The organism is Hymenobacter miniatus, assembly GCF_016427455.1.
Lineage (GTDB): Bacteria > Bacteroidota > Bacteroidia > Cytophagales > Hymenobacteraceae > Hymenobacter > Hymenobacter armeniacus.
On the sequence record NZ_JAELXR010000006.1, the window covers coordinates 115,070 to 171,230 of the forward strand.

The window sequence follows — 56,161 nt, forward strand, 5'->3', positions numbered from 1 at the left end:
AGGGCCACGGCCTCGTCGCGCTCGGCCTTAATGGGGTCGAAGAAGGCGGCCCAGGCAGCGGTACGCGCCGTTTTGATGGTGGCGGCGGCGGTCTTTTCGATGTCGTCCAGCTCCAGCTCGGTGGCGTGCCCCTCGGCCAGCAGCCACTCGCGCAGCTTGTGCAGGCAGTCGTGGGCTTCTTCCCAGCTCAGGCGGTCCTTGCTCTTGTAGCGCTCGTGCGAGCCGCTGGTGCTGTGGCCCTGCGGCTGGGTGAGCTCCGTGACGTGCACCAGCACGGGCACGTGCTGCTCGCGGCACACGGCGGCGGCGCGCTGGTAGGTATCCACCAGGCCGGCGTAATCCCAGCCGCGCACCACGTAAATCTCGAAGCCGGGCTCCCCTTCGCCGTCGCGCTGCAGGCCGGCCATGATGGCCGAAATGCTCTGCTTGGTGGTCTGGTACTCGGCGGGTACCGAGATGCCGTAGTGGTCATCCCACACGCTCATCAGCATGGGCACCTGCAGCACGCCGGCGGCGTTCAGGGCCTCGAAAAACATGCCCTCCGAAGTGCTGGCGTTGCCGATGGTGCCGAAGGCAACTTCGTTGCCGTTGGTGGAGAGCTGCGTGAACTGGTGCAGCTCGGGGTTTTGGCGGAACAGCTTGGATGCGTAAGCCAGGCCCAGCAGGCGCGGCATCTGGCCGCCGGTGGGCGAAATGTCGGCCGAGGAATTCTTGGTGTTGGTGAGGTCGCGCAGGTTGCCGTCTTCGTCCAGCATGCGGGTGGCGAAGTGGCCGTTCATGGCGCGGCCGGCGGTGGCGGGCTCGGCTTCGGCGTCGGGGTTGGCGTAGAGCTGGGCGAAGTACTGCTCCCAGGTGAGCTGGCCGATGGCCACCATAAAGGTCTGGTCGCGGTAGTAGCCGGCGCGGAAGTCGCCGTTTTGGAAGGCGCGGGCCATGGCCAGCTGCGGCACTTCCTTGCCATCGCCGAAGATGCCAAACTTGGCCTTGCCCATGAAGACCTCCTTGCGGCCGGCCAGCGAGGCGTGCCGGCTTTCCCAAGCCAGGCGGTAATCGGTGAGAAAATCAGCCTTGGTGAGGGAGGTGGCTAGCGCGGGCAGGGCGGTTTCGGCGGCGGACATAAGCAAAGGGAACGGAGAGGTGGGAATTCTGGGGATAGGAGGACGTACCGGTTGGGGCCGGCCCGCAAAAATACGGAATTGGGGCCGGCTAGGTGGTGCGCGGGGTTTGGGCGTATATTTGGGCTGCAAAGGCCTGGCCCATTGGTTTGTTTTTAACAGCAAGCCCAAACGCCTTGCCGCGGTTATCTTTTATTTATCGGGGCGCCCCCGCGTTGGCGGCCGGCGCACGCCCCCTACTCGTTGCGTGATGAAAAAACTTCTTACGATTTGCCTGCTGGCCCTGGCCGGCGTCGCCCACGCCCAGGGCGTGATGCAGTTCGAAACCGACAACCACGACTTTGGCAACGTGCCCGAAGGCACCATGGCCACCCACGAGTTCAAGTTCAAAAACACCGGTAACCAGCCCGTGGTGATTGCCAACGTGCAGGCCAGCTGCGGCTGCACCACCCCCGACTGGACCAAAACCCCGGTGATGCCCGGCAAAACCGGCATCATCAAGGCCATGTACAGCAGCGCGGGCCGCCCCGGCGTGTTCAACAAAACCGTGACCGTGACCAGCAACGCCGCCGAGCCCAGCAAGGTGCTCAGCATCAAGGGCACGGTGCTCACTAAAGACCAGATGAAGCCCATGCTGACGCCGGCCCAGCTGGCGGCCTCGCCCCACCTGGTGCTGGCCCAAACCAGCCACGACTTCGGCAAGATGGAGGCCGGCCAGCAGCCCACCGCCCGCATTGTGGTGAAGAACACCGGTAAAACCGAGCTGGTGCTCGGCCCCCTCACCTCGGGCTGCTACTGCGTGGGCTACAAGGCCTCGCCCAAGCCCATCGCGCCGGGCCAGAGCGCCGTGGTGGAGCTGCTCTACAGCCAGCGCCAGCTGGGCCAGGTGAGCGACGTGGTGACCATCGCCTCAAACGACGTGAGCGGCGACGCCAAACTCACGCTGCGCGCCAACATCGTGCGCGACCTCAGCGGCAACAGCATGGTGAAGGAAAGCGGCACGGCCGTTCCCTTTAAATAACCGCTTCGCAGCGGCCCTCGCCGCGTTATTTTTCTAGCAGGCCCCGCCACTCCGGCGGGGCCTTTTTTTATGTGCACCGGGCAGAGGAGGCTCTGAGCATTAAGTGCCAAGGATATTTTTTGACACAGCCCTAAATGTTACAGCCCACACCTACAGCCAACTGGCCGTTAGTCATCTACCAGACCAGTAGTGCTACACCGGACATACGGTTCAGCAGCCAATATAGCGCTGCCAGCTTTCGGCGGCAAAGTTTTTCCTTGTTGGTCTCCAGTATTACTAAACTTTGATAAAATCATCATTTTATCATTAACTCGTCCTAACTTTACTAGGTTAGAATCAATTTAATTTTAAGCGTTTGTGCGGTGCAGATGCTGTGGATTAGCTGCTTTTACTGCCACGTCGGAGCGGCTGGGCGCGGCATTGCCGGGGCCATTGCACGCTGCAATAGCTTTACACAACTAGTTAAGCAGCTGTTTTACAGCAGCATTACCATTCATGAAAATCAAATTTCTCCTTACAGCTATAGGGGCCGTGCTCGGGGCGGGCACTGCGCGGGCGCAAACGGCGCTGCCTTCCGATACGCTGGAATACGCCCGTGCCAAGGCGTATGGAAAGGATTTTGGCGAGGCCGACCGGGTCCTCACCCTGTACAATGCCCGTGCATCCCACCTCGATGGGCTGCGGCTGCAGGCGCAGGTGCTCTATTGGGCGCAGGATTTCAAACGGGCGGCGGCGGTGCATGAGCAGGCCCTGGCTGCTTTCCCCAGCGTGCCCGCCCTGCGCCTCGACTATGCGCGCCTATTGGTGGAACAAAACCAGCTGGACCGGGCCAAAGACCAACTCGCGGTGTACGAAACCCAGGACAGCGCCCGAGCCGAATCCGGCCTGCTCCTGGCCCTCATCAGCTACAAGCAACTGCGCCTGGCCGCGGCTCGCAAGTCCTTGGCCGAGGTGCTGCGGCGCTACCCCGGAAATGCGGCGGCTACCGCCCTGCTGCAGGACATTGCTGGCACGGCGCGGCCCTACTTCCGGGTGGGCAGCCGCTACCTCCGCGACGACCAGCCCCTGCGGGCCCTCACGTATGAGGCCGAAGCCACGTGGTTTCGCTCGTGGCTGGTGGCGCCCACCGTGCAGCTTCAGGCCAATTCTTTTTCGCTGCCCGACGACCGGTGTGCCTCCTACTGGCTGCAGGTCGGCAACAAATTCACTTTCCTGCCGCTGGGCCTTACGGTGAGCACAACGGGTGGGCTCTTTCAGTATTCGCAGAACAGCGGCGGCGTGCTTGCCACGGGCAACCTGCTGCTGACCAAAACCCTGGGCAGCACGCTGGCCCTCGACGTGCAGGCCGCCCGGCAGCCCTACCAGGCCGTGCTGGCCAGCGCCCGGCAGCCGGTGATGGAGCGCCTCCAGGCGCTGGCCGTGCGCTATGGCAAGGGCGACAAGTGGCTGGGCAAGGCCGGCGTGGAACAGCGCAGCTACGGCGACGGCAACCCCGCCTATTCAACCTACGCTTGGCTGCTGGCGCCGGTGCTTACCCGCCCCGCCGTGGTACTCAAGGCCGGCTATGCGTTCAGCTACGCCTCGGCCGAGCGCAGCACCTATACTTCGACGCGCAGCCTGAGCGACGTGGTGCTGAACGGCGGCCCGGTGCCGGGCGCCTACGTGCCTTACTTCACGCCCCGGCACCAATTGGTAAATGCCGTGCTGCTGTCGCTGAAGCTGTGGCCGCAGAAACAGGTGAGCGTGGCAGCCCGCGGCAGCTACGGGGTGCAGGGGCGGGCCGACGCGCCCTACCTCTACCTCGACAAGGCGCTGAACAACGAGCTCTACCTCGCCACCGGCTTTGCCCGCCAGGACTACCACCCCGTGGAAGTGCAGGGCGAGGTGGCCCTGAAAGCGTCGCCTTCGCTCACGGTGGCGGCCACCTACGGCTATTCGAGCCTGATTTTCTACAACCGCCACGCCTTCAACCTTCAATTTCGCTACCATCTGAACCGTGAGAAAAACCGATAACGCGGCCCTGTGGGAATTCCGGGAGGCGGCCACCTCCACGTTTGCGCGCAAGGCCACGCTGGCCAGCCTCATGGTGGCGGGCGTGTTCAGCATCGGCCGGCTGGCCGACTGGTGGTTTCGGGAGGAGCACGTGGCCTCGCTGCCGCTGTTTTTGCTGCTCACCTTCATTTTCTGGTGGGGCATCGTGCGCATGGTCATCGTGTGGGTGTCGTACCTGCGCATCAGCAAGCCGCGCTGGCAAGCGCCGCAAGACGGGCTGCGGGTGGCCATTTTCACCACCAGCTCGCCGGGCGAGCCGCTCAGCATGTTTGAGAAAACGCTGGAAGCCTGCGCCCGCATCAGCTACCTGCACACCACCTACCTGCTCGACGACACCCAGGACCCGCGCTTCCGCGAAGTGGCCGAGCGGCACGGCGCTGTGTGGCTCGAGCTGGTGGGCCTGCCCGGGGCCAAGGCCGGCAAAATAAACGCGGCCCTGCAGCGCACCACCGAAGAGTTCGTTCTGGTGCTCGACCCCGACCACATCCCATTTCCCAACTTTCTGGACGAGGTGCTGGGCTACTTCCGCGACCCGCAAGTGGGCTACGTGCAGGTGGCGCAAGCCTACTACAACCAGTACCGCTCCTTCACGGCCCGGGCCGCGGCCGAGCAGACTTACGGCTTCTACGGGCCCACCCAGATGGGCATGCACGGCCTCAACTGCGCCGTGGCCATCGGGGCCAACTGCACTTTCCGGCGCGCGGCGCTCGACAGCATTGGCGGGCACGGCATCGGGCTGGCCGAGGACCTCATCACGGCCATTCGCATTCACGCGGCGCAGTGGAAATCCATTTACTCGCCCATCGTGGTGAGCCGCGGTCTGGTGCCCGAGGACCTGGGCTCGTTTTGTAAACAGCAGCTGAAATGGGCCCGCGGGGTGCAGGAAGTGCTGTTTGCCGAGGTGCCGCGCCTCTGGCCCAAGCTCTCGTTCTGGCAGCGCGTGTCCTACCTCACGGTGGGCACTTACTACCTCTCGGGCCTCACCACGGCCTTGTTTCTGCTCATTCCCTACCTCTACTTCTGGTTTGGCTGGCTGCCGGCTAACATGGACTTCTTCGGGTTTCTGGACCACTGGCTGCCCGTGGGGCTCGTCAGCCTGAGCATTTACGTGTTTGTGCAGCGCTGGCTGTGCCACCCCGAAGCCGAGCGCGGCCTGCACTGGCGGGGCACCTTCCTGAAGTTTGCCTGCTGGCCGGTGTTTTTCATGGGTTTTGTGCTGTCCATCTGGGACGGCGAGATTCCCTACATCCCCACCGCCAAGCGCGCCGTGAAACAGTTCACGCCCTTTGTGCGGCCGTTGCTGGTGCACCAGGTGCTGTTTGTGGCCACGCTGGCCTACGTGGTGGTGCGCCGCTTCTACTACACACCCGAGGCCCGCCTTGAGCTCACCAGCGCCAACACCTGGGGCATGGTGCTCTTTGCGGCCCTGGCTTTTTTCATGACGCTGGGCGGCCTTTACGCGGCGTACCAGTCGCTCAAAACCAAAGCCGAAGACCCCTGGGCTTCCGTCGACCTCACCCGCATCACGGGCTGGCTGCAGCCTGCCTGCAAGCACAAATCGGCGGCCTGACCCCGCATTACGCTTATTTTTTAGTCTTCCATACTCAATGAAAACCATCGCCTATCGCGCCTCGGCCACGTTGCTGGTCATTTTTCTGGGCCTGTGCGTGTTCAGCCTGCTGGTTTTTGCGGGCAGCAAAAGCCGCGGCCCGCTCGAAGACCTGGCCGCGGGCGTCACGTCCAGAGTAGCATATCTGGAAAAAAGCATGGCCGGCGGCGACTCGCGCACCGGCCGCGCCGCCGCCCTGCAGCGGTTCGACCGCTACCGCACCCAGACCGGGCTGCTGAACGCGCCCGACACCTTGCTGACCGGCGTGTACGACAACAACACCGAAGAATCGTACGAAAGCGTGACCACGCTGGAAGATTCGCTGGGCTTCAAGCTGCCCATCATTCACTTCTACACGGCCTGGGGCAGCCGCAAAGACCAGGGCTTTCCGCAACTGCGCGCCCAAACCATTTCGGACCTGGGCTCGGTGCCGATGATAACCTGGGAGCCCTGGCTGAACGACTTCGACCCCGCGGTGTACCCCGTGCCCGGCAAGCCCTCGCAGGTGAATGCCAACGGCCTCACCGCCATTGCCGCCGGCAAATACGACGCCTACATCGACAAATGGGCCCGCGACGCGAAGGCGTTTGGCAAGCCCTTTTTCCTGCGCTTCGGGCACGAGATGAACGACCCCTACCGCTACCCCTGGGGCCCCCAAAACAACAAGCCCGCCGATTTCATCGCGGCCTGGCGGCACGTGGTGACGCGCTTCCGGCTGCAGGGCGCCACCAACGCCTCCTGGGTATGGTCGCCCCACCCGGCCTACACCACCTACCGGGAGTTTTACCCCGGCGCCGCCTACGTGAACTGGGTGGGCATCACCACGCTCAACTACGGCACGGTGGCCCCCTGGAGCAAGTGGTACACGTTCGACGAGATTTTTGGCAAAGCCTACGACGAGTTTTCGCACTACGGCAAGCCGCTGATGATTAGCGAAATCGGGTCGTTGGGCGTGGGCGGCAACAAGGCCCAGTGGTTTAAAGATGCCCTGGCCAGCATGCCCTTCAAATACCCGGCGGTGAAGGCGGTGGTGCTGTTCAACAACTCCAACGACGTCTCGACCACCTACAAAGCCCTGGACTGGTCCATCACCCTCGACAAACCCGTGCTTACGGCCGTGCGGGAAGCCGTTGGCGGCTGGCACCCCGCCACCGCCAGCCCGGCTTTGTAAGAAGGGTCGAATCGAGCGACGCTTCCGGCGTGTAGGCAGAGAGCCGCCCCTCACCCAGGAGCGGCTCTTTGCTTAAGCACTCGAGGGAGGGCCGGAATTCTGCGCTGCCGAACGGAACCGGGCCGCTTATCTTTGCGTCTCGAACACTAACCTTCTGCTTTCACCTCCACTCCCACCACTTCGCACATGATTATCGGCGTTCCCAAGGAAATCAAAAACAACGAAAACCGCGTGGGCCTCACGCCCGCTGGCGTGGCTGAGCTGCGCAAGCACGGCCACACCCTGCTGGTGCAAAGCACCGCCGGCGAAGGCAGCGGCTTCACCGACGAAGAGTACCAGACGGCCGGCGCCACCCTGCTCCCCACCATCGCCGATGTGTACGAGCAGGCCGAGATGATTATCAAAGTGAAGGAACCCATTGCGGAGGAATATCCCCTCATCAAGGAGAACCAGCTGCTCTTCACCTACTTCCACTTCGCCAGCGGCGAGGAGCTGACCCACGCCATGATTGAGCGCAAGGCCGTGTGCCTGGCCTATGAAACCGTGGAGCTCAGCAACCGCGCCCTGCCCCTGCTCATTCCGATGAGCGAAGTGGCCGGCCGCATGGCCCCGCAGGAAGGCGCCAAGTACCTCGAGAAGCCCCTCAAAGGCCGCGGCATCTTGCTGGGCGGCGTGCCCGGCGTGAAGCCCGCCAACGTGCTGGTGCTGGGCGGCGGCGTGGTGGGTACGCAGGCGGCGAAAGTAGCCGCCGGCCTGGGCGCCCAAGTCACCATCATGGACATCAGCCTGAACCGCTTGCGCGAGCTCGACGACTTCATGCCCAAAAACGTGGTGACGCAGTACTCGAACGAGTACAACATCCGCGAAGCCATCAAGACGTCGGACCTGATTGTGGGCGCCGTGCTGATTCCCGGCGCCAAAGCGCCGCACCTCATCACCCGCGACATGCTGAAGAGCATGCGCCCCGGCACCGTGGTGGTGGACGTGGCCGTGGACCAGGGCGGCTGCATCGAAACCTGCCACCCCACCACCCACGAAAACCCGACCTTCATCATCGACGACGTGGTGCACTACTGCGTGGCCAACATGCCCGGCGCGGTGCCCTACACCAGCACCCTGGCCCTGACCAACGCCACCCTGCCCTACGCCGTGAAGCTGGCCAACCTGGGCTGGCAGGAAGCCTGCCGCCGCGACGAGGCCCTGCGCCTCGGCCTGAACGTGGTGCACGGCGAAGTGGTGTACAAAGGCGTGGCCGACGCCTGGGGCCTGCCCCTGGCGAGCGTGGAATCCGTACTGGAAGCCGCCGCGGTGTAAAATATGTGGGGTGCTGGCTCGTCTGGCACATGCATACCGAAGCCTCCCGCAGCCGCGGGAGGCTTTTTGTTGCCTTTGCGCGGGCGCCGGCACGGCGGCTTTGCTTCGCCGGGTCTTTCACTCTGAACGGTCGTTATACGTTGCTTCTCTCTCCTGCCATCCGCCTGCTGCTGCGCCGCTTTGCCCTGCTCATGGGCGTGTACACGCTGTTGCGGCTGGGCTTTTATGTACTGAACTACAGCACGTTTCAACGCATCAACGACGCAGATGTGGCCCGCGCTTTCGTGCACGGGCTGCGGTTCGATGCTTCGGCGCTGCTGTGGCTGAACCTGCTGCTGGTGCTGCCGTCGCTGCTGGTGCCGGTGGGCTCGCGCCGCGGGCAGCAGTGGCTACGGGTGCTGTTTGTGCTGCTGAATTTTCCGGGCTTTCTGCTGAACATCATTGATTGGCAGTACTTTAAATTCATTGGTCGGCGGCTGAGCAACGAGTGGAGCACCATCGGCGACGACATTGCGCAGCAGGCCGGGCAAATCGGGCTGCATTACTGGTACCTGGCCCTTCCGCTGGCCGGGATGGTGTGGCTGCTGTGGTGGCTGTGCCCCATGCCCACGGCCGCCGAGCTGGCGTTTCGGCCGGGCCGCCGGGCCTGGCTGCCGCGCCTGCTGGAAGCCGTGGTGGTGATTGGGCTGGTGGTGCTGGGCCTGCGCGGGGGCTGGCAATTGAAGCCGCTGCGCACCGGCACCGCCTTCGAGTTGCAACCGGCCGTGCTGGGCCACCTGGCCCTCAACAGCACGTTTACGGTGCTGAAAACCCTGGACGTGGCGCCGGTGGAACGGGTCAATTATTTTGCTTCGGCGGAAGCGTTGCGGCCGGCGCTGGGCGCCGCACGCCTGCCCGTGCGCCCAACTCCCACCGCGCCCGACAACGTGGTGATTTTGCTGGTGGAAAGCTTCGGCTCGGAATACACCGGCGTTGAAAACGGGGACCGTGGTGGCTACACCCCTTTCTTTGATTCGCTGGCCACGGCGCCCGGCGCGCTGCTGATGCGGGATAACTACGCCAACGGCCGCCGGTCCATCGAGGCGTTGCCGGCCGTGCTCTCGGGCCTGCCCTCGCTCATGGACGAGCCCTTCATCACGTCCAGCTTTCAGACGGCGGAGATGCACGGGCTGGGCGAAATCCTGGGCCGGCACGGTTACACCACGGCCATGTACCACGCCGGCACCAACGGCACCATGGGTTTTGATATGTTTGCCGGCATTGCCGGCATGCAGCATTACTACGGCCTGAATGAATACCCCGGCGGCGACAAAAGCCCCGATTATGACGGGCACTGGGGCATTTTCGACGAGCCTTACCTGCAGTACTTCAACCGGCAATTATCGGCCACGAAGCACCCGTTTTTTGCCACGCTCTTCACCCTCAGCGCCCACGACCCCTTCACGGTGCCGGCCAAGTACAAAGGCAAATTTCCAACGGGGACGCAGCCCATCCACCCCACCATTGCCTATACCGACTTAGCGCTGCGCAACTTCTTCCGGGCGGCCCGCCGGCAGCCGTGGTTTGCACACACGCTGTTTGTGCTCACGGCCGACCACACTTCCCAAACCGACCAGCCCAGCTACCAAAACCCGCTGGGCTACCACAAAACGCCGCTATTGCTGCTGCGCCCCGGCCAGCCCCTGCCCCCCGCCAACCCCCATCGCATCAGCCAGCAGGCCGACGTGCCGGCCTCGGTGCTCGACGTGCTGGGCCTGCCGCAGGAGCAAAAGTCGCTGCTGCCGTTTGGCTCCTCGGTGTTTGACGCGGCCAGCCCCGGCCGCGCGCTATTCCGCGACGGCGATTCCTACTACCTCGTGCATTCCGACTTCGTGACGGAGCTCACGAATACCAACCAGGTGCGGCTCTACCCCTACCAGAACCATTCAATGCCCTTGAAGCCGGTGGCCAACCCCGACCCGGCGCTGGTGAAAAAGTACGGCAACGAGTTGCGCGCCTGCGTGCAGTTCTACGTCAACGGCCTGCTCGATAATCGGCTGTATAAATAGCGTCCTTGCCCTTGCTTGTTGGAAAAGGTACCCGTTAGAGACGGCCACCGTCGAACGGCTTTCGTTTCAATAAACGGTTGTCAGGACATCATCATGCGTTGCGATTGGTGCAGGCTGCATCAGGCCCTCAGCTCCACGTGCTGCGTTGTCGAACGTGTCCTAGTTTTGGTTATTCTATCTAGCCGCCGTTCATGCTTCCTGCCTCCGCTGCCGCCATTGCCCCCGACGCCGTTTTGCTCCGCGAATTACTGGCCGTTTCGCTCACCGGCGTCATTTTTTATACGCCCATTTATGCTGCGGCCGGCACGGGCGAAATTGTGGATTTCACCTTTGAGTACCTCAACCCCGCGGCCCAGCGCATGATGCGCATGCCGGAAGTGCCCACCGTGACGCACAACCAGCAGTGGCCCCACAGCATTGCTCACGGCACTTTCCAGTTTCACGTCGACGCCTTCGAAAGCGGCGAGCCCCGCGAGTACAACATCAACTACCAGGCTGATGGCTACGACAACTATTACCGCCTGGCCGCCCGGCGGGCCGGCGTGGGCCTGCTCGTGAGCTTCACCGACACCGCCGACCAGCCCCGGTCGCCGGTGGAAGTGGCCCTGCGCGAGGCCCAGGCCCGCGAGCAAGCCGCGCGCGCCGAAGCCGAGGTGCAGCGCCAGCGCTTCTACGAGGTGCTCATGCACCTGCCGGCCCACGTGGCCGTGCACGAGGGCCCCGAGCAGGTGTTCACGCTCGTCAACCCCCACTACCAGCGCGTCGCCAACGGGCGCGACCTGTTGGGGCAGCCCATTCGCGCGGTGTGGCCCGAGCTGGCCGGCCAGGGCATTCTCGACGAACTCGACCGCGTGTACCGCACCGGCGAACCCTTCGTGGCGGCCGGGCGGCCGGTTCAGGTCGATTTCTCGCGCACTGGCCAGTTGGAGCAGGTGTACTACGACTTCTTTTTCCTGGCCTTGCGCGATGCCCAGGGCCACATCACGGGCGTGCTCAACTTTTCTTACGACGTAACCGGCGCCATGCGGGCCCGCCAGCAGGTCGAACAGCTGAACCAAGAACTTGAAAGCCGCGTGCGCGAGCGCACGGCCGCCCTGCAGGAAAGCGAAGCCCGATTCCGCATCATGGCCGACGCCGCGCCCAACCAAGTGTGGGCCGTGAACCCGGATACCACCATTCGGTATGCCAACCAGGCTTTTCTCGATTTTGTGGGCGTGGACCTGGAACAGTACGTGGCCACGGGCTGGGCGGCGTACCTCCACCCGGAAGAACTGGACCTGGCCCAGCACGCGCTGGCCGAGGCCATTCGCACGCGTGGCCCCTACGTGCTGGAGCACCGCATGCGCCGCCACGACGGGCAGTACCGCTGGCTGCTGGCCCAGGGTGCCCCCAGCTTTTACCCCAACGGCGACCTGTACGGCTACGTGGGTTCGGCCATCGACATTACCGACCTCAAGCACACCAACGAGCGCCTGACCCGCACCAACCAAGACCTCGACAACTTCGTGTACGCCGCCAGCCACGACCTCAAGCAGCCCGTCAACAACCTCGCGGGCTTATTTGAAGAGCTGCGGGGCAGTGCGACTTTTGCCGACCCCTTGGAAGAGGAGGTGCTCGTACCCCTGATTCAGGATGCGCTGCAACAGTTGGGCCATACCATCGACGACTTGGCAGCCCTGGGGCAAGCGCAGCAGAGCAGCGAAGCGGCGCCCACGGAGGAAGTGCGGCTGGCCGACGTGGTGGAAGAGGTGGTCAACTCGCTCGAACCCCAAGCCCGGGCGGCGCGGGCCCGCATCACCACGGACTTTGCGTCCCGGCCCACGGTGTGCTTCGCCCGGGCCAACTTGCGCACCATCCTGCTCAACCTTCTCAGCAATTCGCTTAAATACGCCGACCCCGCGCGGCCCGCGCGCATCCACGTGTCGGCGTGGGTGGCGGATGGCCAACCCATCCTTGTGGTGGAAGACAACGGCTTGGGGTTCGACGCCGAAAAGCACGGGGCGGAGCTGTTTCACCTCTTTCGGCGGCTGCATACCCACATTCCCGGTTCAGGCGTGGGCCTCTACTTGGTGCACCGCATCGTGCAGGCCCACGGCGGCAGCATCGAAGTAGACAGCCAGCCGGGAGCCGGGGCCTCTTTCCGCGTCCGGTTGGGCCAGGCCTAGCCACTGCTTGCTGGGCCAGAGTTGCGCCGCCCGGGCCTGCTTCATCGTCAGGTTGGATGTGCAGTCGGAAACTTTGCGGGCTTCTAAATCCGGCCCAGTTGACCGGCTTATGAAATCGCGCCTACCCTTCAGGCGAGGACTGCCACTGCACCGCCGTTGCATATTCCGGAATTTCCTCCAGCCGCACGTTGGTCCGCTTCGCAAAATCGACCCGCCAGCAGTAGTGCACCAGGCCGTTGGTGAGCAGCAGCAGCGGGGCGCCAATGGTTTGGTTGTAAGTAGTGGCCTGCCGGGCCACGGCCTGCGTGATGGGCACCGAGGGCGCTTTGCACTCCACCAGCAACAGGGGCTGGCCGTCGGGGTTGAGGGCCAGCAGGTCGGTGCGCTTCTGGCGCTGGTTGTAGCGCAGGCCGCGCTCCAGGGCCAGCAGGCCGCGTGGGTAGCCGAGGTGGTCGGTGAGGTAATGCACCACGTGCTGGCGCACCCACTCCTCGGGCGTGAGCACAACGTGCTTGCGCCGGAGCCCGTCCCAGATGAGTGGCTGATTTGTGGCCGATTGTGTAAGTTTGGCCTCGAAAGGCGGCAGGTCCAGGGCTTGCATCACCTCCAAAGGTAGGGGTCGGGTATCGAGTGACTGAGCAACTGAGTGGCTACGTGACTCCGAAACGCACACCCTTTTCTCACTCCCTCACAGCCATTCCGCCACTCATTTTTCTGTATGAAGACCAAAGAAGAAATTGTCAATAACTGGCTGCCGCGCTACACCGGCGTGCCGCTGAGCGAATTTGGGCAGTACATCCTGCTCACCAACTTCAGCAATTACGTGTACATGTTTGCCGAGCAGTTCGGCTGCGAAGTGCGCGGCACCGACAAGCCCATGCAAACGGCCACGGCCAACGGCATCACCATCATCAACTTCGGCATGGGCTCGCCCATGGCCGCCACGGTGATGGATTTGCTCTCGGCCATCAAGCCCAAGGCGGCCCTGTTTCTGGGCAAGTGCGGCGGCCTGAAAAAGACCAAGCTCGGCGACCTGGTGCTGCCCATCGCCGCCATTCGCGGCGACGGTACTTCCGACGACTACCTGCCCAAGGAAATCCCGGCCCTGCCCTCCTTCCGCCTGCAGCGCGCCGTGAGCAGCATGATTAAAAAGCACGAGCTGGACTACTACACCGGCACGGTGTACACCACCAACCGCCGCGTGTGGGAGCACGACCAGGAATTCAAGGAATACCTGCGCCGGGTGCGCGCCCTGGCCGTCGACATGGAAACGGCCACCATTTTCGTGTGCGGTTTCATGAACGACATCCCGCACGGCGCCCTGCTGCTGGTGAGCGACAACCCGATGACGCCCGAAGGCGTGAAAACCTCGGAGTCGGACTCGAAAGTGACGGCCAATTTTGTGCAGCAGCACCTGCAAATCGGCATCGAGTCGCTGCAGGAGTTGCAGTTCTCGGGCGAGTCGGTGAAGCACATGCGCTTCGAGTAAGCGGGCACCGGAAGTTTTTAGGCACGTCGTGCCGAGCGCCGCCGAAGCATCTCTCCCGCGCAACTAATTAGGTTTAGTATTGCGGGAGAGATGCTTCGGCGGCGCTTGGCACGACGTTCTTTTTTTGCATTTGTCCATACCCCCATTTTCTGCATGGTTCACTTTTCTCCTACGTTCCTTTCCAGACTCGCCTCGCCCCTGCTGGCCCTGACACTCCTGAGCGGCTGCGGCGCCAAACGAGAAGCCGTCGACCTGCTGGTAACCAACGCCACGGTGTACACCGTCGATTCGACCTTTTCAAAAGCCGAAGCCTTTGCGGTGAAGAACGGCAAGTTTGTAGCCGTGGGCGCGGCCGCCGACCTTAAAGCGAAGTACCAGGCGGCGCAGGAAGTAGACGCCAACGGCCAGTACATCTACCCCGGCTTCTACGACGCGCACTGCCACTTCTACCGCTATTCCCTGGGCCTGAGCTACGCCAATCTGGTGGGCACCACCTCCTGGGACGACGTGCTGCAGAAGCTCCAGCAGCATCGGCAGCAGCACCCACAGGCTGCGTGGCTGCTGGGCCGCGGCTGGGACCAAAACGACTGGCCCGACAAGCAATTTCCGACCAAAGAGAAGCTCGACCAGCTGTTCCCCGATGTGCCGGTTGCCATCATTCGGGTTGATGGGCACGCGGCGCTGGTCAATCAGAAAGCTCTGGACCTGGCCGGCGTCACGGCCGCCACGCCCATCAGCGGTGGCACCATCGCGCGCGACGCGCAGGGCCGCCTTACCGGCCTGCTCGTCGACAACGCCCAGCGCCTGGTAGGCAAGGACATTGCCGAGCCCTCGCCGGCCGAAGCCGCCCAGCTGCTGCTGCAGGGCCAGCAAAACTGCCTGGCCGTGGGCCTCACCAGCCTCGCCGACGCCGGCCTTGACAAGGCCGATATCGACCAAATGGCAGCCCTGCAACAGCAAGGCAAGCTCAAGCTGCGCCTCTACGCCATGCTGGCGCCCACGCCCCAAAACCGCGCGTACTACCTCAAAAACGGCCCCGTTCTGACCGACCAGCTCACCGTCAGCTCCTTCAAGGTGTACGCCGACGGCGCCCTGGGCTCGCGCGGGGCCTGCCTGGTGCAGCCCTACGCCGACCGCCCCAAGGAAACCGGCTTCCTGCTCTCCACCGAAAAGGAATACCGGGCGCTGGCCAAAGAGTTGGCCGCGTCGAAGTTTCAGATGAACACCCACGCCATTGGCGACTCGGCCAACCGCATCATCCTCAGCATCTACGGCGAGGCGCTGAAGGGCCAGAAGGACCGCCGCTGGCGCATCGAGCACGCCCAGGTCATCACCCCGGCCGACATGCCCAAGTTTGGGCAGTTTGGCATCGTGCCCTCGGTGCAGCCCACCCACGCCACTTCCGACATGTACTGGGCCGGCGAGCGCCTCGGGGCCGCGCGCGTGAAAACGGCCTACGCCTACCGCGAGCTGCTGAAGCAGTACGGCCAGCTGGCCCTGGGCTCCGACTTTCCGGTCGAAGACATCAACCCGCTGTTTGGCTTCCATTCGGCCGTGGCCCGGCAAGACGCCAAGAACTACCCCAAGGGCGGCTTTCAGATGGAAAACGCCATCAGCCGCCCCGACGCCTTGCGCGGCATGACCACCTGGGCCGCCCACGCCGCTTTTGAAGAAAAGCGCAAAGGCCAAATCAAACCCGGCATGCTGGCCGATTTTGTGGTGCTGAACACCGACTTGCTGACCGCGCCCAACGAGCAGCTACGCGGCGCCCAGGTACTGCAAACGTGGATAGGCGGGCAGCGGGTATTTGAGAAGAAGTAAGAGGCCTTGCGGGGGCGGGCGCAGCCCGCGGCAACCCGTCCTCTTTTCGCAACCAGCCCGGAGTTGCGACAACGTCTGTGATAAACTGCAAAAAGCCCCGCCTCTGCCCAGAGCCGGGGCTTTTTGCAGCAATTGGGTTAGTCGCCGAGAACAGGACGCATTGCTTCGCGACGCTTGCAATGACGGTGGAGGCCCAGTGCTTCTCCTACTTCTCGTCGGCGCTGGGGCCGTAGAGGCCGGGCACCGGAATGTCGAGCAAGCGCAGGTACACCGTGAGTTGGCCGCGGTGGTGGATGCTATGGTTGAGGCCCATGATGCGGATGGCAGTGGCTTTGGGGTAGTCGAATACCACGTGCTCGCCGCGGTGCAGCTTGAAGTTGTGGCTCAGCTTTTCGTCGTCGCTTTGCTGCAGCTCTTTCTTCAGGATGGCGCTGTATTCGTCGAAGCGGGCCAGCAGTTCTTCGTGGCTGGTGGGCGTGGGGCCGGGCTTGGGGGCGTTGGGGTCGAGGAAGTCGCGCGAGTCGTGCGTTACAAACAGCGTTTTAAAAGCCAGCAGGTTCACCGTATGGGTAGCCAGCTGCCACAGGCTCATGCTCTTGGGGTGCGGCTTGTAGTCGGCTTGGTCAAAAGGCACTCGCTCGAGGATGCGGCGGGTTTGCGTCAGCTCGTGGTTGAGCTCGGCGAGGATGTTTTTTTGAACAGAAGAGGTGTACATGCAAGAATGGGGTGAGGTGAAACGCGGCCTTTCGGTCCGCGAGCCAAAGCTATTCCATTTGATTCAACTCGCGGACTAAAAGCCCGCGCTACCGGGCCATGGGCGCGCCCATTTCGGCCGCGGCGGAGGCCGGCGGCGGGCCCGGCAGCGAGATGGGCCCCAACGATTCTTCGCGCAGCTTCTTGCCGCGCAACGTGAGCAGAAAGCCCAGGCCCAAAATGAAGAACACGATGAGCGAGAGAATGCTGTTGCGCATCGAGCCCGTGATTTGCCCAATCAGCCCAAACGAGAGCGTGCCGATGACAATGCCGAGCTTTTCCACCACATCAAAAAAGCTGAAATAAGCGGCCGAGTTGGGCGTGTTTTCGGGAATAATCTTAGAATACGTGCTGCGCGACAGGCTTTGCACGGCGCCCATGGTGAGGCCAATCACGGCGGCCAGCGCGTAAAAGCTCCAGCCGGCCTGCACGAAGTAGCCCGCGATGCAAATCAGCATCCAGATGAACACGGCCCAGCTCAGGGCCCGGGTGTTGCCGATGCGGTCGGAGAGTTTGGCGAAGAGCCAGGCCCCGAGAATGCCCACAATCTGCAGCAGCAGAATGGTGACGATGAGCGAAGTGCTGTCGAGCTTCAACACCTTGTCGCCGAAGATGGTGGCCACGTACATCACCGTTTGCACACCCATGTTGTAGGTGAAGTAGGCCAGCAGGAAGCGCTTGAGGTTGGGCTGCTGCTTGAGCTGGTCCCACACCTTGCCCAGTTCGCGGAAGCCGTTGAGCAGCCAGCCGTCCTGGCTGACGGGGGCATCGGCGGCGCGGCCGGCATCGGGCGGCAGCGTGAAAAACGGGATTTGGGCAAACCCCACCCACCACAAGCCGGTGAGCAAAAAGCTGAGCCGCGTGGCCTGGCCGGTGCTCATGCCGAACAGGGCCACGCCCTCGGGGCCGCCCGCAATGTGCGGGCCCATGATGATGCCCAGGCAGATGACCAGCAGCAGCACCGAGCCGATGTAGCCCATGGAAAAGCCCCGCGCCGAAAGCGAATCGAACTTTTCTTCGGAGCTGATGTCGGGCAGGTAGGAATTGTAGAACACGATGCTGCCGCTGAAGCCCACGGTGGCCGCAATGAAAATGAACGTGCTCAGCGTCAGATTGTCCTCGGTGAAGAAGTACAGCGCCGCGCAGCTCAGGGCCCCGAGGTAGCAGAAGATTTGCAGAAACAGCTTCTTGCGGCCCGAATAATCGGCCAGCGAGGTCAGAAACGGGCTGACCAGGGCAATGAGCAGGAAAGCAAACGAGATGGCGTAGGTCAGCAGCGACGAGCCCGGCACCTGGAACCCCAGAAAATCGACCATGTCGGTGGGGTTGATGGCCTTGGTGATGCTGCCCCAGTAGATGGGAAAAATGGAGCTGGTGATGACGAGCGGGTACACGGAGTTGGCCCAGTCGTAGAAAGTCCAGCCGGTGGTGATGCGCTTGTTGTCTTTCTCGATGCCGGGGGCGGCAATTGGCGTCGGGGTTGGGGTCATAAGTGCGCGCAGAAAGTGTGAGGGGTTGCGCCGGGGAAGGTAACGGGTTTTGGGCGTTTGCGTTGCGGGGGCCACGGTTGGGGCGCCTCCACCAACGGGCTGAGCGGCCGGAGCAGCAATGCACCGGGCTCACTCCGCGTCAAAGCTACAGACCGGCCGAAAGGCATAAAAAAACCCGTTCCTGATTCAGAAACGGGCTTTGAGCTGAGAGGATGGGATTCGAACCCACGATGACCTTTTGAGCCATACACACTTTCCAGGCGTGCTCCTTCGACCACTCGGACACCTCTCAAGGTTGGCGGTTGATGGGGCAAAGATAGAGGCTAGTTGCCAGTTGTTGGTTGTCGGTTGTCAGTTTTATGCTCACCGACCAGTTCAACAACTGACAACCAACAACTGGCATCTTGAAATCAGGGTGTGATTTCGCCTCGCAGGTCCTGCATCAGCAGCTGGCGGGTGGGCTCCTCCCCCAGCCCGCGGCCGAGCACGAACATGAGCTTGGTCACGGCCGACTCGGTGGTGATGTCGTCGCCGCCCACAATGCCCAGCTCCGCGAAGTGAGCGCTGGTTTCGTACTTGCCCTGCACCACGCGGCCTTCCTCGCACTGGCTCACGTTCAGCAGCCACACGCCGCGCCGGCGGGCCTCGGCCAGGCAGCCCAAAAACCACGGCGCCGTGGGCGCATTGCCCGAGCCGTAGGTTTCGAGCACGCAGCCGCGCAGCCCCGGAATGCCCAATATGGCCGATACCACCGCCTCCGTGATGCCCGGAAACAGGCGCAGCACGGCCACGGCGGTTTCGAGGGTTTCGTGCACCTTGAGGCGGGCGCCGGGCAGCAGGCGAATGCTTTTGTCGTCGAACTCCAGGCTGATGCCGGCCCGGGCCAGCGGCGGGTAGTTTTCACTTTTGAAGGCAGCAAACTGCTGGCTTTCGACCTTCTTGGCCCGCGTGCCGCGAATGAGCACGTCGTTGAAAAACACGCACACCTCGGGCACGCGCACCGTGCGACCGCGCGGATGGCGGGCGGCCGCAATTTCCAGCGCCGTGATGAGGTTGCGCTGGGCATCGGAGCGGTTGGCGCCCACCGGCACCTGGGCGCCGGTGAACACCACGGGCTTGCCCAGGTTCTCCAGAATGTAGCTCAGGGCGGCCGCCGAATAGGCCATGGTGTCGGTGCCGTGCAGCACCACGAAGCCGTCAAAATCGGCGTAGTGCCGCTCGATGAGCCGGGCCAGAAACAACCAGTCGGCCGGCGTCACGTTGCTGCTGTCGATGGGCTCGGGCAGGCTCAGCAGCTCCAGCCGAAACGGCAGGCGCGTGAGTTCCGGCATCTTGCGGTCGAGGCGGCCAAACTGCATGGGCACCAAGCCGCCCTTGCGGTTCAGGGCCATGCCCACCGTGCCGCCGGTGTAGATGATGAGCAGGCGCGGGGCCTCGGTGGAGGTGGCGTCGGCGCGGGTGGGCAGGGGGAGCAGCGGCAGGTCGAGGGTGGGCATGGGTGGGAGGTGGTCGTTCGGCGGCGCAAGGTAGCGGGTTGGTTTTTTGTCCGCGGGGCAGCCTGGCGGCCGGTTCAGCCGTATTGGCTGGGTTCTTCCTCCATCCGTTTGCTATGACCCCAACCGACGCGAACCCCGACAAACCCGTTACCGACGTCATCGTCATTGGCGCGGGCATCATGAGTGCCACGTTGTGCGTGCTGCTCAAAACCCTCGACCCCACCATCACCATCGCCGGCTACGAGCGCCTCGACGCCGTGGCCGCCGAAAGCTCCGACGCCTGGAACAACGCCGGCACCGGCCACTCGGCCTTCTGCGAGCTCAACTACACCCCCGAGCGGCCCGATGGCTCCATCGACATCAGCAAAGCCGATAAAATTGCCGAGCAGTTTGAGCTGAGCAAGCAATTTTGGGCCTCCCTGGCGCTGGAAGGCGTGCTGCCCGACCCCACCTCCTTCATTCGCACCATTCCGCACATGAGCTTCGTGTGGGGCGCGGCCAACGTGGAATACCTGCGCAAGCGCCACGCCGCCCTGCTGCACTCGCCGCTGTTCCAGGGCATGGAATTCAGCGAAGACCCGGACCAGATTGCCCGGTGGATTCCGCTGGTGATGGATGGCCGCGACCGCAGCGTGCCGGTGGCCGCCACGCGCATGCCCATCGGCACCGACGTCAACTTTGGCGCCCTCACCCGCGCCCTGTCCAACTACGTGAAGGCCCTGCCGGGTGTCGACTTCAATCTCGGCCACGAAGTGGAAGACTTTCGGCGCAAGGACGACGGCATCTGGCGCCTGAAGGTGCGCAACCTGGCCACCGACCAAAGCCGCATCGTGCGGGCGCGCTTCGTCTTCATCGGGGCCGGCGGGGGCTCGCTGCCGCTGCTCGAAAAGTCGGGCATTCCGGAGGCCAACGGCTTCGGCGGCTTCCCCGTGAGCGGGCAGTGGCTGAAGTGCCGCAACCCGGCCGTGATAGCCCGGCACGAGGCTAAAGTGTACGGCAAGCCGGCCGTGGGCTCGCCGCCCATGTCGATGCCCCACCTCGACTCGCGGCAGATAAACGGGCAGAAAGAGCTGCTGTTCGGGCCGTACGCGGGCTTCAGCACCAAGTTTTTGAAGAAGGGCTCCTACACCGACTTGTTCCGCTCCATCGAATTGGGCAACATCCGGCCGCTGCTTTACGCCGGCGCCCGCAACCTGGGCCTGACCAAGTACCTCATCGGGCAAGTGCTGCAGTCGCCCGAGGACCGCACCGCCGCCTTGCGCGAGTACTACCCCACCGCCAACCCCGCCGACTGGCAGCTGGAAGTGGCCGGCCAGCGCGTGCAGGTCATCAAGAAAGACAAAAAGCAGGGCGGCGTGCTCGAATTCGGTACCGAGATGGTGACGTCGGCCGATGGCTCCATTGCCGCGCTGCTGGGCGCTTCCCCCGGCGCCAGCACCGCCGTGGCCATTATGCTGGAGCTGGTGCAGAAATGCTTCCCCAGACGGGCTACCTCGTCGGAATGGCAGGCGCGCTTCCGCGAGTTGGTGCCCTCCTTCGGCAAGCATCTGGCCGACGACCCCGCGCTGACGGCCCAAGTGCGCGAGCGCAGCCGCCAAGCCCTCAAGTTGGACGCTTGAGGCATTTGGCTTGATGCGTCGGATGCCTTTTGTCTGTCATGCAGCGCGAAGCAGCTTCTCACCATTGAGTGCATCGTTCAATGGTGAGAAGCTGCTTCGCGCTGCATGACAGATTTTTTCTGGCTGAAAATCAGAGACACAACACTGACAAGCATATTTAATTGTGCACAATTAAAACTTATACAACTAATTTTGACTTGTAGTCCCGAAAGCCATGAAAAAGCTCCGGCCCTGAACCCACTGCTCAAACTGGACAACCAGCTGTGCTTTTCGGTATATGCCCTGTCGCGGCTCATCACCAAAGCCTACCAGCCCCTGCTCGAAAACCTGGACGTGACCTATCCGCAGTACCTCGTGCTGCTGCTGCTGTGGGAGCACGAGGAGCTGACCGTGAAGCAGCTGGGCGAGCACCTGCTGCTCGATTCGGGCACGCTCACGCCCCTGCTCAAGCGCATGGAACAGCGGCAGTGGCTCAGCCGCCGCCGCGACGTTCGCGACGAGCGCTCAGTGGTGGTGGCCCTCACGCCGGCTGGCCGCGCGCTGCAGGCCCAGGCCGCCCACATCCCGGTGCGGCTGGCCGAGAAAATGCAGCTGACCGAGCCCGAAATGGCGGGGCTGCGCACTCAGCTGCGCCAGATTATGACCCTGTTATCCTAACGCCGTTCCGGCATTTTTTACTTCCAACCCCCTTTTTACCAAGTTTCTCCACATGAGCATCCAACGCCTGTACACCGCCAAAGCCAAAACCTCCGGGGGCCGCGACGGTCGCGCCATTTCTTCTGACAACGTGATTGACCTGCCCCTGAGCACGCCCAAGGAAATGGGCGGGCCCGGCAAACCCAACACCACCAACCCCGAGCAGCTGTTTGCCGCCGGCTATTCGGCCTGCTTCGACGGCGCGCTGAACCTGGTGGCCCGCATGGCCAAAACCCCCATCACCGGCAGCACCGTGGAAGCCGACGTGAGCTTCGGCAAAGACGGCGACAACTTCGGCCTAGCCGTGGACCTGCTGGTGAACATCCCCAACCTGGGCCAACAGCAAGCCGAGGAATTGGTGGCCAAAGCCCACCAAGTGTGCCCCTACTCCCGCGCCACCCGCGGCAACATTGAGGTGACGCTGACCACGACGACCAACGCCTAAGGCGTTGGGGTATCGCCCACAAAAAAGCCCGGCCGCTGCGTAGCGGCCGGGCTTTTTTGTGGGCCAGCTGGTTGCTACCGGTTGTTCATCATCCTGAAACGCTCGTCCAGTTCGGCGCGGGACGCCAGGCGGGCCTGCTCCGACGTGCCGAAGCCCACTTCTTCCTCGCCGGCCGCAAGGCGAGCCATCACAGAATCGGCAAATTCGTCCACGTTCACGCCAAAGGTGTGCAGGCCGGGCCCGCCGAGGTCGGTGTTGACGGCCGGGGGCACGATTTCGAGCACCGAAATGCCCGTGGGCTTGAGCTGGTGGCGCAGCGAGAGCGTGAAAGAGTGAAGTGCGGCCTTGGTGGCGCTGTAGATGGGCGCAAACGCCGCCGGCGCAAACGACAGGCCCGAGGTGACGTTGATGATGGCCGCGTGGGCCTGCGCGCGCAGGTGCGGAATGAGCAGGGTGCTCAGGTGGATGGGCGCCTCCACGTTGATGACGATTTCCTGGCGCAGGTGGTCCCAGTCGGCGCCGGGCTCGGCCAGCTGCACGCGGTTCTGGATGCCGGCGTTGTTGACCAGCACGTTGAGTTGGGGGTAGGTGGCGGTGGCCCAGCGCGCGAGCTCGGCGCGTTCGGCGGCGTCGGCCACGTCGGCCACGCGGGTGATGAGGCCGGGGTAGAGCTGCTGGGTCTCGGCCAGCTTTTCGGCGCGGCGGCCCACGATGATGACCGTGCTGCCGGCCCGCAAAAAGCGCAGCGCCAGCGCCAGGCCGATGCCCGTGGCGCCGCCGGTGAGGAGAACGGTGTTGGTGGAAAGGTTCATGAAAGGAAAGGATAGGTGGGTGAAAGAAAGCCGCTAACAAGCCAACGGGCTCGTTGGTTGAAGGGTTTATTTCCGAGGGCGCCCTTTTGCGCCCGTACTTGCGGGGCCATTTCCGCTTTACCTCCCCGCGTTATGATTCAGCTCGAACCTTTCACCGCCGACGACTTCAGCCAGCTCATTGAATGGGTGGACGACGAACGCCTGATGAAAGAATGGAGCGGCTCGCTGTTTTCCTTCCCGCTCACCGAGGCCGGCCTGCGCTGGTACGTGGAAGGCTCCAACGACCTGAACGACCCCGATGTGTTCATCTACAAAGCGGTGGAAACCGCCACGGGGCAAACCGTGGGGCACATTTCGCTGGGCGGCATCAGCCAGCGCGACCGGACCGGGCGCATCACCCGCGTGCTGGTGGGCAAGAGCACCGAGCGCCGCCGCGGCATCTGCCAGGGTATGGTGCGGGCCCTGCTGCGCATCGGGTTCGAAGACCTGAAGCTGCACCGCATCAGCCTGGGCGTGTACGATTTCAACCACGCGGCCATCAAATGCTACCTCAAATGCGGCTTCACGCAGGAAGGCGTGCTGCGCGACGTGGTGCGCCACGGCGAAGACTACTGGAGCCTGGTGGAAATGGGCATCCTGGAAGACGAGTGGCGGGCGCTGCAGGCAGGGTAGTGCAGTACGGTGGCTTTCCGGAAAAAGGCTACATTGGCCAGCACCATTCATTCCTGCCCTTTTTCCATGAAACCTTCTGTACGCCTGCTTCTGGGGTTGTGCCTGGCCGGTGCCAGCGCCCACGCCCAAACCTCCAACATCGCCAACCTGCCGGTGGCCCAACGTGACTACAGCAAGGAAGGCGCCAACGACTACGCCAACCTCAGCAACCTCACCAACGGGGCCCCGCACCTGCTCAGCCGCCACCCCAACACCGTGGGCTCGCCCTACGCCGACAACCGCTGGCTGACGGCCCACGTCACGCTGGCCAACAAGCAGCCGCTGCTGCCCATGCTGCTCAAATACGACGTGCTGGACCGCGCCCTCGTCATGCGCAAAGAAGCGCCCTCGCCCGACTCGGTGGAGCTCAACGACAGCAAAGTAGCCTCCTTTGTGCTCGAAGAGCCGGCTTCGGCGCTGGGGCCGGCCCGTCGGCGGCTGTTCCGCCGCTTCGAGGAGGGCCCGGCCGCCCGGCAGCGCGACTACGTGGAAGTGCTGCACGAGGGCCGCTACGCCCTGCTCAAGCACCACCTCAAACAGATTAAGCGGGAAGGCTTTGGCGGCATGTACAGCAACGGCGCGCCCATCGACGAAATCGAAGACGCCTCCGTGTACTACCTGCGCACGCCGGAAGGCACGCTTACGCCCGTGAAGCTGACCCTCAAAGCCCTGCAGGCCGCCGCCCCTGCCCTGGCCGAGCCGCTCAAAACGGCTGCCGCGGCCCAGAAACCTCGCAGCGAAGCCGGCTGGGGCGCCGTCCTCGACGCCGCCGACCCGGCCGCGAAATAGCCGCGGCTAGTCCAGAAACCGCGCGCCCGTGAGCCTTTCGCTCAGCTCCCAGAGCTGGCGGGCGTGCTCGGGCGTGTTGAAGGGATGCTTCACGGCTTCCGCCTTTTTCTTGGCAAAAAAGCCGCCGCTGATGCTGGCCACTTCGGGCGCCGAGGCCAGGAAGATGCTGGTTTCGGCGCCTTTTTCTACCGAAATCATGAACGGACGGGCCAGGGCCGTGAGCTTGCTCAGCCAACCGCCGGCGCTGGCCCCAAAGCTGGTGGCCACCACGCCGGGGTGCACGGCGTTGGTCGTGACGTTGGCAATGCCGTGGCTGCGCAGGCGCCGCGCCAGTTCCTGCGTGAACAGGATGTTGTAGAGCTTGGTGTTGCCATACACACGCATGGCGCCGTAGTTGCGCTCTGACTGAAAATCGGCGAGGTTGGGCTTGGCCACGCGGTAGGCCTCCGAGGCCAGGTTCACGATGCGGGCGGCGGGGCTGGCGCGCAGCTTGTCGAAGAGCAGGGCCGTGAGCAGAAAGGGCCCGAGGTGGTTGGTGGCCACGCCCAGCTCGTGGCCGTCGGGCGAGAGCTGGCGCTGGGCGCCGAAGATGAGGCCGGCGTTGTTCACCAGCACATCCAGGCGCGGATAGCGGGCGTTGAACTCGGCGGCGGCGCGGCGCACCTGGCTGAAGTCGGCCAGGTCGGCCAGTAGCACGTCGACGCGCTGGTGGCCGGCGGCGGCTTTCATTTCGCGCTGGGTGGCTGCGGCCTTGTCGGCGTTGCGGGCCAGAATGACGACGTGCGCGCCCATTTTCGCCAATTCGGTGGCGGTGACCTGGCCAATGCCGGACGTGGCACCGGTGACGAGTACGATTTGCTGCTGAAGGTCGGGCATCGGAAAATGCGTTGATAAAAATGCGGTGTGCACGTAGACGTAACTCCCGGGCTTTTGCTTGGTTTATTTGCCCACACGCTTCACTTTCGCCCGCATGAAAGCTCTCTTGCTCATCGATATTCAAACCGACTTCCTGCCCGGCGGCCGCCTGTCCGTGCCCGACGGCGACGCCATTATCCCGCTGGTGAACACGCTGCAGCCGCAATTTGAGCTGGTGGTGGCCTCGCAGGACTGGCACCCGGCTGGGCACCAGAGCTTTGCCAGCAGCCACCCCGGCCGCAGCCAATTTGAGCAGATTGACCTGCACGGCCTGCCCCAGGTGCTGTGGCCCGACCACTGCACCCAGGCCAGCGCCGGCGCCGACCTCGCCCCCGCCCTGCGCTCCGAGCGCATCGAGGCCATTTTCAGAAAAGGCACCTCGGTTGAAATCGACAGCTACAGCGCTTTCTTCGACAACGGCCACCGCAAAAGTACCGGTCTGGCCGACTACCTCCGCGGGCGCGGCGTGACCGAAGTGTACCTGGCCGGGCTGGCCGGCGACTACTGCGTGTACTATTCCGCGCTCGATGCCCTGGCGGCCGGCTTTGCCACCACCGTCATCACCGACGCCACCCGGGCCATCAGCGCCGAAGGCTTTGCCGCTGCGCTGGCCGACCTGCGGGCCAAAGGAGCCACGCTAGTGGAAAGCGCGGCGCTGCTGGGCCAGGCTTCAATGGCATAAAAAACGGGGGCGGCGCTTGCCAATCAGCAGCGCCGCCCCCGTTTTTCGGTAAGCCGTTGGACGGGGACCTGCTATTGCCGCTCCAGCTTGGCCGAGGTGGTTTGGGTGGGCGTGCTGGCGCGCAGGATGTACAGCCCCGCGGCGGCCGGTACCGGCACGCTGGTGCGGGGGCCGCTCAGGCGCTGCTGCCACACCACGGCGCCCAGCAGGTTGCACAGCGTGAGCACCACGGGCTGGCCCTGGGCGCCGCTGATTTCGACTTCGGCCTGGCGGCCGGGCACGGGGTTGCCGAGCACCTGCAGCTGCAGGCCGGCAGTGGCGCGGCCCGGCAGCACGGCCGTGATGGCCGGGCAGGCCGTGGGCACGTTGGCCGACCAGTCGGCGGCATTCATGCCGATGAGGTTGCCGGTGTGGCCGTGGCCGGTGAGGTCGTTGGCCACCAGGCCGGTGGCTTCGTTAAGCTTCCAGTAGCCTTCCAGGCCGGAAGCGTTGGCAGGCACGTCGCAGGCATTGGCCAGAATTTCGGCGGCCGTGAGGGCCCGCTGCCACACCCGCACCTCGTCGATGGAACCGTCGAGGCAGCGGCTGCTGGCGTAGTTGCGGCCGAAAGAGAAGGCCGCGTTCACCGTGGGCGTGGTGGCGGCGTTGAGCGAGGCATTGAGCACGCCGTTGATGTACAGCTTCATGGCCGCGCCGTCGTAGGTGGCGGCGAGGTGGTACCAGGTGCCGGCCGTGAGCGTGGTGGCCGAGGTGAGCTTGCGCGACAAAGTGCCCGTGTTCATCACAAACTGCGGCCGGTCGCCGGTGATGTTGGCGTCGCCCAAGCGAATCTGGGCGTTGTTCACGCCGCCGTCTTCCATGCCAATGACGCTGGAAATGAACGGCGAGCCCGTTTTAAACGAATTCGCCTTCACCCAGCATTCCAGGCTGAAGCCCGTGGGGTTGAGGGCAATGACGCCGGCATCGACGTACTTGCCCACGCCGTCGAACAAGAGGGCCGTGTTGCTGCCCGCGGCCGGGGGCGTTACCACCCGGATATAGGCCGTGCGGGTGAGCGAGTCGCGCCCCACCGCGTTTTGCGCGCGCAGCTTCACGGCGTAGGTGCCGGCCGCGGCGTAGCGCACCACGGGGTTCACGTCGGTGCTGGTGGCCGGGGTGCCGCCGGCAAACGTCCACACGAAGCTCGTGGCGTTGGTGGACGAGTTGGCGAAGGTGACGGGCTGGTTGGCCACGACGGTGGTGGCGTCGGCGGTGAAGTTGGCGGTGGGTTTGGTGGTCACCAGCGCGTTGTTGTACACGCTCAGGCGGCCCAGGTTGAGGCGGTAGGTGCGCACGGCGGTGTTACTGCTCACGTCCACGCCGATGATGGCCAGCTCGCGGGCGGCGTAGGCGGCCAGCGGGAAGGAGGTGGTGTGCCAGAGCGTATCGGCCGCAACGGGCAGGTCGAGCAGGGCGGGCGCAGCCAGGTTGTCGCTGAAATACAGGGCCAGGCGCGTGGCGCTGCCGGCCGTGCCAGCCGCCTTATAGGTGATGTCGAGCTTGGTGGGGGCCGTGATGGCCAGCTTGGTTTGGTAGAGCTTTACGTTGGCGGCGTTGGTGCCGCTGAGGCTGCCGGCCAGCTTGATGGAGTTGCCGGCGTAGTAGGCACGGTCAAAGTCGAAGCTGGCCGTGATGGGCGCCGCGCCGGTTTTGGCCCATTGCCAGGAGGGCAGCAGGCTTTGCTTGGCCATGTCGGTCCACGGCTTGCGCACCTGCGCGCCGTTGTTGGCAAACACCTGCCCCTGCCCCACCGAGAAGTACGTGTCGAACGGCAGCGTGTTGATGACGCTGCGCACCGGCACGTACTGACCAAAGCCCTGCCAGCCGGTGGCATCGGCGGTGGTCACGTCGAGGTCGTCGCCGGAGAAAAGGCGCTGCTCGGTGCGGTAGAAGTTGGCGTAGTCGGCGGGGTTGGTGCTGAAGTTGTTCTGGCCGCCGTTGAAGGTCATGTTGGGCGCAAACACGGCCAGCGAGGTGCGCGGCTGGGCGGGGCTGCCGCCGGTGTAGAAGTCGCTCAGCCAGCTGGTGTTGGTGAAGAGGCGCTGCGGGTTGCGGCCGGGCCAGATGTCAGCGCCGGTGTACACGTCGAACGGGCTGCGGCCCAGGCTGGCCGCCGTGGCCACGGCCGTGTTGAACGTGCCGGCGCCGGTCCAGAAGTAGTTGGTGAACATGGCGTCGCTCACGCGGGTGGCGCCGTCCTGCAGCAGGCGGGCGTTGTTTGCGTTCAGCGTGTTTTGGTACGACACCGACCCGCTGGGCAGCATGGAGTCGTACCAGTGAATCTCCATGCCCGCCGGCTTGAGGGCTTGGAGCTGCTTGAGCAGGTTGATGACTTCGCCGGCTTCGGTGGCCGTCAGGGCCGATTCTTCGTTGAAAAACCAGCCGTCGAACCCGTAGTAATTGGCCACGTCCACCAGCTTCTGGGCGCCGAGGTAGTTGCCGCTGGCGTCCTTCTGGCACAGCGCCACGAAGCCGGCCCGGTCGGTAAACACCGTGCCGATGATTTTGACGCCGTTGCGGTGGGCCGTTTCCACCCAGGGCCGGCACGGAATGCCGACGGGGCTGGCAAACCAGGTCAGCACGTCAACGTACTGCCAGTGCGTGAAGTTGTAGAGGTTGAACTGGGCCTGCTCGTTGAGGTAGCCCGAGAAGTTGTTCATGCCGTCGGGGCACCAGTTCACCTTGGCGCTGAAGCTTTGGGCGGGGTTGAGCTGCGGCGCCAGGGCGTTTTGGCGAGTGGCCAGCGGCACGGTGCTGACGTTGGCCGGCACGGCCGTGGGGCCGGTGGGCGTCCAGGCCATGAGCTGGGCCGGCGTGAGGGTGGTGTACTGGGCGGCGGGCTCAATCTGGGCCTGGGCCGCCGGGCGCACGCCCAGCAGGACGAGCAGCAGGAGGCAGATGCGCGGGTAAAGGTTGGTCATGGGCAGCAGGGTGAAGGGGATGGGTGAATACCGGGTGGTAATTGGCGGTCAAGGTACAACCCGACTTTCCGCCTGGCAACGGTGGCGGCCATAATGCCAGCCAGAAGGTTACGCCCTAGCTTTGCCCTATGAAGCCTTTCCTCACCGCCCTGCTGCTCAGCACAGCGGCCACCCTCGCCAGCTGCCAGCAAACCCCGCCCGCCAACGAAAGCCAGCAAGCCCCGGCGGCAGCGCCCCAGCCTTCCACGGCCAGCAAAACCGAAGCCGAAGCCCGCACCCTGGTAGCGGCCTACGTCAAAACCCTGCCCACCCCCGAGCTGTACGTCACGGACTCGGCCCGCGTGAACGACAACGGCGCCACCTGGCAGGTGCTGGTGCCCCGCCGCGACTGGGCCCGCCGCATGCCCAACAGCGCCCGCTTCGAGGTGCAAAAAGAAACGGGCGCCGTGAGTACAGCGCCCATCAAGTAGGTCGGAAATAAAGGAGTGGGCCGCTACAGCTGCTTGGTCAGCATCATGCCGCTGTAGGCGTAGCCGTTCACGTTCAGCCCCTGCAAGGGGGCTAGCGACACGCCGGCGCCTTTGTTTTTGTGCAGTTGCGGCACCAGAATGCCCATGGTAGCGCCCACGGTGTAGCCCACGATGTTGTCGGACAGGAAGTGCTTGCCCGCCTTTATTCGAAAATACGCCACACTTGCCGGCACCAAGGCCGCCGCGCCCCACACCAGCCCCTCGCCTTCGTAGCCGGGGTTGAAATCGTGCAGCACCTTGGCGGCGAAGAACGTGGCCGTGGCCGTGTGCGCCGTGTGCCCGGCGAAGAAGGAATTGGTGGCAATCTTGCCCGAACGGCCGCTGCCACCTTCGGTGCCGTAGAGGTAGGGCCGGTAGCGGTAGATGTTGCCCACCGAGGTGGTGAACAGGGCGTCGGAGGCCAGCATGGCTTCCACGTACATGCCCAGCACCTGGCCGTAGCGGCCCCGTACTTTGTCGTTGAGGGCCAGGAGGCCGGGCGCGATGACCAGCGTGGGGTAGCAAAGCAAGTCGCTGGCCGTCTGAGCACTTTCGCTGTACCAGCCGGCCGAGAAACGGTCGAAGCTCGGCACGTCTTCCTTTTTCAGGTTGGCCAGTTCGGCGTCGCTCAGGCCGCTCTTCTGCTGCACGCGGTAGAGGCCGAAGGCGCTGGTGGCGCCCAGCCCCAGGATGATGGGGCCATCGACGGCAAAACGGGTGTGGTACGGCGACTCGGCGGTTTGTTGGGCCGTGGCCGTGGGAGCAGTGGCCAGCAACGAGCCAGCCAGCGCGAGCGAGAAGAAGAGCTTCATCAAAAATAGCAAAGTGTGATAAGCGGCTGAAACGAGCGTTTGCAAGCTGGGGTTTAGCTCAACCGTGCCCAAACCTGTCTCAACCGCGCACATTCTGCCGCCATTGCCATCTGCTGTTGCTCAACTCCCCTGCCTCATTTAACCAAATTCATTCATTAACAGAGCAATACGAGGAACACCCTAAACTCGGCTACAGGTACGAGAGCCACCAGTAGCGATGCCGCTGCTTGTAGACCTGGTACCAGCGGCACGGCCAGTAGAGGAGCAGCACCACGGCCGCCCACACCGCGTAGGCCCGCGCCAGGCTGGGCTGGTAGCCCGCTGGCCAGTCTTTGGGCGTGGCGAAGGAGAAATTGAACGGGTGCCCAAACGCCAAGTACGACCACAGCCAAGCCCCGCCGCTGATGAGCAGCAGGTGCAGGAGGTAGTAGAAAAACGGCACCTGCCCGAACGTACGCAGCCAGCCACTGAGTCGGCCGCGGGCGGTTTCGGTGCCGCTGAGCAGCAGCAGGGCCACGCCCAGCGTGAGGCAGAGAAACAGCAACGAGGGCGGGTACTTGGTGATGTTGAGGAACGACAGCGCCGTGTAGAGCACCCCGCGCGGTTGCACGCTCCAGGGGCTGGGGTCGCCATACACGTTCAAGGCCCTCACCACCGCAAATACCGCCAGCGCCGCCACGCCCGCCAGGCGCAGGCGCCGTGTGCGCTCGGGCAGCGGCAGCAGGAACCAGGGCCCGATGGCGTAGCCCGCCAGCATCACGCCCAGCCACGGGCCAATGGAGTAGGCCACCAGCATGGGCGGCAAATGCGGCACCGGCAGCAGAAACGGCGCATTGTGCAACAGGGCCCACGGCGCGTTGGTCGCCGTCACGGGCTGAATGTTGGGCAGCAGGTTGTGCCCCGCGATGATGAGCAGCGCCAGCGCCGCCAGCAGCGGCCGGGGCAGCCACAGCAGGCCCGCCAGCAGCACCATGCCCCAGCCAATGGCCCAGATTACCTGCAGCAGCAACAGGTTGTAGGCGCCCCACTGCAGGATGAAGTTGATGACCACCAGCTCCAGGAACACCAGCCACAGCCCCCGCGAGAGCAAAAACCGACTCATGGCCCCGCGGGTGGGCTGCTTTTGCTGCGAGAGAAAAATGCTGCAGCCCGACAAAAACACGAACGTGGGCGCGCAGAAATGCGTGACCCACCGCGTGAAAAACAGCAGCGCCGAGGCCTGGGCCACGTCTTCGGGCCGCACCGCGGTGGGGTTCCAGAACTCGCGGATGTGGTCGAGTGCCATGATGACCATGACCAGGCCCCGCACCACGTCGATGGCCTGCACCCGGACGCGGGGCGATGAACGGGGCGAGTGCGCAGGCAAGGCGTCGGGCGGCATCATGAGCGGAGATTGAACTGGGGAAGAAGGGCGCCAAGGTAAAGATTTATTCGCCGGGCCCTACTCCTCCCGTCGGCTACTATTTGGCGCCTCCGCACGGGCCGGCGGCCAACCTTTGGGACCGGCCTCGGGTACACCGCAATGGCCACCCGCGCCGCCCCCCCGCCCATGACCGCAGTCCAGCATTACCTGAGCCATTTGCCCGCCGTGTTCACGACCCTGGGCGTGCTGCTGGGCGGCTTTGCGAGCGGACTGGTGGCGCACTACCTCCTTTTTGCCGTGCTGCAGGCCTTTGCGCGGCGCGAAGATTCGGCCGTGGCGCGGTCGCTGGCCCGGCACCTGCGGCGGCCCAGCGCGTGGTTTTTCCCCATTTTGGCGGTTTCGCTGGTGCTGCCGCTGGCCATGCTGCCGCCCCGGCCCCACGAAGTGCTGCGCCGCATCGTGGAAATGAGCCTGACCCTGGCCTTTGCCTGGGGCCTCATCAAAACCCTCGACGTGCTGCAGGACTTAGTGCAGCGCCGCTACCAGCTCAGCAGCGCCGACAACCTGCGCGTCCGCAAACTGTTCACGCAGCTGCAGTTTCTCAAAAAGCTGGCCGCGTCGCTGGTGCTGTTTGTGGCCGTGGGGCTGGTGCTCATGAGCTTCGAGACGGTGCGGCGGCTGGGCACGGGCCTGCTCACCTCGGCCGGCATTGCCAGCGTTATTGTCGGCTTTGCGGCCCAGCGCTCCATCAGCAACCTGCTGGCGGGCTTCCAGATAGCCTTCACCCAGCCCATCCGCATCGACGACGTGCTGGTGGTGGAAGGCGAATGGGGCCGCGTCGAGGAAATCACGTTTACCTACGTGGTGCTCAGCATCTGGGACGAGCGCCGGCTGGTGCTGCCCCTCAACTACTTCATCGAAAAACCTTTCCAGAACTGGACCCGCAACAGCGCGCAGATACTGGGCACGGTGTTTCTACAGGCTGACTACACGGTGCCCGTGGAAGCCGTGCGCGCCGAACTGCGGCGCATTGTGGAAGGCAGCCCGCACTGGGATTCGCGCGTGTGCGTGCTGCACGTCACCGACGCCAAAGAGCGCACCCTGGAGCTGCGCTGCCTGGTGAGCGCCGCCAACGCCGGGGCCGTGTGGGAGCTGCGCTGCGCCGTGCGCGAGCAGCTGGTGGCTTTTCTGCAGCGCGAATACCCCGGCAGCCTGCCCCGCACCCGCGCCGAGGTGGCCTCCGGGCCGGGCGCGGCCAGTGCGGCGGCCATCGGCGGCTAGCGCCGCCTCACTGGCCGGCAAAATCGGGCTTCCAGCGCCTTTTGGCGGCCCACAGCTCGGCCGCCTGGTAGATGAGGTGAAAAACCGGCTCCTTCAGGTAGAGGTAGCCCTCGATGCTGTCCGGAAATACCTCGCTGGCCCGGCGCTTCAGCAGCTCGTATTCGTCGCGGGCGGCGTCGTTGGCCCGCAGGTAGTCGCGAAACAGCAGCGCAAACCGGGCGTTGAACCGGCCCGCCTCGCGCACGTGGATGTGGGTGCGGCGCCCCCCCAAGGGTTCGCGCAGGTACAGCTTGCGCAGCTCCTCCGACTGGGCCGGCAGGCCGTGGTACACATCATACTCGAAGGCGCCCTGCCGAAAGCCGGCCTGCCACAGCGGGTGCGTAAGCTCGGCAATGTCGTTGAGGCTGGCCACCGTTACTTGAATGTCGATGACGTCTTTGGCAGCCAGCCCGGTCACGGCCGTGGAACCAACGTGGTCGATGCGCAGAATGGCTGGGCCCGCGGCCGCGCCAATGCGGCGGGCCGTTTCGGCAAATTCCTGGGCCCACGTGGGCTGGTGGGGCTGCAACACCACCGGCCGGGATTTCTGAAAGCCCGAAGGTCCTGGCATGAGCTGGCTGTCATTCAACATAATGCGCCAAAAATAGCAGTATTTTTTGTTGAATGTGTCGGGCCCGGCTACGCTTGCACACCATGCCGGGCTGCGCGCGGCTACTGCTCCAGAAACCGCGACACGGCCGTGTTCATTTCCTGCTTTTGGGCTTCGGTGCCGCCGTCCCACATATCGTTGTGAATGGTGTGGGCCAGCGGCACAATGGTGATGCCGTAGCGTTGTTGCTCGGCCGGAGTGGGCAGCACGCCGGGGTCGGCCACTTGGTCGGAGCTGCGCAGCGAGAGCACCCGCGGCCGCCGCGCCCGCGGAAACGGCACCCGGCGGTTGTCGAGCGAAATCACCCGCTCCACCCGCTCGGGGTGCTGCTCGGCGTACAGCATCGACACGTCGCCGCCGTTGGAATGGCCGGCCAGCAGCAGGTGGTCGAAGTCGATGGCGGGGTAGCGCTTGTGCAGCTCCTGGCGCGCAAACTCGATGTTTTGCACGCCCCGGTCCCACATGGGGCGCCGCACCACCCGAATGACGCCGGTGGTGGGCATGGGCTCGTCGGTGGGCAATTCGTGCTGAATGCTGGCCACCAGGTAGCCGTGCGCCACCAAGTTGCGGGCCAGAAACGAGTAGCCCGTGCAGTTGCCACCGTAGCCGTGGCTGAAAATGGCGGCTTTGAGCTTGCCCTGAGCGGCAGACCGGGCGGGCTGGTATACCATGACCGGCACTGCGCGCTGGCGGGCGGCGTCGTACAACTCGAGCCGGGTGGTGAGTAGGCTGTCGGTGGCCACGGGCGTGGCCAGGGAAGTGGCGGCGGTTTGCTGAGCAGTGGGATTGCCGCTCATGCAGCCGGCAGCCACCAGGGCAAGGCCGGCCCACAGGCCCCAAACGGTACGGCGGGTAGAAACCAGAAGCATGAAACGGAAGCGCTAGCGCCCGGCATTGGCAGCCCGACAGCCGCTTGAAAAATGAACGAGCTGGGTAAAAGCGGGGCAATATACTGCCCCGGCGCAGGTATTAATAGCCCGGTTCACGAATACCGGCTAGCCTTTTAAAGCTCCGGCGCGGCCGGATTACTGCAGGTCGGCCCGACGCATCCAGCCGGTGGTGGTCACCTTCTCCCAATTGGTGAACGAGACGTACACGGCCGGCCCCCTGGCGTCCAGCACGCGCACTTTGTCGCCGCGTTCGCAATAGGCCTTGCGGGGCGTTAGCAAGTCGGGCGAATGGTGAAAATAGGCCCGGGCCGACTGCACCACCGCCGTCTGGGCGAGGCCGGCCGGGGCGGATGCGCCGGGCAACGGCGCTGTTTGGTCCGGCCGCGCGGCGGTGGCCCGGGGCGCGGGCTTGGCAGGGCCGGCGGCGCCCGGCAGCTGGCGCAGTTCGCCTCGTTTCAGCCAGGCGGTGCCGGCCGCGCCGTTGGGCTGCACGAAACCGGTTTTCACGAAGCCGTTGGTTTCCCCTTCGCCATAAAAGGTGTCGCCGCGCCGCAGGTAGCGGCCGTTTGGGGTCGACTGCTGGGGCCGGTCGAAAAAGTAGGCCGTGCCCACGGCCACCTCATATCGGCGGCCGGCCCCAACGAGCGGGCCCGTGGCGGAGGTAGGCCTCGCGGGCGCGGCGCCTACGCTGGTGGAAGCAGCGGGCGGGTCAACACGCAGCTCGGAGTTTTCTGGTCGAGTCGAATTATCGGAACACGACGCCAGGCCCAGCAAGCCTCCTCCCACCAGTGCCAGGCGCAGCCACTGCTCCCGCCACCCAGCCCACGCACCACCTAATCCTAACAAGGTCAAGCACTTCGCAGACAGAAAAAGCTTGCTCATCGCCGGGCGGGTTACCGAAGTCCTGGTGCTTCTTTACGCGTGACCATGCAGCTGGTTTCGGAGGGCTTTGGAAAGGCCAGTGGCAATGACGTGCCAGCCAAGCAACGAAAAACCAGGCGCAGGAATCTCTTCGGCAAACCTTTACTTTTTACCGAATGCTTTCGCGCCTTTTTCTGCTGCTGATTTTCACACTTTCCTTCGGCTCTGATTCTTTGGCCCAAACCGTGCGGCTGAGCGGCCGTGTGGTGGGCGCGTCGGGCCAGCCGGTGGCCTTCGCCAGCATCGGCGTGAAGGGCAAAGCCATCGGCTCGACGGCCGACGAATCAGGACGCTTTGCCTTCGCGGCCCCGGCTACCCTGGCCAGTACCGATTCGGTCATTATTTCCTGCGTAGGCTTTCGCTCGCGGGGCCTCACCGTGGCCGAATTGCGCCACGCGGAGGCCGTGTGGACCCTGCAGCCCCTGCGCCACCTGCTGCAGGAGGTGCTGGTGCGCCGCCCGCAACTGAAGCCGGGCTTCCTGGGCTGCCGGAGTGCCTTTTCGCCCATGCAGTGGACCACCGACAGCGCCGCCGACGTGGGCGACATGCGCGGCTGGGAGCTGGCCACCATGGTGCCCGTGCGCAAAAACAGCTTCGTCGATAGCTTCCGGGTGTACTTTGCCCACAACGAGTTTCGCTCGCTGCGCCTGCGCTTTCTACTCTACGACGTGCAGCACGGCAAGCCCGACCGCCTCCTGGTGGCCGACGACATCCAATTTCGGGTACCGAACCAGCGCACCGGCTGGGTCGGCCTCGACTTGCGCCGCTACAACCTGCACCTCGCCAAGGGCCAGACCGTGGCGGCCGGCATTCAGTGGCTGCACGGCGAAAAAGCCACGCCCAACAGCCAGCGCCTGAGCGGCCCGGTCCTGATGCCCACGCTGACAAACCGCACCCTCATCCGCCAGAAAAGCCAGGCCCATTGGGAAAAGTATGCCGCCAACGTGAGCATGTACCTGGCGGTGCAGCAGTATGAGTAGCGCTGGCGGCGCAATGCATTAGCCAATGCCTTGCACTGCAAACGCTATAGTAATGTACTCAGCGCGAGGCAATTGATTCGCAAAGCGCCATTTGTTGGGCAACGACCAGGAAGTTTGCAACAGCTAGCAGGGACTGAAAAACAGTACCTCCTGCAGGCGTCCCTCTTTAAAAAGCAGGTTCAGTGAACCATCCATGGGCACATTCTTATCATAGAAAGGCAAATACATTTCTTCGCCGGGGCGGCCGGTAGAGGGCTTGTCGGCAGCCTTAGCCGCCCGGGGAAAATAGCGACGGACGTCTTCCAAGGTTGTATTCTGGCTGAGTACTAACTGCCCAATTTTGCCCCGGTACTTGCCGGCGGTGACATCAAAGCTGGTCAGCACGGCGCGGTTCCCGTTCACCTCGTATATCGTTTTACCATAGTACCAGATATCGCCGACAGGACTTTTTTCCGTTGCCAGTACGCCGCCGCACTCCACCGCGCCTTTGGCAACGCGGGCGGGAGGCCCCAGTTGCCGCGTGAGTTCGGCCGTGCTGATTTCTTCCTTCGGCAAGCCCTCGACGGAAACCATACTTGCTTCAATGTGCTCAGGGTCGAGGGGCTCAGATTGTACGGGCTCGGGCGTGGCGGCAACAGGGGCCGCCACGTCCGGGGCGTTAGGAACGTCGGGGGTGCTTTGGCAGGCGTCCAGGCAGAGCAACACGGCAGTCAGGGGGAGCAGACGGTTCATCAAGATTTGGTAGATTTAAGTCACGTGAAAGTAAATAAGGGCGGGTACAAGCCCCGCCCTTTTTCTTACTTCATGCCTGGAATCTTGGCGCCGCGCTCGCGGGCCACGTCCTGGGCCAGCTCGTAGCCGGCGTCGGCGTGGCGGAAGATGCCCATGCCGGGGTCGGTGGTGAGGACGCGGCGCAGGCGCTCGGCTTTTTCAAGGGTGCCGGTGGCCACGATGACCATGCCGGAGTGGGTGCTGTTGCCGATGCCCACGCCGCCGCCGTTGTGCAGGCTCACCCAGTCGGCGCCGCTGGCGCAGTTGGCCAGGGCGTTGAGCAGGGGCCAGTCGGCCACGGCATCGGAGCCATCCTTCATGCCTTCGGTTTCGCGGTTGGGCGAGGCCACGGAGCCGCAGTCCAGATGGTCGCGGCCAATGACGATGGGGGCCGACACTTCGCCCCGCGCCACCAGGTCGTTGATGACGAGGCCAAACTTCTCGCGCTCGCCGTAGCCCAGCCAGCAAACCCGCGCCGGCAGACCAATGAAGGGCACCTTGGCCTGGGCCTTCTCAATCCAGCGGGCCAGCAGCTTGTTGTCGGGGAAGGTTTCGAGCAGGGCGCGGTCGATGCGCAGGATGTCGGCAGGGTCGCCGGAGAGGGCGGCCCAGCGGAAGGGCCCTTTGCCCTCGCAAAACAGCGGGCGAATGTAGCCGGGCACGAAGCCAGGGTACAGGAACTGGCCGGTTGAATCCCGCACGTTCAGGCCGCCTTTTTCGGCTTGGCCGCGCAGGTTGTTGCCGTAGTCCACGGCAATGGTGCCGCGCCGCTGCATCTCCAGAATGGCCTCCACGTGCTTCACAATGGACGCCAGCGCCTGGCGCTTGAACTCCTCAGGGTTGGCAGCGCGCAGGGCCAGCACCTCCCCTATCTCGCCTTCGGGTATGTAGTCCATCAGGTCGTGGGCCGAGGTTTGGTCGGTCACGATGTCGGCCTGAAAGCCCAGTTCCAGCAGGCGCGGCAGCACGGTGGCGGCGTTGCCGGTGAGGCCCACGGACCAGCCTTTTCCATCGGCTTTGGCGCGCTCGCACAGCTCCAGGGCGTGGGTGAGGTCGCGAGCCTGCTCGTCCACGTAGCCTTCGCGCACTTTCTGCTTCACCCGCTCGTCGATGGGCTCGATGACGAGACACACGCCGTCGTTCATGGTCACGGCCAGGGGCTGGGCGCCGCTCATGCCGCCCAGGCCGGCCGTCACGGTGATGGTGCCCCGCAGGCTGCCACCGAAATGCTGGTCGGCCATGGCGGCGAAGGTTTCGTAGGTGCCCTGCAAAATGCCCTGAGTGGCAATGTAAATCCAGGAGCCGGCCGTCATCTGGCCGTACATCATCAGGCCCATGCGGTCGAGCTCGTCGAAGTATTCCTGGGTGCTCCAGGCGGGCACGATGTTGGAGTTGGCGATGAGCACGCGCGGGGCGTGGGGCCAGGTTTTGAGCACGCCCACGGCCTTGCCGCTCTGCACCAGCATGGTTTCGTCGGCTTCCAGCTCCTTCAGGGTTTTGACGATGGTCTGGTACTCTTTCCAGTTGCGGGCGGCGCGGCCGGCACCGCCGTACACAATCAGCTCGTCATACACCAGCGAAACGGCCGGGTCGAGGTTGTTTTCCAGCATCCGCAAGGCAGCTTCGGCTTCCCAGGTTTTGCAGCGCAGCTCGGTGCCGTGCTTGGCCTTCACGGTTTCTTCGGGCTTGAACTCGTAGAACATGGGGCGCTTGCCGTCGGGCTTTTGGGGGGCGCCGCCGGTGGCGGAGGAGAAGGAGTTGGCTTCGAGGTTGAGCTCGGCGGTTTCGGGGGAGGTGGGCGTCATAGGTGGGTGGTTTGGGTGGGCCGGCAAGTTAGGAAAATGTCGCGTGGACTTGGCGAGTCCGCGCTTCGCCTTTTCATGCCTTTTTACCGTACAATTCCTAAAATCGCGGACTCGCCGAGCCCACGCTACCTGCCCATGAGCGCCGAATACACCCCCATCGACTGCAACTACTACGACTTGCTCGAAGCCGCCGCCACCCAGCGCCGTCGCGTCGACCTGCAGTATTTCAACGACCTGCGCCAGCTCTGCCTCGGCTCGGGCGTCATCGAGACGCTGTTCATTCGCGACAAGGTGGAATACATGCGGCTGAAATCGGGCGAAGAAATCCGCCTCGACCACCTCATCCGCCTCGACGACCAGCCCGCGCCGGGCTACGCCGACTACCCCGATTTCAGCTGCGCCTGCTGAGCACCGCTCAACGCAACAAGCCCCTCCTGCTACGGCACGAGGGGCTTGTTGCATTGAGCGGCGGATTTTAGTCGCGGCTTTGCTCCAGGCTCACGCCGCCGTTGGTGGTCACGGCGCGCACCGGGGCGCCGCCTTTGCCGAGGTTGGTGGCCAGCTCGCGGCGCAGAAAACCCGTTCTGGTAACGGGTATATTGGCCCGGATGCTGCCCATGTTGGTGCTCGTGAATAGCTGGGCCGAGTAGTCCTGCGGCACCCGCCAGCGAATGCCGCCGTTGGTGGTTTGCACGTCAAGGCCCTTGCCCTCCCACTGCTTGCCGGTCAGGTTGATGGTGAGGCCGCCGTTCACGGTCTGGCCCGTCATCTGGCCGCCCATGTTGGCCAGCGAAACGCCGCCATTGGTGGCGTGGAACTTCACCTCCGACAGCATATTTTCGAGGTGAATGCCGCCGTTCAGGGTGTTGAGCACCAACGCCGTTTGGCGCGGCACAAATACCTCGTAGCTCACGCTGTATTGCTCGGTGGCGGCGGTGGAGCTTGCGCGCAGCGTGTTGTTGGCCGTGCCAATGCTCACGGCTTTCACGCGGTTTTGCGCTTCGGCTTCGGTGCTGGCCCAGCTCGTGACCTTGGCCCGGATGCGGACATTGGGGCCCGACCAGCCGCGCACGGTGATGCCGCCGTTGGCCCCGCCTTCGATGGCCAGCGGCTGGCCGGCGGGCGCGCTCATGGTCAGGTCGCGGGTTTCGCAGAAGCGCTTGTTTTCGCCGTCGTGCCGGCCCCAGTTGCCTTCGTCGCACGTCATGTTGAAGGCGGGTTCGGGGGCGGTTTGGGCGGCGGCTGGCAGGGCCAGGCAAGCCAGGGCAAGTGCAGAAAGAAGGATTTTCATGATGTGGAGAAAGTAAAAAAATGAAGAAGACGGTGCTGCCGGACCTGGCCCGGGCGCCTAGCCAGGTAGGCTTTGGCAACGAGTACCTGGTCCGGCGCCATTCGTTACAGCGCCCCGGCATTTTTATGTAAGCTCGGCCTTGGGCGCCTACTTTCTGCCGGGTTTGCCGTATGCTTGTTGCATTCCGTTTCATCCCAAACCGCTTCTCTATGGATACAGTAGCCGCCGGCGTCACCCAGCTGCGCATTCAGCGCTTTGTCAATGTCTACTTCGTCGAAACCGGCACCCCCGGCGAATGGGTGCTCGTCGATACCGGCCTGCCGGGCAGCGCCAAAACCATCATCGCCGCCGCCGACAAGCTCTTCTACCCTGGCACCCGCCCCGAAGCCATCCTGCTCACCCACGGCCACCTCGACCACCTCGGCTCGGCCCGCGAGCTGGCCGACCACTGGAAGGTGCCCGTGGTGGCCCACCCCCTGGAGCTGCCCTACCTCACCGGCAAAGCCCAATACCCGCCGCGCGACCCCACCGTGGGCGGTTCCCTGGCCTTTATGAGCCGCTTTTTCCCCACGCAGCTGCCCAATCTGGAGGAGCGGGTGCAGGCCCTCAACACCGACGACCCGGCCGCCCCTTTCCTCATGAACTGGCGCTGGCTGCACGTGCCCGGCCACGCCCCTGGCCAGCTGGCCTTTTTCCGGCCCGCCGACGGCACCTTGCTCGGGGCCGATGCCTTTGCCACCTGCCACCACGACTCGGTGCCCGCCGTGCTGCTGGGGCTGCCCAAAATCAGCCGCGCCGGCACGCCGTTCAACTACGACTGGGAGGCCGCCCGCACCTCGGTGCAGACGCTGGCCGACCTCGCGCCCAAAGCCATTGGCTGCGGCCACGGCCCGGTCATCACGGGGCCCGAAGCGGCCGCCGGCTTGCGCGCCCTGGCCGATAACTACCCCGTGCCCAGCCACGGCCGCTACGTGCACGAGCCCGCCCGCACCGACGCCAGCGGCGTGGAGCACCTCCCGCCCGCGCCCAAAGACAAGCTGCCACTGCAGGCGGCCGTCATCGGCGCTGGCATTTTGGCGGGGGCGGCGGCCTGGCTGCTCACCGGCGGGCGGCGCCAGTCGCGCAAAGCCAAAGCCCAGCACCGCGCTTACACCACAGCGTTGAAAAAGTCAAAAGGTTACCAGTCGCCGCCCGTCCCGCCGCTGTACCGCGGCGGCGTGGGCGACTGAGTCTCGCTTACGCCAATTGGCTGGCCACCCCGGTTAAATAAGCCGTGATGATGGTGGCGCACAAACGGGCGGTCTGGTTGTCGCGGTCGTAATGGGGGTTAAACTCCACGACTTCGAACAGCCGGACCGCCTCGTTTTGCCCGGCCAGAAAGGCCGCTTCCACCGCCTGGCGCGGCGTAAACCCATCGGCGCTGGGTGCCGACACGGCCGGCGCATACGCCTCGGCGCAGCCATCAATGTCGAAGCTCACGAAGGCCGGCCCGCCAGCGGCCGCGCGGGTCAGGGCCCGGCCGGCGTAGAGCGCCATCCCGTCCTGCTGCACGTGGGCCAGCGGCACGATGTGCGCCTGCTGCCGGTGCAGAAACTCGATGTCCTCGCGGGTGTTGAGGTTGGAATGCAGGCCGATTTCCGTAAACCGCTCGCCCGGCACGAAGCCCTCGCGCAGCAGCTTGCCGAAGGGCGTGCCGCTGCTGATGAGGCCCGGCTTGTCCTTCACGTCGGCGTGGGCATCGAAATTGATGCCGCCCACGGGCTGCCCCCCGCTGGCATCCACCAGGCCGCGCACCGTGGAGTAGGTGCCGTCGTGCGAGCCACCCAGCACCACCACGCGCGGGTATTGGCGCAGCAGCTTCGCCAGCTGCTCGCGGATTTCGGCGTGGTTGGCGGCGTGGTCGGCGTGGCGCAGCGCAAGGTTGCCGGCGTCGGCAATGCGCAGGGCGTCGAGGCTGACGTTGTGCTCTAGGTTGTAGGTTTTGTGGTAGCGGCGCAGCTCGCGGCGCATGGCATCGGGGGCGCCGGCGGCACCGGCCCGGCCGCCTTCCAGCACAGTCCCAAAATCGAGGGGCAAGCCCACGAGGCACACGTCGGCGTCGGGCAGCTCGGCGGCGGGGCGAATGAGTTCGCGAAGAAAAACAGGCATACGCAGGGCGCTTAATTTTCCTCAAAGGAAAGCCCCGGCGCCTCAGTTGCCCATTTTCACGGTGCCGTCGTCGTTAAAGGTGCGCTTCACCGTTTCGGAACCCGCCACCACCAGCCCGAATACTTCGCGCCCGCCGTCGGCCTCCTGGTTCAGCACCATGGTCAGAGCCAGAGCTGGCTCGCTGTAGTCGAACGTGCCGCCGTAGGTCACGGCCTTGCCCTTGGAGTCGTTGTACGTGAATTCAATGTTCTTGCCCTTCAGCGTGTAGCGCCCCACTTCGTCGAAATGGTTGGTGCCGTAGGGCCCCGGGAATTTGAGCTTTTTCTCGTAGCGGCCCGTGGGGCCTAGCGTGAGCGTACCGCCCACCCCGCGCGTGTTGGTGGGCTTCGGACTGTACTTGGGCGCGTAAATCAGGTACACCGTGTAGGTATAGGTGGTGTAAAACTTGGTGGGCAGGGTGCCGGGCATGGGCGGCACGGCCGAGCGGCGAGCCGCGGCGGGCACGTTTTTCAGAGTCGTTTTGGCCTGTGCGAAAGCCAGGGCAGCAGTAGCGCACAGCAGTGCGGTGGCAAGGAATTTTCGGTGCATGCGGCGAAAATATATCGGGCAAACAGGTGTTTGAAAACGAACCTACCGGGGCTTCACAGCCGCTTGTAGGCCACGTTGTTGAAGTAAAAGCGCGTCACCTGTCCCGTTTTTTCGTTTTTTTCGATGGGATAGGCCACGCCGCTGCTGGTGCGGCCCGTCGCGTCGGTGAGGGTCAGCGTCCAGCCGCTGAGGCTCCAGCGGCCGGCGCTGCCGCCGCTGCTGCCGGCCGAGTACGTACTGGCCCCCGCCTCATTGCGCCCGCCAAAGCTGCTGGCGTTGCCGCCGCTGTAGGTGCCATTGGCCCGGAAGGTTAGGCTGCTCACCGCCGCCGCGCTGCCGCTGCTCGTGCTGATGGAATTGCCGCCCTCAAATGCCCCCACCAGTTGGCTGGCACTCGCAAAGGGCCGCCCGGCCAGGAAGATGCCCATGTTCCAGGCAAAGGTTTCGGACTGGGGCTCCACGTCGGCGCTTTCGGTCTGGCCGCTGGCCCAGCGCACGCTGAGCTTGCGCCCCGCCACCGTGTAGCTGCCCCGGGAAGCAGCCGGCACGGCCGCCAACTGGGCCGCCGAAAAACCCGCCGGGTCCACGTACACCTGCCCATTGGGGGCGAAGTAGTAAGTTGATTTCTCCAGCGAATGGGTAGCAATCCAATATCTCGTCATGAAAAACAAGCCCGCAGGACGCCCGCCTTTCACAGAACCGGCCAGCGGCTGGGTGCCACCGGCCGGCGCGGCAGCGGGCCGGGCTGGCACGGTCGTGGTGGTGGTGGGCCGGCTCAGGGCATTTTTGCGGGCCAACGCCTTGGTCATGCCCTCCGAATCGTCGACGCTGGTGTAGGCTTCGTAAGCCTGCTGGTAGGCGGCGGCAGCGGCGGCCTTGTTGCCGGCGGCTTCCAGCTGCTGCGCCTTGGCAAATACGACCGCCCCGGAGGGGCCGCTATAGGCCGGCTGGGCCAGCGCAGATGTATTGAGCAGCAAATTGATGAGCAGGGCGCACCCGAAGAGGCCGCGAAACAAGGAAAGGGATTGCATGGGAGTGGGCCTTAAGGGGGGTTAATCAGGTAATGCACGACGGGCCGGACGGTGCCGGACTCAACCACTGTGGTGGTAGCGAACCTGCTTCAGCGTTTCTTTTGGGCTTTTTTAATTAGAGACGCCACCCGTTGAATGATGCGGCTGGCTGAGTATGCCAGGTCGGATAGCCAGTTGCCGGGGCTCCTGGCATCGGTAGCGCCCGGCTCGCCCGAAGCCGACGCCCCGACCCAGTCGATGCGCCGCCACTTGGTGAGAAAGCCGGGAATTTTGGAACCAGGAGGGCGCATGGATTCGGACAGACAACCGGCGAGGGAATGCGGAAACGCGAAAGCCATATACCCGAAAATTATAGCCGCCACCCAAGGGCTCCTAGCCTCGTCTAGCAAACGCCCGATAAAGTCGACCGACGAGACGTGGCGTCGGCGAAGGCCCTGCACAACGCGCCATTAGGTCGAAATCCAACGACGCGCTACCTTGCGCGGACAAGCAAAGCAAGCAGCCCCGGCCGAAGCCACTGAGCGCGAACACCGCCGACATCCTCCGGCCCTTTCTGCGGCTGGCAAGCCACTTTGCAGACACCCGTTTTTTCCTTTCCACCGCATGTCTCCGCCTTTCACTTGCCTCGTCCTCGACGACGACCCGCTGGTGAGCGACCTGGCGAGCAGCTACGTGGCGCGCATTCCGGCCCTCACGCTGGCCGGGCAGTACGCCGACGCCCTGCCCGCCTTCGAACACCTGGCCCGCACCTCCGTCGACCTGCTCATTACCGACATTGAACTGCCCGAGCTCAACGGCCTGGAACTGGTGCGGGCGCTGCGGCGGCCGCCGCTGGTCATTTTCATGACCTCTCACCCCGAATACGCCCTGCCCACCTACGACCTCGACGCCGTCGATTTCCTGGTGAAGCCCCTGCGCTTCGAGCGCTTTCTGCGGGCCATCGACAAAGCCCTGCTGCACCTGCGGGCGAGCGCCACCGAAGCCACCAGTCCTCCCGCCCCGCCCGTCGACGAGAACGAAGCCTTTTTCATTCGCACCGAGCTGCAGTTTGTGAAAGTGCGCTACGCCGACGTGGCATATGTAGAAGCCATGCGCGACTTCAGCAAGGTGCACCTCGCCGACGGCACCGTGCACATTACGTTGGTCAACCTCAAGCACATGGAAGGCCAATTGCCGGCCAGCCTGTTTGTGCGTACCCACCGCTCCTACCTGGTGAATGCCGGCCGCATCGACGCCGTGGGCGGGCAGGCCGTGCGCGTGGGTGCCGTGGAAGTGCCGCTGGGCCTCACCTTTCGGGAGGCCGTGCTGGCGCAGGTGGTACAGCAGCGCCTGCTGAGCCGCCACCCCCACAAGCCCGCTTAACCAACGGCTTCCGACGCGGCCACCGGCTCGGCCACGGGCAGGCTTAGGGCAAACGTGGTGCCCTGGCCGGGGCCGGCGCTGGCCACCCACAGCCGGCCGCCGTTGCGGGCCAGCACGTCGCGGCTCAGCAGCAGGCCCAGGCCGGTGCTGCGGGCCTGGCCGCCCTCGCCGGCGCGGCGCGGCAGGCTTTCGGGGCGCAGCTCCTGCCAGGGCGTGGGCTCGGGCAAGCCGCGGCCGGTATCGGCCACGGCCAGCTGCCAGGCGGCGCCCTCGCGCCGGGCCGATACCTGCACCGTGCCGCCCGCAGGCGTAAACTTGATGGCGTTGGCCAACAGGTTGCGCAGCACCAGGCGCGCGGCGGCGGGGTCGGCCCAGGCGCATTCGTCGCCCGCGAGGTGGTGCCCCACGCTTATCTGCGCCGCCTCGGCAGCCGCGGCCAGCAGGCCGATGTTTTCTTCCACCAGGGCGGCCAGGTCCAGGGGTTCGGGGCGGGGCGGGCCGGCGGCCCGCATTTGCAGCGCGGCCCAGTTCAGCAGGTTTTCCAGCAGTGCCAGGGTGTGGTCGAGGGTGCGGGTGAGGCGCTGGGTGTACTGGGCCAGCTTATCGGGCGGCAGCGGGGGGCCGGCCAACAGCTCCACAAAGGCGTGGAGCGAGTGCAGCGGCCCGCGCAGGTCGTGCCCAATGATGGAAAACAACCGGTCTTTGGTTGCGTTCAGCTCGGTGAGTTCGGCCCGCTGTGTCTCAATTTGCTGGTTTTTGCGGCCCAACAGGCGGTTGAGGCGCCACAGGGCCAGCCCCGCGGCGGCCACCACGCCCAGGCCCAGCCCCAGGCCCCAGAGCTGGCGCTGCTGGGCCTGCAGGCGCTGCTGCTGGGCCTCGCCGGTGCGGGCCAGTGCCTGGGCCCGTTCGCGCTCCTGGCTGAGCTGAAAATCGCCCTGCAGCCGCCCCATCTCTTCGGCCTTGGACTGCGAAAACACGGTGTCGTGCGCGGCCTGGGCCAGCTCGGTGTACTGCAGCGCCTGCCGGTAGTCGCCGCGGCGCTTGAGCAGGCCGGCCAGCAGCGCGCCGCTCGATTCCTGCACGCTCCAATCCTGAATGGACGTGGCCAGAGCCAGAGCGCGGCGGGCCTGGGCTTCGGCCGCTGCCGCGTGGCCGAGCTTGCTGTGCAGCTGCCCCAACGCCACCAGCGTGGCGGCCAGGGTGCCCACGTCGCCAGAATTTTCCAGCAACGCACGCGCCCGTTCCAGCGTGGCCTGCGCGGCGGGCAGGCGTCGCAAGTCGCTGAGCAGTTGGGCGTAGTCGCTCAGCACCACGCCCAGCTGGGCCCGCTCGCCGGCCTGCTCCGACACGGCAATGGCTTGCTGATAGAAGGGCTCGGCTTGTTTGAATTCGCCCAGCTGCTGATGCGCAGCGGCCAGGTTGGTCAGGCAGTCGGCCAGCGCGCCCTGGTCGGGCCGGTGGCGCACCAACGGCAGGGCCTGCTCGAAATAATGCAGGGCTTTTCGCGCGTCGTTGTGCCGAAAATACACGTTGCCCAGGTTGGTGAGGCAGTTGGCCTGCAGGGCGCTGTCGCCCAGTTGCTGAGTTTGGCGCAGGGCCGGCAGCAGCATGGCCAGCGCCCGCGGGAAGTCGCCGCGGCTGCTGTAAATAATGCCCAGGCCGTTGCGGGTCCGGGCTTCGTCGCGCACGGCACCGCGGGCGTGGTACAGCTGCAGGGCTTCTTCGCAGGCGCGCAGGGCGCCGGGGTAGTCGTCTTGCTCGTTGGCGACCTGGCCCAGGGTGAGGAGCACGTCGGCCAGGCCGGGCTGGCCGGGAGTGTGCCGGGCCAAGGCCACGGCTTGGGTCAGGTAGGCGCGGGCTTCGGCAAAGCTGCCGTGCACCAGCTCGGCTTTGCCCAGCACGCGCAGGCTTTCCACTTCGCCGGCCGCGAAATGGGTGCGGCGGGCCAGGTCGCGGGCTTGCCGCAGCAACGGCTGGGCGGCGTCGTTCTGGCCGGCGCGCAGCAGGTCCTGGCTTTGGCGCAGTAGGTCGCGCACCCGGGCGGTGTCGGACGCGGCGGGCGGCCCCGCGGCCAGCAGCACCAGCACGCCGGCCAGCGAGGCCGCCGCTTTCGCCAGCCGCTTGTTCAAAGGGTTGCGCCGGTTTGTCGGGGGTAAACTTTTTTCCATGCTTCCGCAATTATTTGTGCCCTTGCCAATTCCGGTAAATAAAAGAAGCGGCACCGCTTTTGCCAAATGAGGCCGCCGGGCGTTGCTCAGCGCCCGGGTTTTACTTTCGTTCTCCTTCATTTCAGCCCCGGTCTTGATTTGCCCGCGGGCGGCTCTGTTTCAACTTATGCGAATCCTTCTCAGCGTTGCTAATTTCTTGTGGTTGCTGGTGCCCACGGCGCAGGCCCAAACCCCAGCGGCGCCTCCCACTTTCTACTCCACGTATACCTACACGGCCTACACCGTGTACGACACCACCAGCGCCGGCCCGCCCACCCGCGTGAGCGGCGTGGGCGGCACCCTCACCCTGCGGGCCGATGGGACCTACGAGAAGCACCTGAGCATTGTGGCCTCGGGCAGCCCGCACTATTTCAACCAGACCGGCACCTTTGCGCTTGCCGGCGACAGCATTCGCTTCGCGTTTTCCGACCTGAAAGGGGCCGACGTGCAACGCGGCACCTTTCGCTTCGAGCCGGCCTCGCGGCGTCTCAGCATCACCATCCTGGGCTACCCCGCCGGCAACCGCGGCGTGTACGACCTGGTGGCCACTCCTCCGAAAGCCCCCGGCAAGGCCCCCAAGCCCCGCTCGAAAGCCCCGGCCCGGCGTAAATAGCCGCGCATTTGGCGTCCCCCGCCCGTTCTGGCTAACTTGCGGCCCGTTTCGCCGATTCTGCCCCTTGGGCGCTTCGCCGCAGCGGTTCACAGCTCACTGTTAACTGAAAACTGACCCCTATGGGACGCGCGTTTGAATTTCGCAAAGGCCGCAAAATGAAGCGGTGGGACCGGATGTCGAAAGACTTCACCCGCATTGGCAAAGAAATCGTGATGGCCGTGAAAGAATCCGGCCCCAACCCCGACACCAACGCCCGCCTGCGCACCGCCATGCAGAACGCCAAAGGCGTGAACATGCCCAAGGACCGCGTGGAGGCCGCCATCAAGCGCGCCACCGGCAAGGACGAAAAGGACTACCAAGAAGTGGTGTACGAGGGCTACGGCCCCCACGGCGTGGCCATTGTGGTGGAAACCGCCACCGACAACCCCACCCGCACCGTGAGCAACGTGCGCCTCTACTTCAACCGCAACAACGGCGCCCTGGGCACGGCCGGCTCTTCGGACTACACTTTCACCCGCAAGGGCGTGTTCAAGCTCGACGCCGCTGGCCTCGACCGCGACGAGCTGGAGCTGGAACTCATTGATTTCGGCGCCGAAGACGTGTACGAAACCACCGAGGAGGACGAGCACGGCGCCGAGCACCAGTACATCGTGGTCGAGTCGGCCTTCACCGACTTCGGCCAGCTGCAGAAAGCCCTCGAAGCCAAAGGGCTGAACGTGCTAAGCGCCAACCTGCAGCGCGTGCCCAACGCCACCGTGACCCTCACCGACGAGCAAGCCGAAGAAGTGCTCACCCTCATCGAAAAGTTTGAGGAAGACGAGGACGTGCAGGCCGTGTACCACACCATGGGCTAGTGGCCGCGGCATCGGTGGGCGCGGGCCCGCACCCCTTGGCCTACCGCCCCGGCCTGGATGCGGTGCGGGCCGTGGGCATCCTGCTGGTCATTCTGGGGCACTGGACGCACCCGCGGTTTCCCATCAGCAACATGGGCAGCATGACCTTTTTCGTGCTGAGCGGCTACTTCATTTCCGGCATCATCTGGAAGCAGAAAGTATACGTGGGCGCGCCCGGCGGCTGGCCCCGCCGGCTGGGCATTTTCTATTTGCGCCGGCTTACGCGCACGCTGCCTCCCTATTACGTGTCGCTCATTGTGGGCGCGGCCCTGCCCCTGGCAACTTTGCACGAGTACCCGCTGTGGTTCATTGTGCCGGTTTCCAACCAGTTGTTTTACCACCTGCAGCACTGGGGCGAAGGCGTGGGCCACTACTGGACCATGGCCGTGGACGAGCAGTTTTACCTGCTATGGCCGGTGGCCCTGGCCGTGCTGCCCAAGCGCCTGCGCTGGCTAGGACTGGTGATGCTCAGCGGCCTGGCGTTTCGCTACGTGTGGAGCTACTGGGTGCAGCCGGGTGCGCCGCTGGTACTGGCGCTCTTGCCGTCCTGCCTCGACATGTTTGCGGCTGGGGCCATGCTGCGCCACGCCGAGCAGCAGCCCTGGGTGCGGCGTCTGGCGCATTTTCGGTGGGTGGTAGTGGCCTGGCTGGCTTGGGCGGCGCTGTGGCTGGTGCTGTATCTGAATGAGGCGCACGAGTTGTGGAACCTGGTGTACCCCACCGCCGGCGGCGTGCCGGCCGCTCTCACCCTCAACTGGGCCCTGCACCAACCCACGCGCCCACCCTCCGAAAACAGGGGCCTGGAACTGCTCCGCTGGGTAGGCCAGCGCAGCTACGGCATTTATCTTTACCACCTCATGCTGCCGGTTTTCTACCAGCGAGCTGTGTATAAGCTGTTCCCCGGAACGGAGGCGCGACACTTCTGGCTGGGGCCTTTGCCCACCGTTGTGTTTCTGCTGCCGCTGGTTTTCGTGCTGGCGTGGGCGTCGTGGGTGTGGCTGGAAGCACCGCTCAACCGGTGGAAGAACAAGCTGGAATATGAGCGCGCGTAAGCATCCGGGCACGCACGCAGCACCCAAAATGCTGCTAGGGCTGCCTGGGCGCGAATACCTCCACCGTCTCGGGTAATCGTAGCACCAGCACGTTGTGCCCCACCCGCACGGCCGAATACGCCAGCCAGGCCGCCACTACCCCGCGCTGAGCCCATGTTGCCCAGGGTTTCTCGGTCTTGGGCCACGCCGCCAGGGCCAGCAGCAGCACCGGGCCACTGAGCACCGCCGCGTATCGCTCGGCATCATACAGCCCGGTAGCGCCACGCGTCATGTTCACGGCCAGCAGCAGCCCCAGCACATACACCAGTGCGGTCACCCAAAGCAGGCGTAAACCGGCGGCGTTTTTCTCAGGAGTTGCCGACTTTTTGATGGCGCCCAGCCAAAGTCCAGCCAGCCATACCGGCAGCGCCACGGCAAACAGCCCGGCTGCTACCGTGCGCCAACTGGCCGGCAGCGGCAAAAACCACCGCAGCAACACAAAGCCATAGTCAGAAAAAGAGCCCCACAGCTTCGCCAGGGTCCCAAAGCCACGGTCTGGACGCGTGCCGGCTACCCGCTCCGCGTAGTAGTTCCAGGCCACTCCTCCCGCTGCCGATGCAACCCCATGCAGCAACAGCAGCCGGCACCGCCGCCGCCGGCCCGGATATAGGAGCGCCCCAACTCCCACCCCGGCCAGCAACGCCATGCCCGCCGTGCGCTGCAGCGGAATAAGAAAAGCCGCCCCCGTGGCCAGCGCCAGCCAGCCAGGCCGGTCGGTTCGGCACCAGTTCAGGAAGGCATACACATAAGCCGCCAGCAGCAGCGCAAACACCGTTTCCGACCACACAAATGCCGCCGGCACCATCATGGCCGTGCTCAGCGCCAAGGCCCACGGTAGCACTAACGCCCGCTTTGCCGGCAGCAGTATCCTGGCCACAAGGGCCCACAGCCCCAGGTTTCCTATTAGCGCCAAGCCATGTAGGCACCGGGTTGCGAAGGTGCTTTCGCCCATGGCCAGGAGCACGGGATACAGCGGCCCCCAGTAGCGGTATGGGCTGCCATCGGGGTGCAACAGGCGCCCGCTTTGCGTCCAGCTGCGGGCGGCCGCTATGTAGTAAATCGAGTCGCTGGTGGTATGCAGCCCGTTGGACGTCATCAACCAGAACAGCGCCACCAGTACAACCGCCGCGCCCGTCAGGCTCAGACGGAAGGCCTTGTCAAGCGAACCAGGGCTGGCAATTTCCTTTTCAGTTTGCACGCGACTCACATTAAAGCAGCTACAAAAAAGCCGTCGCAGCGGGGCTACGACGGCTTTTTTCAAAAGAAATCAGCGCTTAGTCGACGTTGTCGTGCAGGAAGCGGTTGTCGCCCAGCAGCTCATTGTCGTCCGACAGGTTGAAGCGCGAGATATTTTGCGCCGAGCTGGGCTCCACGTTTTCCAGCTTCACCTGCCGACGCAGGTAGGCGGGCGTATCGTATTGGCTCACCGCCTCGGGGGGCAGGCCGTTGCTCAGCTCCTGCAGGCGCCGACGGCGCTCCAGGGCTTGCGCGTCCATGGCCGGCCGCGGGCGGGCAGCCCCTGCCGCAGCGGCCTCGGGGGCCGGGGCGGGTGCGTTCGAGGTTAGCACCGGCTCGCCGGGCGCGGTGGCGGGAATGCCGGCCAACGGCGGCGCCGTGTGGGCCGAAGGACCGTTCAAATCGAAGGTCACGCGGGCTGGCTCGGGAGCACCAAAGCTGGGCACGAAGGGCGCCGAAGTCGGATTGGAAACCGGCGCAGCAGGGGCTTCGGCCCGGGGCGCTTCGGCCACCGGCGCGGCAGCCACCGGCTCGGCGGCGGCCGCGCTGCCCATGGCCGGCGTGGTGATGGAATGCGCTTCGCGGGCAAAACCCGTGGCAATCACCGTCACGCGAATGCTCTGGCCCAGCGACTCATCAATGCCGTGACCGAAAATCATTTCCGCGTCTTGGCCGGCTTTCTCCTGGATGTACTCGGTGATTTCCGTCAGCTCGTCCATCTCCAGCTCGTGCTCAGCGCCCGACATGATGGAAAGCAGAATGCGCTGCGCGCCATGAATGTCGGTGTTATTGAGCAACGGCGAGTTCAGAGCTTCTTCGGCGGCGCGGCGGGCGCGGTTTTCGCCTTCGGTCACGCTGCTGCCCATTACGGCGGCGCCGCTGTCCTTCATCACCGTTTTCACGTCTTCAAAGTCCACGTTCACGTCGGCCGTCACCGTGATGATTTCGGCAATGGACTTGGCGGCCGTGGTCAGCACCGTATCGGCCTTAGCAAAGGCGGCGCCCATGGTCAGGTTGCCGTAAATCTGCGGCAGCTTGTCGTTGAGAATCACCAGCACCGTGTCGCAGTGCTCGCTCAGGGCTTTGATGCCCTCTTCGGCCTGCTGACGCTTCTTCTTGCCTTCAAACATGAAAGGCGCCGTCACGATGCCCACCGTGAGGATGCCCAGTTCCTGCGCTACCTGCGCAATTACCGGGGCCGCGCCCGTGCCCGTGCCACCGCCCATGCCGGCCGTGATGAAGAGCATCTTGGTGCCTTGGTTAAGCAGGTCGCGGATTTGCTCCTTGCTCTCAATGGCGGCCTGGCGGCCCCGCTCGGGCTTAGCACCCGCGCCGAGGCCCTCGGTCAGGTCAACGCCAATCTGAAGCTTGTTGGGCACCGTGGAGCTTTGCAGCGCTTGGTGGTCGGTATTGCAGATAATGAACTCCACGTCCTTGATGCCCTGCTTGTGCATGTGCTTCACGGCATTGGAGCCCCCGCCGCCAACTCCAATCACCTTGATGATGGACTTATTCTGGGCTGGAATGTCGAATTTGTAATTCATGATAAGTATGTCATGTTGAGCGAAGCGAAACAACTTGTCGCGCCCGCGCCGCAATGGTTAGTAACTCTGACAAACGCAGCCGTGATAAGATGCTCCGTTCTTCAGCATGACAGTCGGATTTAGTAGGATTTATCGTCGTAATCGTCAATCAGCAGCCCTTTGGTGCGGGTGATGATGTCTTTAAAGAAGCGGCTGGCTGCACCGGGCTCCTTCTGCTTGGCCGGCTGGGGGGCCGGAGCGGGAGCGGCAGGCGTAGTGGCACGTGTTTCCACCGGAGCAGGCGCGGGCGCGGCCACCGGCTGCGGGGCGTAGTACGCGGGCGCGGCGGGCAGCTCTTCGTGGTCGTAAGGCGTGCGCGACAGGTTGCGCTCATCCAGCGAGTGGTAGCCCGACAGCACCAGGCCTACCGTGGTGGCGTACATCGGCGACTTCACGGCCTCGATGCGGCTCTTGCCGAGGTGCTGGTTGGGGTAGCCAATGCGGGTGTCCAGCCCGGTGATGTACTCGGTGAGCTGCTCCAGGTTCTGGAGCTGCGAGCCGCCACCCGTCAGCACGATGCCGGCCGACAGCTTGTCGTGCAGGCCCATGCGGTAGATTTCGGCATACACCAGTTCCATGATTTCCGACATGCGGGCCTCAATGATGTAAGCCAGGTTTTTCAGCGAAACTTCCTTTGGCGGGCGGTTGGGCAGGCCGGGGATGCTCACGATTTCGTAGTCGCTGGCTTCCTGGGCAATGGCTTTGCCGAACTTCACCTTGAGCTGCTCGGCCTGGCCGGGCGCCACGTTGCAGCCGGTTTTGATGTCCTGCGTGATGATGTTGCCACCAAACGGCAGCACCGCCGCATGGCGGATGATGCCGTCCTTGAACACGGCCAAATCGGTCGTGCCGCCCCCGATGTCAATCAGGGCCACGCCGGCCTCCTTCTCCTCCTCGGAAAGGATGGACATGGAGCTGGCCAACGGTTCGAGAATCAGGTCGGCGATTTCGAGGCCGGCCTTGGTCACGCACTTGTTGATGTTGTTGATGGCCGTGCTCTGGGCGGTGATGATGTGGAAGTTGCCTTCCAAGCGCACGCCTTCGTAGCCCACGGGGTCGGCGATGCCTTCCTCGTAGTCGACTTTGTAGTCCTGCGGCATCACGTGGATGATTTGCGAGCCGGGCTGGGTCACGAGGCGGTACATGTCCTGCGTGAGGCGGTTCACGTCGTCCGGACCGATGGTGTCGTGCGAGTTGCGCGTGATGCTGCCATTGTGCTGCAGGCTCTTGATGTGCTGCCCAGCAATGCCCACGTTTACCACTCCAATGCTAATTCCGGACTGTTCCTCGGCTTGCCGAATGGCGCGTTTGATGGCGTCGACGGTCTTGTCGATGTTGAGCACGATGCCCCGCGAAACACCCTCCGACACGGCTTTGCCCATGCCCAGGATTTCGAGTTTACCGAACTCGTTTTTGCGGCCCACCAGGGCGCAGATTTTTGTAGTACCAATGTCGAGCCCGACGACGATTTTGTCTTGTTGCATAGGAGCGGTGCTGGCGAGCAATGAAAACGCGAGAGTTGTGAACGGTGGGATTTTCGACCTTACGGCCTATGTTTCAGCGAATTACTATTCGCAAATAATCTGATTTTGGTATTCGACGTTTACGCGGTGGTAGGTGTCCCACCCCAAAACTGACGGAATTTGCCGGTAAAATACCATAAGCTTGGCAAATTTTTCGGAAATATTTTCGGGCAGCCCAAATTCAATGCGTTGGTCCCCCACTTGCTGGGTAAAGGAAAGCTTGCCGCTTGGCTCAATGAACACCTCCGATACCTGCGCTTTCCAGAATTCATGCTCGTCGACGTAGCGCAAAAACTCCAGGTAGCGGCGCCCGACACTGTCTTGGAAAAATGCAGTTGGCAGGTTGGCGCCATTAGGCCTTGCCACGGTGGCTACGCGGGCGGTAAAAAGCGGCGAAAGCGGCAGCACGTGCCCTTCGGCATCGACATACGTATCGAGGCGGGTATCGGGGTGCGTGAGGCGGGCAATGGGCCGGTTTTGGCGCACGTCGGCGTGCAGGTTGCCGGCCAGGTCGCGGTACACCTGGGCGTCGCGCACGAACGGGTGGGCTTTGAGCCGAGCTTCCAGTTGGCGCAGGCGCGGACCTTCGGGCACGGTGCCCACCACCGGCTCTTTGCCGCCCCGGGTGAGCAGGGCCGTCACGCCGCGCTCGCTGATGAAGAAGTTATCGAACTCGTTGGCGATGTTGACCTGCACTTCGCTCACGGGCCGGGAGGCCTGGCGCACGGCGGCAAATACGCCCAGCCCGCCCAGCACCAGCAGGCAGGCAGCGGCAACAAGCAGGTTTCGTACGGTGCGGTCCAAACAGAAAAAATTGGGGTAGATGAATGACTCCCGGGCTAGCCGGCGATGGGCTATTTCCAGCGTTCGGTGAGAAGGGTTCGCAGCTGGGGCACGAGGGTATCGATGTCGCCGGCGCCCACCGTGGCCAGAACGTCAAAGGACGTTTCAGATTGCGCCCCCCGGAGGACTTCTTCCTTGGTCAGGATGGCTTTGGTGGGAGCAGTGATGTTGGCCAGCAGCATGTCGGAGGTAACGCCCGGCAGCGGCTTCTCGCGGGCTGGGTAAATATCCAACAAAAATACCTCATCTGCAATGCTTAAGCTTTTTGAAAAGCCTTCGGCGAAGTCCCGCGTGCGGGTGAACAGGTGGGGCTGAAAAATGACGCGCAAGCGTTTGCCCGGGTACAGGGCACGCACCGAGCGCAAAAAAGCCTCTATTTCGCGCGGATGATGGGCATAATCGTCCAGATAGACGTTTTGGCCCGCTGTCACCACGAACTCGAAGCGGCGTTTTACGCCCCGATACGCAGCCACGGCGGCGCGCAATTTTTCTGGCTCAACGCCTTGAATTTGAGCCACGCAGGCGGCGGCCAGCATGTTTTCCACGTTGTGGTAGCCCGGCACGGCCAGTTTCAGGTCGGCCACGATGCCCTGGGGCC

The 56,161-nt window shown here is 64.3% G+C and carries 50 protein-coding genes and 1 tRNA gene (2 of these 51 cut by a window edge); 24 read left to right on the plus strand and 27 right to left on the minus strand.

All coding sequences use genetic code 11. From position 1 onward, the window contains the following. Positions 1-1,118 carry the 5' portion of an alpha-ketoacid dehydrogenase subunit alpha/beta gene (locus tag JAO73_RS11255; RefSeq protein ID WP_198977138.1) on the minus strand. Its footprint begins 1,303 nt before the window's first position, so only the first 1,118 of its 2,421 coding nucleotides appear in the window; it begins with the start codon at positions 1,116-1,118; the stop codon falls past the left edge of the window. Between the two features lie 247 nt (positions 1,119-1,365). Between JAO73_RS11255 and JAO73_RS11260 the strand changes: the two genes are divergently transcribed. The 7 genes from JAO73_RS11260 to JAO73_RS11290 all read left to right on the plus strand — a co-directional run bounded on the left by JAO73_RS11260 (position 1,366) and on the right by JAO73_RS11290 (position 12,495). Beyond that, a complete protein-coding gene (locus tag JAO73_RS11260) occupies positions 1,366-2,136 on the plus strand; it encodes a DUF1573 domain-containing protein (RefSeq protein ID WP_198977139.1) in 771 nt (256 codons plus the stop codon). 495 nt (positions 2,137-2,631) lie between these two features. After that, positions 2,632-4,149, plus strand: a complete 1,518-nt coding sequence (locus JAO73_RS11265) for a tetratricopeptide repeat protein (protein ID WP_198977140.1) — start codon at positions 2,632-2,634, stop codon at positions 4,147-4,149. Beyond that, on the plus strand, positions 4,133-5,758 hold the full coding sequence (locus JAO73_RS11270; RefSeq protein WP_198977141.1) for a glycosyltransferase family 2 protein: 1,626 nt from the start codon (positions 4,133-4,135) through the stop codon (positions 5,756-5,758). Before JAO73_RS11265 ends, JAO73_RS11270 begins: the two co-directional genes overlap by 17 nt. A 37-nt stretch (positions 5,759-5,795) precedes the next feature. Continuing rightward, the gene (locus tag JAO73_RS11275; protein WP_198977142.1) at positions 5,796-6,968 is read left to right on the plus strand and encodes a glycoside hydrolase family 26 protein; all 1,173 of its coding nucleotides are present in this window, start codon (positions 5,796-5,798) and stop codon (positions 6,966-6,968) included. A 186-nt stretch (positions 6,969-7,154) separates the two neighbouring features. Beyond that, complete coding sequence (ald, locus tag JAO73_RS11280) at positions 7,155-8,282, plus strand: alanine dehydrogenase (RefSeq protein ID WP_190924507.1); 1,128 nt, start codon at positions 7,155-7,157, stop codon at positions 8,280-8,282. A 140-nt stretch (positions 8,283-8,422) separates the two neighbouring features. Further along, positions 8,423-10,330 carry an LTA synthase family protein gene (locus JAO73_RS11285; protein WP_198977143.1) on the plus strand — a complete coding sequence of 636 codons (1,908 nt, stop codon included), beginning with the start codon at positions 8,423-8,425 and terminating at the stop codon, positions 10,328-10,330. A 191-nt stretch (positions 10,331-10,521) separates the two neighbouring features. Next, a complete protein-coding gene (locus JAO73_RS11290) occupies positions 10,522-12,495 on the plus strand; it encodes a sensor histidine kinase (RefSeq protein WP_198977144.1) in 1,974 nt (657 codons plus the stop codon). Positions 12,496-12,616: 121 nt separating this feature from the next. Here the strand turns inward: JAO73_RS11290 and JAO73_RS11295 are convergent, their stop codons facing one another. Next, entirely contained in the window at positions 12,617-13,096 is a 480-nt protein-coding gene (locus JAO73_RS11295; RefSeq protein WP_198977311.1) for a type I restriction enzyme HsdR N-terminal domain-containing protein, read from the minus strand. A 117-nt stretch (positions 13,097-13,213) separates the two neighbouring features. Between JAO73_RS11295 and JAO73_RS11300 the strand changes: the two genes are divergently transcribed. Both JAO73_RS11300 and JAO73_RS11305 read left to right on the plus strand, forming a co-directional pair. Further along, on the plus strand, positions 13,214-13,984 hold the full coding sequence (locus JAO73_RS11300) for an AMP nucleosidase (RefSeq protein ID WP_190924499.1): 771 nt from the start codon (positions 13,214-13,216) through the stop codon (positions 13,982-13,984). Positions 13,985-14,137: 153 nt separating this feature from the next. After that, positions 14,138-15,805: an amidohydrolase gene (locus JAO73_RS11305; protein ID WP_198977145.1), complete on the plus strand. Its 1,668-nt coding sequence runs from the start codon at positions 14,138-14,140 to the stop codon at positions 15,803-15,805. 205 nt (positions 15,806-16,010) lie between these two features. Here JAO73_RS11305 and JAO73_RS11310 read toward each other — a convergent pair whose 3' ends face one another. From JAO73_RS11310 to JAO73_RS11325, 4 genes are all read right to left on the minus strand, one after another. Next, on the minus strand, positions 16,011-16,520 hold the full coding sequence (locus JAO73_RS11310) for a DinB family protein (protein ID WP_198977146.1): 510 nt from the start codon (positions 16,518-16,520) through the stop codon (positions 16,011-16,013). An 88-nt stretch (positions 16,521-16,608) separates the two neighbouring features. Next, a complete protein-coding gene (locus JAO73_RS11315) occupies positions 16,609-18,048 on the minus strand; it encodes an MFS transporter (RefSeq protein WP_198977147.1) in 1,440 nt (479 codons plus the stop codon). A gap of 204 nt (positions 18,049-18,252) precedes the next feature. Next, positions 18,253-18,340: transfer RNA gene (locus tag JAO73_RS11320), tRNA-Ser, on the minus strand. A gap of 118 nt (positions 18,341-18,458) precedes the next feature. Beyond that, positions 18,459-19,544, minus strand: coding sequence for an asparaginase (locus JAO73_RS11325; RefSeq protein ID WP_198977148.1), 1,086 nt, complete (start codon positions 19,542-19,544; stop codon positions 18,459-18,461). Positions 19,545-19,627: 83 nt separating this feature from the next. Here JAO73_RS11325 and mqo point away from each other — a divergent pair, with 83 nt between their 5' ends. The 3 genes from mqo to JAO73_RS11340 all read left to right on the plus strand — a co-directional run bounded on the left by mqo (position 19,628) and on the right by JAO73_RS11340 (position 22,304). Then, complete coding sequence (mqo, locus tag JAO73_RS11330; protein WP_262896060.1) at positions 19,628-21,163, plus strand: malate dehydrogenase (quinone); 1,536 nt, start codon at positions 19,628-19,630, stop codon at positions 21,161-21,163. A gap of 192 nt (positions 21,164-21,355) precedes the next feature. Beyond that, a complete protein-coding gene (locus tag JAO73_RS11335; RefSeq protein ID WP_317191222.1) occupies positions 21,356-21,820 on the plus strand; it encodes a MarR family winged helix-turn-helix transcriptional regulator in 465 nt (154 codons plus the stop codon). 52 nt (positions 21,821-21,872) lie between these two features. Further along, positions 21,873-22,304, plus strand: a complete 432-nt coding sequence (locus JAO73_RS11340) for an organic hydroperoxide resistance protein (protein ID WP_198977151.1) — start codon at positions 21,873-21,875, stop codon at positions 22,302-22,304. Positions 22,305-22,378: 74 nt separating this feature from the next. Here the strand turns inward: JAO73_RS11340 and JAO73_RS11345 are convergent, their stop codons facing one another. After that, complete coding sequence (locus tag JAO73_RS11345) at positions 22,379-23,116, minus strand: SDR family oxidoreductase (RefSeq protein ID WP_198977152.1); 738 nt, start codon at positions 23,114-23,116, stop codon at positions 22,379-22,381. A gap of 132 nt (positions 23,117-23,248) precedes the next feature. Between JAO73_RS11345 and JAO73_RS11350 the strand changes: the two genes are divergently transcribed. Together JAO73_RS11350 and JAO73_RS11355 are read left to right on the plus strand one after the other, a co-directional pair. After that, positions 23,249-23,788 carry a GNAT family N-acetyltransferase gene (locus JAO73_RS11350; RefSeq protein ID WP_198977153.1) on the plus strand — a complete coding sequence of 180 codons (540 nt, stop codon included), beginning with the start codon at positions 23,249-23,251 and terminating at the stop codon, positions 23,786-23,788. Positions 23,789-23,854: 66 nt separating this feature from the next. After that, positions 23,855-24,616 carry a hypothetical protein gene (locus tag JAO73_RS11355; RefSeq protein WP_198977154.1) on the plus strand — a complete coding sequence of 254 codons (762 nt, stop codon included), beginning with the start codon at positions 23,855-23,857 and terminating at the stop codon, positions 24,614-24,616. 6 nt (positions 24,617-24,622) lie between these two features. Here the strand turns inward: JAO73_RS11355 and JAO73_RS11360 are convergent, their stop codons facing one another. Further along, positions 24,623-25,492, minus strand: coding sequence for an SDR family oxidoreductase (locus tag JAO73_RS11360; protein WP_198977155.1), 870 nt, complete (start codon positions 25,490-25,492; stop codon positions 24,623-24,625). 94 nt (positions 25,493-25,586) lie between these two features. On the opposite strand from JAO73_RS11360, the gene pncA reads away from it, so the two are divergent. Then, a complete protein-coding gene (pncA, locus tag JAO73_RS11365) occupies positions 25,587-26,213 on the plus strand; it encodes a bifunctional nicotinamidase/pyrazinamidase (RefSeq protein WP_198977156.1) in 627 nt (208 codons plus the stop codon). Between the two features lie 71 nt (positions 26,214-26,284). Here the strand turns inward: pncA and JAO73_RS11370 are convergent, their stop codons facing one another. After that, complete coding sequence (locus tag JAO73_RS11370) at positions 26,285-29,173, minus strand: endo-beta-N-acetylglucosaminidase (protein ID WP_198977157.1); 2,889 nt, start codon at positions 29,171-29,173, stop codon at positions 26,285-26,287. 128 nt (positions 29,174-29,301) lie between these two features. On the opposite strand from JAO73_RS11370, the gene JAO73_RS11375 reads away from it, so the two are divergent. Further along, a complete protein-coding gene (locus JAO73_RS11375; protein ID WP_198977158.1) occupies positions 29,302-29,643 on the plus strand; it encodes a hypothetical protein in 342 nt (113 codons plus the stop codon). Between the two features lie 23 nt (positions 29,644-29,666). Here the strand turns inward: JAO73_RS11375 and JAO73_RS11380 are convergent, their stop codons facing one another. After that, the gene (locus JAO73_RS11380; RefSeq protein WP_198977159.1) at positions 29,667-30,494 is read right to left on the minus strand and encodes a phosphatase PAP2 family protein; all 828 of its coding nucleotides are present in this window, start codon (positions 30,492-30,494) and stop codon (positions 29,667-29,669) included. A 190-nt stretch (positions 30,495-30,684) separates the two neighbouring features. After that, on the minus strand, positions 30,685-31,878 hold the full coding sequence (locus JAO73_RS11385; protein WP_198977160.1) for an acetyltransferase domain-containing protein: 1,194 nt from the start codon (positions 31,876-31,878) through the stop codon (positions 30,685-30,687). A gap of 165 nt (positions 31,879-32,043) precedes the next feature. Here JAO73_RS11385 and JAO73_RS11390 point away from each other — a divergent pair, with 165 nt between their 5' ends. Then, positions 32,044-33,138, plus strand: a complete 1,095-nt coding sequence (locus tag JAO73_RS11390) for a mechanosensitive ion channel family protein (protein ID WP_198977161.1) — start codon at positions 32,044-32,046, stop codon at positions 33,136-33,138. A gap of 7 nt (positions 33,139-33,145) precedes the next feature. On the opposite strand, the gene JAO73_RS11395 is transcribed toward JAO73_RS11390, so the two are convergent. The 3 genes from JAO73_RS11395 to JAO73_RS11405 all read right to left on the minus strand — a co-directional run bounded on the left by JAO73_RS11395 (position 33,146) and on the right by JAO73_RS11405 (position 35,529). Continuing rightward, on the minus strand, positions 33,146-33,769 hold the full coding sequence (locus JAO73_RS11395) for a GrpB family protein (protein ID WP_198977162.1): 624 nt from the start codon (positions 33,767-33,769) through the stop codon (positions 33,146-33,148). 80 nt (positions 33,770-33,849) lie between these two features. Continuing rightward, a complete protein-coding gene (locus JAO73_RS11400) occupies positions 33,850-34,656 on the minus strand; it encodes a serine aminopeptidase domain-containing protein (protein ID WP_233169154.1) in 807 nt (268 codons plus the stop codon). A gap of 156 nt (positions 34,657-34,812) precedes the next feature. Next, complete coding sequence (locus JAO73_RS11405; RefSeq protein WP_198977163.1) at positions 34,813-35,529, minus strand: hypothetical protein; 717 nt, start codon at positions 35,527-35,529, stop codon at positions 34,813-34,815. 185 nt (positions 35,530-35,714) lie between these two features. Between JAO73_RS11405 and JAO73_RS11410 the strand changes: the two genes are divergently transcribed. Further along, a complete protein-coding gene (locus JAO73_RS11410) occupies positions 35,715-36,578 on the plus strand; it encodes a carboxypeptidase-like regulatory domain-containing protein (RefSeq protein WP_198977164.1) in 864 nt (287 codons plus the stop codon). A gap of 123 nt (positions 36,579-36,701) precedes the next feature. Here the strand turns inward: JAO73_RS11410 and JAO73_RS11415 are convergent, their stop codons facing one another. Both JAO73_RS11415 and hutU read right to left on the minus strand, forming a co-directional pair. Beyond that, positions 36,702-37,310 carry a hypothetical protein gene (locus JAO73_RS11415; RefSeq protein WP_198977165.1) on the minus strand — a complete coding sequence of 203 codons (609 nt, stop codon included), beginning with the start codon at positions 37,308-37,310 and terminating at the stop codon, positions 36,702-36,704. Positions 37,311-37,375: 65 nt separating this feature from the next. Next, the gene (gene hutU, locus JAO73_RS11420) at positions 37,376-39,154 is read right to left on the minus strand and encodes a urocanate hydratase (RefSeq protein WP_198977166.1); all 1,779 of its coding nucleotides are present in this window, start codon (positions 39,152-39,154) and stop codon (positions 37,376-37,378) included. Between the two features lie 75 nt (positions 39,155-39,229). On the opposite strand from hutU, the gene JAO73_RS11425 reads away from it, so the two are divergent. After that, positions 39,230-39,562: a hypothetical protein gene (locus tag JAO73_RS11425; RefSeq protein WP_198977167.1), complete on the plus strand. Its 333-nt coding sequence runs from the start codon at positions 39,230-39,232 to the stop codon at positions 39,560-39,562. 67 nt (positions 39,563-39,629) lie between these two features. Here the strand turns inward: JAO73_RS11425 and JAO73_RS11430 are convergent, their stop codons facing one another. Next, on the minus strand, positions 39,630-40,445 hold the full coding sequence (locus tag JAO73_RS11430) for a DUF4097 family beta strand repeat-containing protein (RefSeq protein ID WP_198977168.1): 816 nt from the start codon (positions 40,443-40,445) through the stop codon (positions 39,630-39,632). 209 nt (positions 40,446-40,654) lie between these two features. On the opposite strand from JAO73_RS11430, the gene JAO73_RS11435 reads away from it, so the two are divergent. Then, complete coding sequence (locus JAO73_RS11435) at positions 40,655-41,674, plus strand: MBL fold metallo-hydrolase (protein ID WP_198977169.1); 1,020 nt, start codon at positions 40,655-40,657, stop codon at positions 41,672-41,674. A gap of 7 nt (positions 41,675-41,681) precedes the next feature. On the opposite strand, the gene JAO73_RS11440 is transcribed toward JAO73_RS11435, so the two are convergent. The 4 genes from JAO73_RS11440 to JAO73_RS11455 form a co-directional block, all read right to left on the minus strand. Continuing rightward, positions 41,682-42,593: an arginase family protein gene (locus tag JAO73_RS11440; protein WP_198977170.1), complete on the minus strand. Its 912-nt coding sequence runs from the start codon at positions 42,591-42,593 to the stop codon at positions 41,682-41,684. Positions 42,594-42,635: 42 nt separating this feature from the next. After that, positions 42,636-43,181, minus strand: a complete 546-nt coding sequence (locus JAO73_RS11445) for a hypothetical protein (protein WP_198977171.1) — start codon at positions 43,179-43,181, stop codon at positions 42,636-42,638. A 53-nt stretch (positions 43,182-43,234) separates the two neighbouring features. Continuing rightward, complete coding sequence (locus JAO73_RS11450) at positions 43,235-44,212, minus strand: hypothetical protein (protein ID WP_198977172.1); 978 nt, start codon at positions 44,210-44,212, stop codon at positions 43,235-43,237. Between the two features lie 89 nt (positions 44,213-44,301). Continuing rightward, complete coding sequence (locus tag JAO73_RS11455) at positions 44,302-44,550, minus strand: hypothetical protein (protein WP_198977173.1); 249 nt, start codon at positions 44,548-44,550, stop codon at positions 44,302-44,304. A 265-nt stretch (positions 44,551-44,815) separates the two neighbouring features. On the opposite strand from JAO73_RS11455, the gene JAO73_RS11460 reads away from it, so the two are divergent. Continuing rightward, the gene (locus JAO73_RS11460; RefSeq protein WP_198977174.1) at positions 44,816-45,574 is read left to right on the plus strand and encodes a LytR/AlgR family response regulator transcription factor; all 759 of its coding nucleotides are present in this window, start codon (positions 44,816-44,818) and stop codon (positions 45,572-45,574) included. Here JAO73_RS11460 and JAO73_RS11465 read toward each other — a convergent pair. Further along, positions 45,571-47,742, minus strand: a complete 2,172-nt coding sequence (locus JAO73_RS11465) for an ATP-binding protein (RefSeq protein ID WP_198977175.1) — start codon at positions 47,740-47,742, stop codon at positions 45,571-45,573. The genes JAO73_RS11460 and JAO73_RS11465 overlap by 4 nt on opposite strands. 166 nt (positions 47,743-47,908) lie before the next feature. Between JAO73_RS11465 and JAO73_RS11470 the strand changes: the two genes are divergently transcribed. The 3 genes from JAO73_RS11470 (at position 47,909) to JAO73_RS11480 (ending at position 50,339) form a co-directional block, all read left to right on the plus strand. Further along, on the plus strand, positions 47,909-48,394 hold the full coding sequence (locus JAO73_RS11470) for a hypothetical protein (RefSeq protein WP_198977176.1): 486 nt from the start codon (positions 47,909-47,911) through the stop codon (positions 48,392-48,394). Between the two features lie 119 nt (positions 48,395-48,513). Continuing rightward, entirely contained in the window at positions 48,514-49,248 is a 735-nt protein-coding gene (locus tag JAO73_RS11475; protein WP_198977177.1) for a YebC/PmpR family DNA-binding transcriptional regulator, read from the plus strand. A gap of 35 nt (positions 49,249-49,283) precedes the next feature. Then, the gene (locus JAO73_RS11480) at positions 49,284-50,339 is read left to right on the plus strand and encodes an acyltransferase family protein (RefSeq protein ID WP_198977178.1); all 1,056 of its coding nucleotides are present in this window, start codon (positions 49,284-49,286) and stop codon (positions 50,337-50,339) included. Between the two features lie 34 nt (positions 50,340-50,373). Here the strand turns inward: JAO73_RS11480 and JAO73_RS11485 are convergent, their stop codons facing one another. The 5 genes from JAO73_RS11485 to murC form a co-directional block, all read right to left on the minus strand. After that, positions 50,374-51,576, minus strand: a complete 1,203-nt coding sequence (locus tag JAO73_RS11485) for a glycosyltransferase family protein (RefSeq protein ID WP_198977179.1) — start codon at positions 51,574-51,576, stop codon at positions 50,374-50,376. 76 nt (positions 51,577-51,652) lie between these two features. After that, on the minus strand, positions 51,653-53,158 hold the full coding sequence (gene ftsZ / locus JAO73_RS11490) for a cell division protein FtsZ (protein WP_198977180.1): 1,506 nt from the start codon (positions 53,156-53,158) through the stop codon (positions 51,653-51,655). A 119-nt stretch (positions 53,159-53,277) separates the two neighbouring features. Continuing rightward, a complete protein-coding gene (ftsA, locus tag JAO73_RS11495) occupies positions 53,278-54,681 on the minus strand; it encodes a cell division protein FtsA (RefSeq protein ID WP_198977181.1) in 1,404 nt (467 codons plus the stop codon). An 84-nt stretch (positions 54,682-54,765) separates the two neighbouring features. Beyond that, positions 54,766-55,524, minus strand: coding sequence for a cell division protein FtsQ/DivIB (locus JAO73_RS11500; protein ID WP_198977182.1), 759 nt, complete (start codon positions 55,522-55,524; stop codon positions 54,766-54,768). A gap of 50 nt (positions 55,525-55,574) precedes the next feature. Then, on the minus strand, positions 55,575-56,161 hold the final stretch of the coding sequence (murC, locus tag JAO73_RS11505; protein ID WP_198977183.1) for a UDP-N-acetylmuramate--L-alanine ligase. 811 nt of this gene lie beyond the right edge of the window; the window shows 587 of its 1,398 coding nt (coding positions 812-1,398); its start codon lies off the right edge, out of view — the gene reads right to left on this strand; it ends in the stop codon at positions 55,575-55,577.

Bases quoted from the DNA above. Each gene is read 5' to 3' on its own strand.
- JAO73_RS11275 (WP_198977142.1), top strand. From the start codon at position 5,796: ATGAAAACCATCGCCTATCGCGCCTCGGCCACGTTGCTGGTCATTTTT.
- JAO73_RS11360 (WP_198977155.1), bottom strand. From the start codon at position 25,492: ATGCCCGACCTTCAGCAGCAAATCGTACTCGTCACCGGTGCCACGTCC.
- pncA (WP_198977156.1), top strand. From the start codon at position 25,587: ATGAAAGCTCTCTTGCTCATCGATATTCAAACCGACTTCCTGCCCGGC.
- JAO73_RS11400 (WP_233169154.1), bottom strand. From the start codon at position 34,656: ATGCTTCTGGTTTCTACCCGCCGTACCGTTTGGGGCCTGTGGGCCGGC.
- JAO73_RS11290 (WP_198977144.1), top strand. From the start codon at position 10,522: ATGCTTCCTGCCTCCGCTGCCGCCATTGCCCCCGACGCCGTTTTGCTC.
- JAO73_RS11425 (WP_198977167.1), top strand. From the start codon at position 39,230: ATGCCTTTTTACCGTACAATTCCTAAAATCGCGGACTCGCCGAGCCCA.
- JAO73_RS11325 (WP_198977148.1), bottom strand. From the start codon at position 19,544: ATGCCCACCCTCGACCTGCCGCTGCTCCCCCTGCCCACCCGCGCCGAC.
- JAO73_RS11430 (WP_198977168.1), bottom strand. From the start codon at position 40,445: ATGAAAATCCTTCTTTCTGCACTTGCCCTGGCTTGCCTGGCCCTGCCA.
- JAO73_RS11435 (WP_198977169.1), top strand. From the start codon at position 40,655: ATGGATACAGTAGCCGCCGGCGTCACCCAGCTGCGCATTCAGCGCTTT.
- JAO73_RS11410 (WP_198977164.1), top strand. From the start codon at position 35,715: ATGCTTTCGCGCCTTTTTCTGCTGCTGATTTTCACACTTTCCTTCGGC.
- JAO73_RS11470 (WP_198977176.1), top strand. From the start codon at position 47,909: ATGCGAATCCTTCTCAGCGTTGCTAATTTCTTGTGGTTGCTGGTGCCC.
- JAO73_RS11350 (WP_198977153.1), top strand. From the start codon at position 23,249: ATGATTCAGCTCGAACCTTTCACCGCCGACGACTTCAGCCAGCTCATT.
- JAO73_RS11380 (WP_198977159.1), bottom strand. From the start codon at position 30,494: ATGAAGCTCTTCTTCTCGCTCGCGCTGGCTGGCTCGTTGCTGGCCACT.
- JAO73_RS11475 (WP_198977177.1), top strand. From the start codon at position 48,514: ATGGGACGCGCGTTTGAATTTCGCAAAGGCCGCAAAATGAAGCGGTGG.
- JAO73_RS11260 (WP_198977139.1), top strand. From the start codon at position 1,366: ATGAAAAAACTTCTTACGATTTGCCTGCTGGCCCTGGCCGGCGTCGCC.
- ftsZ (WP_198977180.1), bottom strand. From the start codon at position 53,158: ATGAATTACAAATTCGACATTCCAGCCCAGAATAAGTCCATCATCAAG.
- JAO73_RS11295 (WP_198977311.1), bottom strand. From the start codon at position 13,096: ATGCAAGCCCTGGACCTGCCGCCTTTCGAGGCCAAACTTACACAATCG.
- JAO73_RS11265 (WP_198977140.1), top strand. From the start codon at position 2,632: ATGAAAATCAAATTTCTCCTTACAGCTATAGGGGCCGTGCTCGGGGCG.
- JAO73_RS11450 (WP_198977172.1), bottom strand. From the start codon at position 44,212: ATGCAATCCCTTTCCTTGTTTCGCGGCCTCTTCGGGTGCGCCCTGCTC.
- JAO73_RS11395 (WP_198977162.1), bottom strand. From the start codon at position 33,769: ATGTTGAATGACAGCCAGCTCATGCCAGGACCTTCGGGCTTTCAGAAA.
- hutU (WP_198977166.1), bottom strand. From the start codon at position 39,154: ATGACGCCCACCTCCCCCGAAACCGCCGAGCTCAACCTCGAAGCCAAC.
- ftsA (WP_198977181.1), bottom strand. From the start codon at position 54,681: ATGCAACAAGACAAAATCGTCGTCGGGCTCGACATTGGTACTACAAAA.
- JAO73_RS11340 (WP_198977151.1), top strand. From the start codon at position 21,873: ATGAGCATCCAACGCCTGTACACCGCCAAAGCCAAAACCTCCGGGGGC.
- JAO73_RS11440 (WP_198977170.1), bottom strand. From the start codon at position 42,593: ATGCCTGTTTTTCTTCGCGAACTCATTCGCCCCGCCGCCGAGCTGCCC.
- JAO73_RS11455 (WP_198977173.1), bottom strand. From the start codon at position 44,550: ATGGCTTTCGCGTTTCCGCATTCCCTCGCCGGTTGTCTGTCCGAATCC.
- JAO73_RS11310 (WP_198977146.1), bottom strand. From the start codon at position 16,520: ATGTACACCTCTTCTGTTCAAAAAAACATCCTCGCCGAGCTCAACCAC.
- JAO73_RS11345 (WP_198977152.1), bottom strand. From the start codon at position 23,116: ATGAACCTTTCCACCAACACCGTTCTCCTCACCGGCGGCGCCACGGGC.
- JAO73_RS11390 (WP_198977161.1), top strand. From the start codon at position 32,044: ATGACCGCAGTCCAGCATTACCTGAGCCATTTGCCCGCCGTGTTCACG.
- JAO73_RS11300 (WP_190924499.1), top strand. From the start codon at position 13,214: ATGAAGACCAAAGAAGAAATTGTCAATAACTGGCTGCCGCGCTACACC.
- JAO73_RS11465 (WP_198977175.1), bottom strand. From the start codon at position 47,742: ATGGAAAAAAGTTTACCCCCGACAAACCGGCGCAACCCTTTGAACAAG.
- JAO73_RS11415 (WP_198977165.1), bottom strand. From the start codon at position 37,310: ATGAACCGTCTGCTCCCCCTGACTGCCGTGTTGCTCTGCCTGGACGCC.
- JAO73_RS11460 (WP_198977174.1), top strand. From the start codon at position 44,816: ATGTCTCCGCCTTTCACTTGCCTCGTCCTCGACGACGACCCGCTGGTG.
- JAO73_RS11305 (WP_198977145.1), top strand. From the start codon at position 14,138: ATGGTTCACTTTTCTCCTACGTTCCTTTCCAGACTCGCCTCGCCCCTG.
- JAO73_RS11355 (WP_198977154.1), top strand. From the start codon at position 23,855: ATGAAACCTTCTGTACGCCTGCTTCTGGGGTTGTGCCTGGCCGGTGCC.
- ald (WP_190924507.1), top strand. From the start codon at position 7,155: ATGATTATCGGCGTTCCCAAGGAAATCAAAAACAACGAAAACCGCGTG.
- JAO73_RS11370 (WP_198977157.1), bottom strand. From the start codon at position 29,173: ATGACCAACCTTTACCCGCGCATCTGCCTCCTGCTGCTCGTCCTGCTG.
- JAO73_RS11375 (WP_198977158.1), top strand. From the start codon at position 29,302: ATGAAGCCTTTCCTCACCGCCCTGCTGCTCAGCACAGCGGCCACCCTC.
- JAO73_RS11385 (WP_198977160.1), bottom strand. From the start codon at position 31,878: ATGATGCCGCCCGACGCCTTGCCTGCGCACTCGCCCCGTTCATCGCCC.
- JAO73_RS11445 (WP_198977171.1), bottom strand. From the start codon at position 43,181: ATGCACCGAAAATTCCTTGCCACCGCACTGCTGTGCGCTACTGCTGCC.
- JAO73_RS11315 (WP_198977147.1), bottom strand. From the start codon at position 18,048: ATGACCCCAACCCCGACGCCAATTGCCGCCCCCGGCATCGAGAAAGAC.